This window comes from Variovorax sp. GW821-FHT10D07, from assembly GCF_059415325.1.
Genome location: NZ_JBWKMZ010000009.1, coordinates 274,603 through 330,798, shown reverse-complemented (window position 1 = coordinate 330,798; position 56,196 = coordinate 274,603). Strand labels below are relative to the sequence as shown.

General features: G+C 66.8%; 52 protein-coding genes and 1 pseudogene (2 of these 53 cut by a window edge). 27 read left to right on the top strand and 26 right to left on the bottom strand.

Going from position 1 to position 56,196, the window contains the following annotated elements:
* On the bottom strand, nt 1-765 hold the 5' portion of the coding sequence (locus tag AC07PU_RS25725) for a ferritin family protein (protein WP_057597796.1). Its footprint begins 93 nt before the window's first position; only the first 765 of its 858 coding nucleotides appear in the window; the start codon lies at nt 763-765; the stop codon falls past the left edge of the window.
* A 129-nt stretch (nt 766-894) separates the two neighbouring features.
* Between AC07PU_RS25725 and AC07PU_RS25720 the strand changes: the two genes are divergently transcribed.
* The 4 genes from AC07PU_RS25720 to AC07PU_RS25705 all read left to right on the top strand — a co-directional run bounded on the left by AC07PU_RS25720 (nt 895) and on the right by AC07PU_RS25705 (nt 5,211).
* Entirely contained in the window at nt 895-1,527 is a 633-nt protein-coding gene (locus AC07PU_RS25720) for a glutathione peroxidase (RefSeq protein ID WP_495321415.1), read from the top strand.
* A gap of 326 nt (nt 1,528-1,853) precedes the next feature.
* On the top strand, nt 1,854-3,170 hold the full coding sequence (locus AC07PU_RS25715) for an NAD(P)/FAD-dependent oxidoreductase (RefSeq protein WP_495321414.1): 1,317 nt from the start codon (nt 1,854-1,856) through the stop codon (nt 3,168-3,170).
* The gene (locus tag AC07PU_RS25710) at nt 3,167-3,970 is read left to right on the top strand and encodes a DUF1365 domain-containing protein (RefSeq protein WP_495321413.1); all 804 of its coding nucleotides are present in this window, start codon (nt 3,167-3,169) and stop codon (nt 3,968-3,970) included. The genes AC07PU_RS25715 and AC07PU_RS25710 overlap by 4 nt, the downstream gene beginning before the upstream one ends.
* Nucleotides 3,967-5,211, top strand: a complete 1,245-nt coding sequence (locus AC07PU_RS25705; protein ID WP_208513036.1) for a class I SAM-dependent methyltransferase — start codon at nt 3,967-3,969, stop codon at nt 5,209-5,211. Before AC07PU_RS25710 ends, AC07PU_RS25705 begins: the two co-directional genes overlap by 4 nt.
* Before the next feature lie 65 nt (nt 5,212-5,276).
* On the opposite strand, the gene AC07PU_RS25700 is transcribed toward AC07PU_RS25705, so the two are convergent.
* Nucleotides 5,277-5,888 carry a glutathione S-transferase N-terminal domain-containing protein gene (locus tag AC07PU_RS25700; RefSeq protein WP_495321412.1) on the bottom strand — a complete coding sequence of 204 codons (612 nt, stop codon included), beginning with the start codon at nt 5,886-5,888 and terminating at the stop codon, nt 5,277-5,279.
* Between the two features lie 116 nt (nt 5,889-6,004).
* On the opposite strand from AC07PU_RS25700, the gene purB reads away from it, so the two are divergent.
* From purB to AC07PU_RS25680, 4 genes are all read left to right on the top strand, one after another.
* Nucleotides 6,005-7,384, top strand: coding sequence for an adenylosuccinate lyase (purB, locus tag AC07PU_RS25695; RefSeq protein ID WP_057593677.1), 1,380 nt, complete (start codon nt 6,005-6,007; stop codon nt 7,382-7,384).
* Between the two features lie 202 nt (nt 7,385-7,586).
* On the top strand, nt 7,587-8,720 hold the full coding sequence (locus AC07PU_RS25690) for a PepSY-associated TM helix domain-containing protein (RefSeq protein ID WP_495321411.1): 1,134 nt from the start codon (nt 7,587-7,589) through the stop codon (nt 8,718-8,720).
* A 141-nt stretch (nt 8,721-8,861) separates the two neighbouring features.
* A complete protein-coding gene (locus tag AC07PU_RS25685) occupies nt 8,862-10,997 on the top strand; it encodes a TonB-dependent receptor family protein (RefSeq protein WP_093351436.1) in 2,136 nt (711 codons plus the stop codon).
* A gap of 64 nt (nt 10,998-11,061) precedes the next feature.
* Nucleotides 11,062-11,622, top strand: a complete 561-nt coding sequence (locus AC07PU_RS25680; RefSeq protein ID WP_296774906.1) for a YaeQ family protein — start codon at nt 11,062-11,064, stop codon at nt 11,620-11,622.
* Between the two features lie 10 nt (nt 11,623-11,632).
* Here AC07PU_RS25680 and AC07PU_RS25675 read toward each other — a convergent pair whose 3' ends face one another.
* Together AC07PU_RS25675 and AC07PU_RS25670 are read right to left on the bottom strand one after the other, a co-directional pair.
* Nucleotides 11,633-11,935 (bottom strand): DUF2007 domain-containing protein, encoded by a 303-nt coding sequence (locus tag AC07PU_RS25675; protein WP_413762007.1) that lies wholly within the window; start codon nt 11,933-11,935, stop codon nt 11,633-11,635.
* A 12-nt stretch (nt 11,936-11,947) separates the two neighbouring features.
* Complete coding sequence (locus AC07PU_RS25670) at nt 11,948-12,421, bottom strand: DUF3717 domain-containing protein (RefSeq protein ID WP_093351442.1); 474 nt, start codon at nt 12,419-12,421, stop codon at nt 11,948-11,950.
* Nucleotides 12,422-12,916: 495 nt separating this feature from the next.
* Between AC07PU_RS25670 and AC07PU_RS25665 the strand changes: the two genes are divergently transcribed.
* The 3 genes from AC07PU_RS25665 to AC07PU_RS25655 all read left to right on the top strand — a co-directional run bounded on the left by AC07PU_RS25665 (nt 12,917) and on the right by AC07PU_RS25655 (nt 14,730).
* The gene (locus AC07PU_RS25665; protein ID WP_093351445.1) at nt 12,917-13,663 is read left to right on the top strand and encodes a TerC family protein; all 747 of its coding nucleotides are present in this window, start codon (nt 12,917-12,919) and stop codon (nt 13,661-13,663) included.
* A gap of 78 nt (nt 13,664-13,741) precedes the next feature.
* On the top strand, nt 13,742-14,206 hold the full coding sequence (locus tag AC07PU_RS25660; protein WP_296774893.1) for a hypothetical protein: 465 nt from the start codon (nt 13,742-13,744) through the stop codon (nt 14,204-14,206).
* A gap of 170 nt (nt 14,207-14,376) precedes the next feature.
* Entirely contained in the window at nt 14,377-14,730 is a 354-nt protein-coding gene (locus AC07PU_RS25655; RefSeq protein ID WP_093351452.1) for a phage holin family protein, read from the top strand.
* A 25-nt stretch (nt 14,731-14,755) separates the two neighbouring features.
* On the opposite strand, the gene AC07PU_RS25650 is transcribed toward AC07PU_RS25655, so the two are convergent.
* Nucleotides 14,756-16,342 (bottom strand): M48 family metalloprotease, encoded by a 1,587-nt coding sequence (locus tag AC07PU_RS25650; protein ID WP_495321410.1) that lies wholly within the window; start codon nt 16,340-16,342, stop codon nt 14,756-14,758.
* Nucleotides 16,343-16,395: 53 nt separating this feature from the next.
* Here AC07PU_RS25650 and moaC point away from each other — a divergent pair, with 53 nt between their 5' ends.
* Nucleotides 16,396-16,887, top strand: a complete 492-nt coding sequence (moaC, locus tag AC07PU_RS25645) for a cyclic pyranopterin monophosphate synthase MoaC (RefSeq protein WP_495321409.1) — start codon at nt 16,396-16,398, stop codon at nt 16,885-16,887.
* On the opposite strand, the gene AC07PU_RS25640 is transcribed toward moaC, so the two are convergent.
* On the bottom strand, nt 16,884-18,614 hold the full coding sequence (locus AC07PU_RS25640; protein WP_495321408.1) for a PglL family O-oligosaccharyltransferase: 1,731 nt from the start codon (nt 18,612-18,614) through the stop codon (nt 16,884-16,886). The genes moaC and AC07PU_RS25640 overlap by 4 nt on opposite strands.
* A 236-nt stretch (nt 18,615-18,850) precedes the next feature.
* On the opposite strand from AC07PU_RS25640, the gene AC07PU_RS25635 reads away from it, so the two are divergent.
* The 6 genes from AC07PU_RS25635 to AC07PU_RS25610 are packed head-to-tail and all read left to right on the top strand — an operon-like array spanning nt 18,851 to nt 26,224.
* Complete coding sequence (locus AC07PU_RS25635) at nt 18,851-19,333, top strand: type IV pilin protein (protein ID WP_296774883.1); 483 nt, start codon at nt 18,851-18,853, stop codon at nt 19,331-19,333.
* Nucleotides 19,334-19,350: 17 nt separating this feature from the next.
* On the top strand, nt 19,351-19,956 hold the full coding sequence (locus AC07PU_RS25630; RefSeq protein ID WP_495321407.1) for a pilus assembly FimT family protein: 606 nt from the start codon (nt 19,351-19,353) through the stop codon (nt 19,954-19,956).
* On the top strand, nt 19,950-20,429 hold the full coding sequence (gene pilV, locus AC07PU_RS25625; protein ID WP_296774877.1) for a type IV pilus modification protein PilV: 480 nt from the start codon (nt 19,950-19,952) through the stop codon (nt 20,427-20,429). Before AC07PU_RS25630 ends, pilV begins: the two co-directional genes overlap by 7 nt.
* Entirely contained in the window at nt 20,429-21,604 is a 1,176-nt protein-coding gene (locus AC07PU_RS25620; RefSeq protein ID WP_495321406.1) for a PilW family protein, read from the top strand. The genes pilV and AC07PU_RS25620 overlap by 1 nt, the downstream gene beginning before the upstream one ends.
* Complete coding sequence (locus tag AC07PU_RS25615; protein ID WP_495321451.1) at nt 21,586-22,263, top strand: pilus assembly PilX family protein; 678 nt, start codon at nt 21,586-21,588, stop codon at nt 22,261-22,263. Before AC07PU_RS25620 ends, AC07PU_RS25615 begins: the two co-directional genes overlap by 19 nt.
* 31 nt (nt 22,264-22,294) lie before the next feature.
* Nucleotides 22,295-26,224 (top strand): pilus assembly protein, encoded by a 3,930-nt coding sequence (locus AC07PU_RS25610; RefSeq protein WP_495321405.1) that lies wholly within the window; start codon nt 22,295-22,297, stop codon nt 26,222-26,224.
* Nucleotides 26,225-27,153: 929 nt separating this feature from the next.
* Here AC07PU_RS25610 and AC07PU_RS25605 read toward each other — a convergent pair.
* From AC07PU_RS25605 to sucC, 9 genes are all read right to left on the bottom strand, one after another.
* Nucleotides 27,154-28,887, bottom strand: coding sequence for a PglL family O-oligosaccharyltransferase (locus AC07PU_RS25605; protein ID WP_495321404.1), 1,734 nt, complete (start codon nt 28,885-28,887; stop codon nt 27,154-27,156).
* A 28-nt stretch (nt 28,888-28,915) separates the two neighbouring features.
* Nucleotides 28,916-29,422: a pilin gene (locus tag AC07PU_RS25600; RefSeq protein ID WP_495321403.1), complete on the bottom strand. Its 507-nt coding sequence runs from the start codon at nt 29,420-29,422 to the stop codon at nt 28,916-28,918.
* Between the two features lie 221 nt (nt 29,423-29,643).
* Nucleotides 29,644-30,447 carry a 3',5'-cyclic-nucleotide phosphodiesterase gene (locus tag AC07PU_RS25595; RefSeq protein ID WP_093351479.1) on the bottom strand — a complete coding sequence of 268 codons (804 nt, stop codon included), beginning with the start codon at nt 30,445-30,447 and terminating at the stop codon, nt 29,644-29,646.
* A gap of 26 nt (nt 30,448-30,473) precedes the next feature.
* A complete protein-coding gene (locus AC07PU_RS25590; protein ID WP_495321402.1) occupies nt 30,474-32,735 on the bottom strand; it encodes a CHASE2 domain-containing protein in 2,262 nt (753 codons plus the stop codon).
* 63 nt (nt 32,736-32,798) lie between these two features.
* The gene (locus tag AC07PU_RS25585; RefSeq protein WP_093351487.1) at nt 32,799-33,449 is read right to left on the bottom strand and encodes an FHA domain-containing protein; all 651 of its coding nucleotides are present in this window, start codon (nt 33,447-33,449) and stop codon (nt 32,799-32,801) included.
* A 75-nt stretch (nt 33,450-33,524) separates the two neighbouring features.
* On the bottom strand, nt 33,525-34,328 hold the full coding sequence (locus AC07PU_RS25580; protein ID WP_495321401.1) for a Stp1/IreP family PP2C-type Ser/Thr phosphatase: 804 nt from the start codon (nt 34,326-34,328) through the stop codon (nt 33,525-33,527).
* 46 nt (nt 34,329-34,374) lie between these two features.
* Nucleotides 34,375-35,064 (bottom strand): TerC family protein, encoded by a 690-nt coding sequence (locus AC07PU_RS25575; protein ID WP_093351495.1) that lies wholly within the window; start codon nt 35,062-35,064, stop codon nt 34,375-34,377.
* 119 nt (nt 35,065-35,183) lie between these two features.
* Entirely contained in the window at nt 35,184-36,077 is an 894-nt protein-coding gene (gene sucD, locus AC07PU_RS25570) for a succinate--CoA ligase subunit alpha (RefSeq protein ID WP_431510808.1), read from the bottom strand.
* An 11-nt stretch (nt 36,078-36,088) separates the two neighbouring features.
* Complete coding sequence (gene sucC, locus AC07PU_RS25565; RefSeq protein WP_093351500.1) at nt 36,089-37,255, bottom strand: ADP-forming succinate--CoA ligase subunit beta; 1,167 nt, start codon at nt 37,253-37,255, stop codon at nt 36,089-36,091.
* A 235-nt stretch (nt 37,256-37,490) separates the two neighbouring features.
* Between sucC and argC the strand changes: the two genes are divergently transcribed.
* Nucleotides 37,491-38,414 carry an N-acetyl-gamma-glutamyl-phosphate reductase gene (argC, locus tag AC07PU_RS25560; protein WP_093351504.1) on the top strand — a complete coding sequence of 308 codons (924 nt, stop codon included), beginning with the start codon at nt 37,491-37,493 and terminating at the stop codon, nt 38,412-38,414.
* Between the two features lie 52 nt (nt 38,415-38,466).
* Here the strand turns inward: argC and AC07PU_RS25555 are convergent, their stop codons facing one another.
* From AC07PU_RS25555 to recA, 4 genes are all read right to left on the bottom strand, one after another.
* The gene (locus tag AC07PU_RS25555; protein WP_495321400.1) at nt 38,467-39,213 is read right to left on the bottom strand and encodes a hypothetical protein; all 747 of its coding nucleotides are present in this window, start codon (nt 39,211-39,213) and stop codon (nt 38,467-38,469) included.
* 65 nt (nt 39,214-39,278) lie between these two features.
* Nucleotides 39,279-39,695, bottom strand: coding sequence for a polyketide cyclase (locus AC07PU_RS25550; RefSeq protein WP_093351509.1), 417 nt, complete (start codon nt 39,693-39,695; stop codon nt 39,279-39,281).
* Nucleotides 39,682-40,137 (bottom strand): recombination regulator RecX, encoded by a 456-nt coding sequence (gene recX, locus AC07PU_RS25545; protein ID WP_093351512.1) that lies wholly within the window; start codon nt 40,135-40,137, stop codon nt 39,682-39,684. The genes AC07PU_RS25550 and recX overlap by 14 nt, the downstream gene beginning before the upstream one ends.
* A 67-nt stretch (nt 40,138-40,204) precedes the next feature.
* Nucleotides 40,205-41,266 carry a recombinase RecA gene (recA, locus tag AC07PU_RS25540; RefSeq protein WP_093351515.1) on the bottom strand — a complete coding sequence of 354 codons (1,062 nt, stop codon included), beginning with the start codon at nt 41,264-41,266 and terminating at the stop codon, nt 40,205-40,207.
* A gap of 146 nt (nt 41,267-41,412) precedes the next feature.
* Between recA and AC07PU_RS25535 the strand changes: the two genes are divergently transcribed.
* From AC07PU_RS25535 to AC07PU_RS25525, 3 genes are all read left to right on the top strand, one after another.
* Nucleotides 41,413-41,898 (top strand): MarR family winged helix-turn-helix transcriptional regulator, encoded by a 486-nt coding sequence (locus tag AC07PU_RS25535; RefSeq protein ID WP_495321399.1) that lies wholly within the window; start codon nt 41,413-41,415, stop codon nt 41,896-41,898.
* Nucleotides 41,899-41,963: 65 nt separating this feature from the next.
* On the top strand, nt 41,964-42,635 hold the full coding sequence (locus tag AC07PU_RS25530) for a response regulator (protein WP_093351522.1): 672 nt from the start codon (nt 41,964-41,966) through the stop codon (nt 42,633-42,635).
* Nucleotides 42,636-42,672: 37 nt separating this feature from the next.
* Nucleotides 42,673-44,112: a sensor histidine kinase gene (locus AC07PU_RS25525; protein WP_208511734.1), complete on the top strand. Its 1,440-nt coding sequence runs from the start codon at nt 42,673-42,675 to the stop codon at nt 44,110-44,112.
* Between the two features lie 9 nt (nt 44,113-44,121).
* On the opposite strand, the gene AC07PU_RS25520 is transcribed toward AC07PU_RS25525, so the two are convergent.
* From AC07PU_RS25520 to AC07PU_RS25510, 3 genes and pseudogenes are all read right to left on the bottom strand, one after another.
* Nucleotides 44,122-44,331: a sporulation protein gene (locus AC07PU_RS25520; protein WP_296774830.1), complete on the bottom strand. Its 210-nt coding sequence runs from the start codon at nt 44,329-44,331 to the stop codon at nt 44,122-44,124.
* Between the two features lie 14 nt (nt 44,332-44,345).
* Nucleotides 44,346-45,170, bottom strand: coding sequence for a biotin--[acetyl-CoA-carboxylase] ligase (locus tag AC07PU_RS25515; protein ID WP_495321398.1), 825 nt, complete (start codon nt 45,168-45,170; stop codon nt 44,346-44,348).
* 119 nt (nt 45,171-45,289) lie between these two features.
* Nucleotides 45,290-45,919, bottom strand: a pseudogene (locus tag AC07PU_RS25510) (SET domain-containing protein); the annotation flags it as partial.
* Nucleotides 45,920-46,059: 140 nt separating this feature from the next.
* Between AC07PU_RS25510 and AC07PU_RS25505 the strand changes: the two are divergent.
* Entirely contained in the window at nt 46,060-49,011 is a 2,952-nt protein-coding gene (locus AC07PU_RS25505) for a DNA topoisomerase III (protein WP_093351537.1), read from the top strand.
* Nucleotides 49,012-49,014: 3 nt separating this feature from the next.
* Nucleotides 49,015-50,001 carry a tripartite tricarboxylate transporter substrate binding protein gene (locus tag AC07PU_RS25500; RefSeq protein ID WP_495321397.1) on the top strand — a complete coding sequence of 329 codons (987 nt, stop codon included), beginning with the start codon at nt 49,015-49,017 and terminating at the stop codon, nt 49,999-50,001.
* A 9-nt stretch (nt 50,002-50,010) separates the two neighbouring features.
* On the opposite strand, the gene AC07PU_RS25495 is transcribed toward AC07PU_RS25500, so the two are convergent.
* Nucleotides 50,011-50,874, bottom strand: coding sequence for an oxidoreductase (locus AC07PU_RS25495; protein WP_495321396.1), 864 nt, complete (start codon nt 50,872-50,874; stop codon nt 50,011-50,013).
* 228 nt (nt 50,875-51,102) lie between these two features.
* Between AC07PU_RS25495 and AC07PU_RS25490 the strand changes: the two genes are divergently transcribed.
* Nucleotides 51,103-51,282 (top strand): hypothetical protein, encoded by a 180-nt coding sequence (locus AC07PU_RS25490; RefSeq protein ID WP_495321395.1) that lies wholly within the window; start codon nt 51,103-51,105, stop codon nt 51,280-51,282.
* Nucleotides 51,283-51,295: 13 nt separating this feature from the next.
* Here AC07PU_RS25490 and AC07PU_RS25485 read toward each other — a convergent pair whose 3' ends face one another.
* On the bottom strand, nt 51,296-52,189 hold the full coding sequence (locus tag AC07PU_RS25485) for a gamma-glutamyl-gamma-aminobutyrate hydrolase family protein (RefSeq protein WP_093351544.1): 894 nt from the start codon (nt 52,187-52,189) through the stop codon (nt 51,296-51,298).
* Between the two features lie 106 nt (nt 52,190-52,295).
* On the opposite strand from AC07PU_RS25485, the gene AC07PU_RS25480 reads away from it, so the two are divergent.
* Nucleotides 52,296-53,351 carry a sugar phosphate isomerase/epimerase family protein gene (locus AC07PU_RS25480; protein WP_495321394.1) on the top strand — a complete coding sequence of 352 codons (1,056 nt, stop codon included), beginning with the start codon at nt 52,296-52,298 and terminating at the stop codon, nt 53,349-53,351.
* Nucleotides 53,352-53,360: 9 nt separating this feature from the next.
* Here the strand turns inward: AC07PU_RS25480 and AC07PU_RS25475 are convergent, their stop codons facing one another.
* Entirely contained in the window at nt 53,361-54,446 is a 1,086-nt protein-coding gene (locus AC07PU_RS25475) for a catalase family protein (RefSeq protein WP_495321393.1), read from the bottom strand.
* Nucleotides 54,447-54,559: 113 nt separating this feature from the next.
* Nucleotides 54,560-56,053, bottom strand: coding sequence for a MocR-like pyridoxine biosynthesis transcription factor PdxR (pdxR, locus tag AC07PU_RS25470; RefSeq protein ID WP_495321392.1), 1,494 nt, complete (start codon nt 56,051-56,053; stop codon nt 54,560-54,562).
* 82 nt (nt 56,054-56,135) lie between these two features.
* Here pdxR and AC07PU_RS25465 point away from each other — a divergent pair, with 82 nt between their 5' ends.
* A protein-coding gene (locus AC07PU_RS25465; RefSeq protein ID WP_495321391.1) for an MFS transporter crosses the window boundary here: on the top strand, nt 56,136-56,196 show its 5' portion. 1,178 nt of this gene lie beyond the right edge of the window; 61 of the gene's 1,239 nt are visible here — the first part of the coding sequence; it begins with the start codon at nt 56,136-56,138; the stop codon falls past the right edge of the window.

Genomic DNA, 56,196 nt, shown 5'->3' with positions numbered 1-56,196 from the left:
CATCAGCAGGCTCAGGTTGTGCAGGATGCGCTCGCCGACCTTGGTTTCCCAGACCGCGTCGAACTTGATCTGCTTGTCGAGCCAGTGCTCGAGCCAGTCCGGATCGGGCATGCGGCTCTGGATCGTGTCGTTCGGGAACAGCGCCTTGTTCACGTGCAGGTTGGTCGGGTGCAACGCCTGGGCGGTGCGCCGGGCGCTCGCCATCAGCACGCCGACCTTGGTGAAGGCCGAACGAGCCTCGTCGCCGAACTTCTCGAGCGCGCGCTTCATGTAGCGCAGGTAGGCGCCGCCGTGGCGGGCCTCATCCTGGCTCAGCGTGGTGTAGATGTGCTTGATGACCGGCTCGGTGTGCCACTGGGCGGCACGGCGGTACCAGTGGTTGAGGCGGATCTCGCCACAGAAATGCAGCATCAGGGTCTCGAGCGGGGGCGCCGGGTCGAAGTCGAAGCGCACCTCGTGCAGCTCGGCCTCGGTGGGGGCGTGCTGGGGGCTGAAGCGCTTCAGGTACTCCATGAGCACCAGCGAGTGCTTCTGCTCCTCGAAGAACCAGATCGACATGAAAGCGGAAAAATCGCTATCGTGGCGGTTGTCGCGCAGGAACATCTCGGTGGCCGGCAGCGCCGCCCACTCCGTGATGGCGTTCATCTTGATGGTTTGCGCCTGCTCTTCGGACAGCAGCGAAGCGTCGAACGACTGCCACGGGATGTCCTTGTCCATGTCCCAGCGGACGGATTCGAGCTGTCTGAAGAGTTCCGGATAGAGCATCTATATCTTTCTAAGGCCGCCGATTTTAAACGGCACGTTTGGCGCATCCATGACAGGCGCGCGATGATGCGAATACGTGCGCCGTCGCGGCACGGATGCGCCCCCCTTTTTGTGAACCAGGAGCCCGCCATGCGAACCCCCACCCCATTGTCGGTCCCGATGCTCCGTACGTCGGCAATGGCCCTGATGGCCGGCCTGTTGACCGCAACAGCACCGGCCTTCGCCCAGCAACCCGCGGCACCCGCACCGGCTGCCGCGCCCCAGGCGGCGGCAGGCTGTCCCGCCATACTGCAGCACACCTTCCCGCGGCTGCAGGACGAAAAACCACAGTCGCTGTGCCAGTACTCGGGCAAGGTGGTGCTGGTGGTCAACACCGCCAGCTTCTGCGGCTTCACGCCGCAGTACAAGGGACTGGAGGCGCTCGACAGCAAGTACCGCGCGCGCGGCTTGGTGGTGCTGGGCTTCCCGTCGAACGATTTCGCCCAAGAATCGGCTTCGAACAAGGAGATCGCCGACTTCTGCGAAAGCACTTTCGGCGTGAAATTCCCGATGTTCGGCAAGTCCTCGGTGCGCGGCTCGGACGCCAATCCGCTGTTCAAGCAGCTGGCCCAGGCCTCGGGCACGACGCCGAAATGGAACTTCTACAAGTACCTGATCGGCCGCGACGGCAAGGTGGTGCAGGCCTGGTCGAGCATGACGGCGCCCGACGAGAACGCCTTCATCTCGATCATCGAGAAGCAATTGGCGGCCAATCCGGGCTGATGCCGGCAGGTTCGCACCAGCGATCAAATTCGAAACTGATCAGTTCACACGAAGACGTATCGGTAATATTATTTACCGATGCGTCAATCAGATTGTGAACGGATCGTCACAAATGCTTACCACTGCGGTGGGAACCGTGCGGCAAAGTCCTCGCTCATAACTCGCGTGGGCAGTGAATGCCCCACGGTTTTCATGTTGCGAGGTCTTCCGGGCGCTTGCCGTCTGGTCGAAATCCCGAGGCGATTCTTCTCCTCCTCCCTCCCTCCCTCCTTCGCGTCGGGGCGCCTCGCAGCATTTTTGTCTTCCAGCCAACCCGGGGCGGTGCCATGAGGCCGCCGACCCGGGTCGCCATCGTCGGCGCCGGCATCTCGGGACTGGCCGCGGCCTACGCGCTGCGCGACGCGGCCCACATCACCCTCTTCGAAGCCAGTGACTACTTCGGTGGTCACGCCCACACGGCCACGGTCTCGCTGCCGACATCGCCCGGTTCGGGCGAACGCGTCGCGCACGGCGTCGACACGGGTTTCCTGGTCTACAACGACCGCACCTACCCCGAGCTGATCCGCCTGTTCGCCGACCTGGGCGTGGCGACCGCCGACTCGGACATGTCGTTCTCGGTCCAGGCCACGCGGCCCGGCGGCGGGCGCCTGGAATGGAGCGGCAGCAGCCTCGCGACCGTGTTCGCGCAGCGCCGCAACCTCGTCGACCCGCGCTTCCTGGGCATGCTGGCCGACCTGATGCGCTTCAACCGGCTGACCACGCGCATCGCGCTCGCCGGCACCGAGGGCGAACTGGCGCAGCCGCTCGGCGATTTCCTCGATGCGCATCGCTTCGGCCCGGCCTTTCGCGACTGGTATTTCCTGCCGATGATGGCCTGCATCTGGAGCTGCCCGACCGCGCAGATGCTGGCCTTCCCGGTCGCGACCATGATCCGCTTCTGCCACAACCACGGCCTGATCCAGATCGCCAACCGGCCGCAGTGGCGCACCGTGCGCGGCGGCTCGCGCCAGTACGTCGAGAAGATCGCCGCGGGCCTGTCCGATGCGCGCCTGAACACGCCGGTGCGGCGCATCGAACGCGACGCCGACGGCGTGCGCGTCGCCACCGACGCCGGCACCGAGGCCTTCGATCACCTGGTGCTCGCCACCCATTCCGACCAGGCCCTGGCGCTGCTGGCCGAGCCGAGCCCCGCCGAGGCCGCGGTGCTCGGCGCCATCCGCTACCAGCCGAACCACGCGGTGCTGCACACCGACGCCTCGGTGCTGCCCGAGCGGCCCTCCGCCTGGGCCGCCTGGAACTATCAGCGCGCGGACGGCGCGCGAGAATCGGGCGGGGTCTGCCTGCACTACCTGCTCAACAAGTTGCAGCCGCTGCCCTGGTCGCAACCGGTGATCGTTTCGCTGAATCCGGTTCGCGAGATCGCGCGTAGTGAGGTCATGGCCGAATACGACTACGCCCACCCGGTGCTCGATCTCGAAGCGATCGACGCCCAGTCGCGGGTGCCCGCGCTGCAGGGACAGCGCCGCACCTGGTTCGCGGGTGCCTGGATGGGCTACGGCTTCCACGAGGACGGCCTGAAGGCCGGCCTCGCCGCGGCCCGCGGCCTGCAGGCGCAGCTGGCGACCGGGAAAGCCGCCCCATGACCACGGCGGGGCCGTTGCCGCTGATCGGCTTCGGCGAGGTCCGGCATGCACGGCTGCGCCCGGCCCGCAACGCCTTCGCCTACCCCACCTTCTTCCTGCTGCTGCCGATGCGCGCGCTGCGCCGCGACGGCAGCCCGGCGCTCGCGTTCAACCGCCGCGGCGCGCTGTCCTTCCACGATGTCGACCATGGCGACGGCCGCGCGCCCGATGCCGGCGGCGCGCTGGCCTGGCTCGACGAACTGCTGGCCGCCCACGGCATCGACGACGCCGACGGCGAGGCCTGGCTGCACTGCTATCCGCGGGTGTTCGGCTACACCTTCAAGCCGGTCAGCTTCTGGTACTGCCACGACCGCGCGGGCGCGCTGCGCGCGATCGTGGTCGAGGTCAACAACACCTTCGGCGAGCGCCATTGCTACCTGCTCGACCGGCCGGCCTTCGGGCCCGAGCTGCGCGCGACCAAGGCCTTCCACGTCTCGCCGTTCTGCCGCATCGACGGCAGCTACCGCTTCCGCTTCTTCACCGACGACGAACGCACGCGCACGCTGGTGCGCATCGACCACGACGACGCCGACGGCCCGCTGCTGCAGACCAGCGTCGGCGGCGAACTCCAGGCGCTCGACGCGGCCAGCCTGCGGCGCGCGCTCTGGCGCTATCCCGCCATGACGCTGGGCCTGATCGCGCGCATCCACTGGCAGGCCGCGCGGCTGTGGCTCAAGCGCGTGCCCTTCGTCCACAAGCCGGCCCCGCCGCTTCATTCCGTGTCGCGCGGCGAGCCGCGCCAGCCGCAGGCGAATCCATGACCCCGACGACGACCACTGCCGACTCGCCCGCCTCGGGCTTCCACCTGCCGCAAGACGCGCCGCGCGCGGCCCGCAGCGTGCTGCGCCTGCTGCAGCGCCTGGCGCACGGCTCGCTGACCGTGCGGCTGCCCGACGATTCGGTGCGCCACTTCGGCGCCGCGCCGGGCGAGGGCCCGACCGCCTCGCTCACGCTGCGCAACTGGACGGTGTGCAGCGCCGCGCTGAAGTCGGGCGACATCGGTTTCGCCGAGAGCTACATCGCGGGCGACTGGACCACGCCGAACCTGGTCGAGCTGCTGCGCGTGTTCGTGGCGAACCGGCGCGCGATCGAGAACGTGTTCTACGGCAGCTGGACCGGCCGCCTGCTCTACCGCCTGCGCCACCTGCTGCTGAACCGCAACAGCAGGACCGGCAGCGCGCGCAACATCCAGGCGCACTACGACCTGGGCAATGCCTTCTACGAACTCTGGCTCGACGAGACGATGAACTACTCGTCGGCCTGGTTCGAGGGCGACCTGACGCGGCCGATGCCCGAAGCGCAGCACGCCAAGGTGCGGCGCGCGCTCGCCATGGCGGGCGTGCGGCCCGGCGACCGGGTGCTCGAGATCGGCTGCGGCTGGGGCGCGCTGGCCGAGAAGGCCGCGACCGAATTCGGCGCCGCCGTGACCGGCGTGACGCTCTCGCACGAGCAGCTCGCCCACGCGCGCCAGCGCACCGAGGGCCTGCCGGTCGACCTGCGGCTGCAGGACTACCGCGACATCGGCCGGACCACCGGCGACGCGCCCTTCGATGCGATCTGCTCGATCGAGATGGTCGAGGCCGTGGGCCGCGAATACTGGCCGACCTACTTCGCGAGCGTGAGCCGGCTGCTCAAGCCGGGCGGGCGCGCCTGCATCCAGAGCATCGTGATCGACGACGGGCTGTTCGAACGCTACGTGGACGCCACGGACTTCATCCAGCAGTACATCTTCCCGGGCGGCTGCCTGCCCTGCCCGCGCGAGTTCCGGCGTGCCGCCGAGGCCGCGGGGCTCGAGGTGGTCGACGAATTCGCCTTCGGCGCCGACTACGCCGAGACCCTGCGGCGCTGGCGCGAGCGCTTCCTGGCGCAGCGCGCCCAGGTGCTGCAGCTCGGTTTCGACGAGCGCTTCATGCGGATCTGGGAGTTCTACCTGGCCTACTGCGAGGCCGCCTTCGCCGAGCGCAGCATCGACGTGGTGCAGTACACGCTGCGCAAGCCCTGAGGCCGGGCCGACTGCAAAAAAGCGCCGGAAGGCGCTTTTTTCATGGGCGAAAGCCGTTCAGCGGCTCAGGGCTGGGTGTCGATGAAGCTCGGGCGCTGCATCAGCTTGTCGTAGAGCTTCGCGAGGTTCGCGTGCTCGGCGCGCCACTCGATCTCGGGGAAACGCAGGTTCAGCCAGCCCAGGGTGCAGCCCACCGCGATGTCCGACAGGCTCAGGTGGATGCCGCTGCAGAAGGGCTTGTCGCCCAGGCCCTTGGCCATGGCGGCCACGCCGGCCTCGACCTTGGCGCGCTGGCGGTCGATCCAGGCCTCGCTGCGCTCGCAGTCGGCACGGCCGGACCAGGTGCGCTCCAGCCGCCACAGCACGCCGGCGTCCATCACGCCGTCGGCCAGCGCTTCCCAGGTCTTGACCTCGGCGCGCTCGCGGCTCTGCTGGGGAATCAGCTTGCCGACCGGCGACAGGGTGTCGATGTATTCGACGATCACGCGCGAGTCGAACATCGCCTCGCCGCCTTCCATGATCAGGCACGGCACCTTGCCCAGGGGGTTCGAGTTGGCGATGGTCGTGTCGGGCGACCAGACGTCCTCGATCACGAACTGGTAGTCGAGCCGCTTCTCGGCCAGCACCACGCGCACCTTGCGCACATAGGGACTGGCGGCGGATCCGATCAGTTTCATGAAGGCTCTCTCCCTCGACATTGATAACGTTTGTTCATAATCATTTTAGGGGAACGCCAAAGCCCGGCTTTCGGTGTACCGGGTTCGTCCCCGGGCCGCCCGCCTAAAATTCGGGCATGAGCTTCTCCACCGTCTCCGCCCTTTCCCCCCTGGACGGCCGTTACGCGGCCAAACTCGCGGCCCTGCGCCCCCTGATGAGCGAGCAGGGCTACATGCACCGGCGCGTGCAGGTCGAAGTGGCGTGGTTCATCGCGCTGTCGGACTGCGGCTTCGCCGAATTCAAGCCCCTGACCGGCGGCGCCCGCAAGTACCTGATGGGCCTGGTCTCGCACTTCTCCGAGGCCGACGCGCTGGCCATCAAGGAGATCGAGAAGACCACCAACCACGACGTGAAGGCGGTCGAATACTGGATCAAGTCCAAGTTCGAGGCCCGCCCCGAGCTGCTGGCCGCGGCCGAGTTCGTGCACTTCGCCTGCACCAGCGAGGACATCAACAACACCAGCCATGCGCTGCAGATCCAGGCCTCGCGCGACACCGTGCTGCTGCCCGCGATCGACGGCCTGATCGCCAAGCTGCGCGAGATGGCGCACCAGTTCGCCGACGTGTCGATGCTCTCGCGCACCCACGGCCAGACCGCCAGCCCGACCACGGTCGGCAAGGAGATCGCCAACGTGGCGGTGCGGCTGTCGAAGGCGCGCGCGCAGATCGCCTCGGTGCAGCTGCTGGGCAAGATGAACGGCGCGGTCGGCAACTACAACGCCCACCTGGCCGCCTGGCCCGACTTCGACTGGGAAGCCTTCAGCCGCAAGGTCGTCGAAACCCCGGCGCCGCTGGGCCTGGGCCTGAGCTTCCAGCCCTACAGCATCCAGATCGAGCCCCATGACTACATGGCCGAGCTGTTCGATGCCGTGGCGCGCGCCAACACCATCCTGGTCGACTTCTCGCGCGACGTCTGGGGCTACGTGAGCCTGGGCTACTTCAAGCAGCGGCTCAAGAAGGGCGAGATCGGCTCCTCGACCATGCCGCACAAGGTCAACCCGATCGACTTCGAAAACGCCGAGGGCAACCTGGGCCTGGCCAACGCGCTGCTGCGCCACCTGAGCGAGAAGCTGCCGATCAGCCGCTGGCAGCGCGACCTGACCGACAGCACGGTGCTGCGCAACATCGGCGTGGCCTTCGGCTACGCGACCCTGGCCTATGCCAGCCTGGCCACCGGCCTGGGCAAGCTCGAGCTCAACCGCGACGCGCTCGCGGCCGACCTCGACGCCTCGTGGGAAGTGCTGGCCGAGCCGATCCAGACCGTGATGCGCCGCTTCGGCGTGCAGGGCGCCTACGAGCAGCTCAAGGAAGTGACGCGCGGCCAGACCGTGACGGCCGAGGCGCTGCATGGCCTGATCCGTTCGCTCGCGATTCCCGAAGAGGAAAAAGCCCGCCTCCTGGCCATGACACCGGCCAGCTACGTGGGCAAGGCGGCCGAACTCGCCGGTAGAATCTGACGCCCTGTGCATCGATGCACCAACCTCTTTTCTAAGCGGTTGGTTCGTTCGCTGAGGCCGCCTGAAGCCGTCCGAGGGCGGCCGATTCGTTTCGATCGCCCTTTCCGGTTTCCTTCAATTTCCTAGCCAACGCACGCCGCATGCCGGCCGTGCGCCAGCCAGCAACACTTCCGTGCGGGACGCCTCGGCGTCCCCGTTGTCCATGCTGCGCGCTTCCCTGCGACGTCTCTGGCTCAAGATCCACCGCTGGGTCGGCCTCACGCTCGGCCCGATCCTCGCCGTCACCGCCCTGCTCGGCGCGGCACTGGTCGTGGGCCAGCCGCTCGACCGCCAGGCCCATCCCGAGCTGTTCGTCGCGCGCACGGCCGGCGACGCCACCGCGGCGCAGCTGCCGCTGGAACCGCTGCGCCAGCGGCTGCTGGCCGAGTTCGGCCCCGACACCAACCTGACCCTGCGCCCGCCGCGCCAGCCCGGCGACAGCTACTGGGTGCTGGTGCGCGGCAGCTGGGACGGCACGGTCTACCTCGACCCCTTCACCGGCGCCGAACAGGGCCGGCGCGGCACCCAGGAAGGTGCCTACAACCTGATCTACAAGATCCACAACAGCCTGCTGCTCGACAGCACCGGCAAGGGCATCCTGGCCTTCGTCGCGCTGTCCTACCTGGTGCTGCTGGTGACGGGCCTGGTACTGTGGTGGCCGACGCGCTGGCCGCCCTCGCTGCGCATCGTGCTGAACCGCGGCCTTCTGCGCGGGCTGTTCGACCTGCACCGCACGGGCGGCGCGGTGCTCGGCCTGCTGATCGCGGTGTCGGTCGCCACGGGCGCCTACATGGCCTGGCGGCCGCTGGGCGATTTCATCTCCGCCGCCATGGGACAGAAGCCGGTCAAGGCGCCGACGATCGCCAAGGGCGCGGCGCACGGCCCGCGTCTGCCGCTGGACGAACTCGTGGCGCGCGCGCAGCAGGTCCATCCGGGCCAGCCGATCGGCTACGTGGCGGTGCCCGGCAAGGCCGACCGGCCCGTGCGCGTTCGCTTCAAGCTGCCCGACGACCCGCATCCCAACGGCATCAGCTCGGCCTGGCTCCACCCGGTCACCGGCGAGGTGCTGGCCGCGCGCAAGTGGCAGGAGCTCGATGCCGGCAACGGCTCGGTGGCGGTGATCTTCCCGCTGCACACCGGCGAGCTCGGCGGCGTGGTCCACGAGGTCGTGACCGCGCTGCTGGGCCTCGCGCTCGGCGGCCTGGGCTTCAGCGGCATCTGGCTCTGGTGGCGGCGCCGCCGCACGGCCGCCGAGGCGGCCCGGCGCAGCGCCGCGGTCGCGCGCCCCTCGTCCTGAGTCCCACGCCAAGCGATTCGACGACGACGGCGCGACGACGCCGTCCTGCACGAACGACGCGCCCCACGCCCGCCCGTTCCTTTTTCAATTTCAGAAACCCGAGGAGTTCCCGTGTCCCCCTTCCAACGCACCGCCATCGCGATGGCCCTGCTTCCCCTGAGCCTGCCCGGTTTCGCCGCCGAGGGCGATGCGCCCGCGGGCGCCGACGGCAAGGCGCTCGAGGCCATCACCGTCACCGGTGACTGGCTCGGCAGCCCGACCGAGAAGAAGGTCGTCGAGCATCCCGGCGCGCGGACCATCGTCGAACAGCGCCAGATCCGCGAGAGCGGCTCGTCCAGCGTGCGCGACGTGCTGCGCCAGATCCCCGGCGTGCAGGTGCAGGAGAGCAACGGCACCGGCGGCAGCGACATCTCGCTGAACGTCGGTGTGCGCGGCCTGACCTCGCGCCTGTCGCCGCGCTCCACCATCCTGATGGACGGCGTGCCGCTGGCCTACGCGCCCTACGGCCAGCCGCAGCTGTCGCTGGCGCCGCTGTCGCTGGGCAACATCGAGACCGTGGACGTGGTGCGCGGCGCCGGCTCGGTGCGCTTCGGACCGCAGAACGTGGGCGGCATCATCAACTTCGTGACGCGCTCGATCCCCGAGAAATTTGCCGCCGAGGCCAGCATCGGCGTGGAGAGCGCGGGCCATGGCGGCGGCACCAAGTCGACGCCCAGCGTGTTCGTCGGCGGCACCAACGACAAGGGCCTGGGCCTGGCGCTGCTGTACTCGGGCACGCACGGCGAGGGCTTTCGCCAGAGCAACGACAAGACGAACATCGACGACGTGATGCTCAAGGGCAGCTACCGCTTCTCGAAGACCGACGACATCGCGGTGGCGCTGCACCACTTCGAGGGCCAGGGCCGCATGCCCGGCGGCCTGACGACGGCGCAGTACGCGCTGAACCCGTTCCAGTCGGACCGTCCCTTCGACGAGTTCACCGGACGGCGCACCGACGGCTCGCTGCGCTACACGCACAACGACGGCATCAACAAGTTCGAGCTGCTGACCTACTACACCGACTCGTTCCGCGGCAGCCACCTCGAGCAGGAAGGCACGGGCAGCAGCGCCAACCAGCGCCGCCTGACCGCCGCGCCGCGCGAGTACCACACCTTCGCGATCGAGCCGCGCTACTCGCGCCTGATCGACTCGGGCAGCGTGGTGCAGGAAGTCAGCGTGGGCTACCGCTACCTCAAGGAGGCCAGCTCCGAAGTGGCCACGCGCAGCAGCTACTACCGCCCGCGCCTGGGCTTCGACGCCAGCACGCTGGCGCAGCCGGCCTACCAGACCAGCGCCGGCGGCACCACCGCCAACGCCTTCTACATCGACGACCGCATCGACTTCGGCAACTGGACCGTGACGCCCGGCGTGCGCTACGAGGCGATCCGCTCGCACAACGACGTGGTGGGCCTGACCAACGGCCGCATCACGAGCGTGATCGCGCCGAAGATCGATTCCAACGAATGGCTGCCGACCGTGTCGGTGATGTACCGCATGAACGAGCGCTGGTCGCTGTTCGCGAACGCCGGCGTGTCCTTCGGGCCGCAGCAGTACGCGCAGCTCGCCCAGTCCACCGACGGCCTGCATCCCGAGAAGGCGAAGACCTATGAGATCGGCACGCACTACAAGGGCGAGGCCTGGAGCTCGGAGCTCACGCTGTTCAACATCAACTTCGACAAGGAGCTGCAGCTCGCGCGCTCGATCACCGGCGACGTCGGCCAGTGGACCGACCTGGGCGCCACGCGCCACCGCGGCCTGGAATCGGCGCTGCGCTACGAGCTCGGCGACCTGAGCCCGGCCCTCAAGGGACTGTCGGTGTCGGCGACCTACACCTACACGCAGGCGATCCAGAAGGCCGGCGCCTTCGCGGGCCGCGACCTGCCGTTCTACTCGCGCCAGGTGGCCACGCTGGGCGCGCGCTACGAGCGCGGCCCGTGGACCTTCAACGCCGACGTCTACGCGCAGTCGAAGCAGCGCTCGCCGGGCTCGCCCGACACCAATGCGCGCTACGTCACGCTCGAGGACAGCACCGGCCGCCTGGGCAACATCCCCGGCTACGCGGTGATGAACGTGCGCGCCGGCTACGACTTCGGCCCGACGATGCGCAACCTCAAGCTGGCCGTGGGCGTGAAGAACCTGTTCGACCGCCGCTACTTCAACCGCTCGGTGGACAACAACGGCGGCAAGTACGTGGGCCAGCCGCGCACCGTGTACCTGCAGGCCTCGGTCGCCTACTGATCGGCCGGCGGGCATCTCCCGGGCCGGCGCCGGCCCGGGAGCGCGCGCATACACTCGCGCACCCATGGCGCTCAAATCCACCATCTTCAAGGCCAACCTCGCGGTGGCCGACATCGACCACGGCTACTACGCCGACCACGCGCTCACGCTGGCGCGCCATCCGAGCGAGACCGACGAGCGGATGATGATCCGCCTGGTCGCGCTGGCGCTCAACGCGCACCAGCTGCAGGACATCTGCAACGGCGACGGCACGCTGGCCTTCGGCGCCGGCCTGTCGAACGTGGACGAACCCGATGTCTGGCTGCGCGACTTCACGGGCCAGACCCGGCTGTGGATCGAGGTCGGCCAGCCCGAGGACAAGCCCGTCATCAAGGCCTGCGGCAAGGCCGACGAGGTGATCGTCTACTGCTTCAACCACGCGGCCGAGATCTGGTGGCGCGGCATCGAGAACAAGCTCTCGCGGCCGCAGAACCTGCGCGTCTACCGTGTGCCCACCGCCGCCTCGCAGGCGCTCGCGGCACTGGCGCAGCGCTCGATGCAGCTGCAGGCGACGATCCAGGAGAACACGCTGACGCTCGGCGACGGCGCGAACAGCGTCGACATCGAGCTGCTGCGCTGGAAATAACGCAGGGGCCTCAGGGCGGCATCATCTCGCCGCACTGCCAGCACTGCTCGAAGCCGCCCTCGATCCGCTCGCCGCAGACGCACTGCCAGCTGCGCTGCGGCCGGTGCTGCAGCGCATGCAGCAGCCGCTGGGCGAGCTCGAACTGGCTTTCGTCGTCGATCCAGATCTCGGGCAGGCACTGGTCGGGCGGCAGTTGGCCGGCCGCCGCGCCCAGGTACTCGCGCTGCACGGTCGCGGCCACGCCGTCCTCGCGCAGCGCATGCACCCACAGCGTCGCGATGGCGAGGTTGGGCGCTTGCGCGAGGCGACGCATCGGGCCGGCCGCTCAGTTCGCGTCTTCGGGCCCGGTGGGCACGGCGGGATCGTCCGGCTCGTCGGGCCACTTCGGCGGCTCGGCCTCGCGCGCGCGCTCGGCATAGCGGTTGAAGCGCCAGGCCGAATCCTCCATGGTGATGCGGCGCCAGGTGACGCGCTTCTCGGCCGGCGTCATCGCGGGCCAGTGCTGCACCTCGTCGAAGCTGCGCCCGCAGCCCTTGCACTGGTCGTCGCCCTGGCTGGTGGAGCAGATCGCGATGCAGGGGGTGTCGGGCGTGCTCTGGTACCAGTCCAGCCAGGCGGCCCAGGCCTTGGCCGGGAAGCCGACTTCGTCGACCTCGTCCTCGTGGTGGTAGACCATGAGCGCATAGACCTCGGCCAGCGCGCGCAGCTCGGGCGCGAGCGTGACGCCATCGGGCGAGGGGCTCTTCTCGCGCCAGTGATTGATGGCGGCCTCGATGTCGGTGATGTGGATGGCGGCCATGAACGCAGAAAGATCGGCAGGGCGGGCGATCATAGTCCGCCAATGTCCCGAGACCCTCGAAGGTTATAGGCGCTACCAAACTTGTAGCAATAGACCTTGTCGCAATGCAGGTTTTGAGCGCCTTCCTTTTGAAGGCTTGAAACTTTCGGTTGCCAGCGCGCGAGCGCCGATGCTCTAATCGCGCCCACGAAGGGGAGTAGCTCCCGGCCGTCGTTCCCACGACGGACATCGCCAGGTCGTCAATACGAAGCACAACACTTCCGGCCTGTCGGGCATTGCGCATGTCGGCGAACGGCCGTGCGCGTGCCGAGCCAGACCTTCGATTTGAACCTGTGCAGGTTTGGTCGAAGCGTCGTTGGATCCCCCGGTGTCACCCGGTTTCATTTCCTCGCTTCGATCAGCCCGCCCGGGATGAATCGAAACGCATCGCATGTGCCATGCCCGCGGCCACCACGCAACGGTGGGGCGGGACGGTCACAAGACACAGAGGAAACTATGGAACAGTTCATGACCCCGGAATTCTGGGTCGCCGTCGGTCAGATCATCATGATCGACATCCTTCTTGGCGGCGACAACGCCGTCGTGATCGCGCTGGCCTGCCGCAAGCTGCCGCCGGCCCAGCGCACGCAGGGCATCCTGTGGGGCACCGCCGGCGCCATCCTGCTGCGCGTGATCCTGATCTTCTTCGCGCTGACCCTGCTGGCCATTCCGTTCCTGAAGCTCGTGGGCGCGATCCTGCTGCTGTGGATCGGCATCAAGCTGCTGGCGCCCGAGCATGACGACGCACACGGCAACATCGCCGGCAGCGACAGGCTCTGGGGTGCCGTCAAGACTGTGATCATTGCCGACCTCGTGATGAGCGTCGACAACGTGATCGCCATCGCGGGTGCCGCCCAAGGCGCCGGCGAAGGCCACCAGATGCCGCTCGTGATCTTCGGCCTGCTCGTGAGCATCCCGATCATCGTCTGGGGCAGCCAGCTCGTGATCAAGCTGATGGACCGCTTCCCGATGATCATCACGCTCGGCGGCATGCTGCTGGGCTGGATCGCCGGCACCATGGCCGTGTCCGACCCCGCGCTGGCCAACGCCGCCGCCTGGACCTGGGTGCCGAAGGTGCCGCAGACCGATGTCGTGAAGTACGCCGCCGGCATCGCCGGTGCCCTGCTCGTGCTGGCCATCGGCAAGTGGGTGGCTTCGCGCCAGGCTCGCGCCAAGGCGTCGACGCCGGCCACCGCGAGCTGAGCCCGTTGCCCGCCCCACGAAAGTCCCCTATCCATTTCGACCCGTCTCTGCCACTCTAACTACCTGAAGGAGCACCCTATGGAAAAGATCATTCTTTACGTCGACGACGTCGTCTACGCCTGCGAACAGTTCGCCGAACTGGCGCCGGACGCCGACGCCGTCGTGGCGCGTCACTGGGTGCTCGTGGCTTGCGCGCCGCGCATGACGCATCGCATCAGCAAGTGGGTGAGCCACAGCGCACGCGAGAACTGGCGTGCGAAGTGGTTCAGCAAGCTGCAGGCGCAGCTGCTGCCACTGCTGGAGCGCAACGGTGGGCAGGTCACGGCCGTGCTGGCCAAGGGCCCGCTGACCGAGCTCACGCAGCAGCTCAAGCGCGAGCACATGGCCGTCCACGTGGTCGACGCCCGCCGTCCGAAGGTCGGCGTGGACCTCGAGCCGGTCACGCCCGAGCAGAAGCCGGCCGGCCAGCAAGGCTGGGCCTTTCCCGGTGCCGTGATGGGCATGGGCGCGCTGCTGGTGCTGGCGAACGAACTGGCGGAATAAGAGGATCGCGGCGTCAGCGCCGCGCCTTCCCGCTCAGACGACGGCTCCTTCGGGAGCCGTTTTTTTTGTGCTCATGCCGATGGGCATCGCGGTGCCGACGCCCCGTCCCACGCGGGTTCGCGGGCATGTCCGTCTCGCCGCCGCCCCGGCGCTGCGGTATCCTGGGCCGCATGCGCATCCTCCTCAAATGGCTGCTCAGCGCGGTGGCGCTGCTCGCGGTGGCCTACCTCTACAGCGGCGTCCAGGTCAGCAGTTTCGGCTCGGCGCTGATCGCGGCCGTGGTCATCGGCCTGCTCAACATGATCGTGCGCCCGGTGCTGGTGGTGCTCACGCTGCCGGTCACCATCGTTACGCTCGGGCTGTTCCTGTTCGTGATCAATGCGCTGATGTTCTGGGCCGCGTCCGGCCTGCTGGCGGGCTTCCACGTCAACGGCTTCCTCGCCGCGCTCGTGGGCTCGCTGCTCTACTCGGTGCTCAGCCTGCTGATCGAGAGCGCGCTCGGCGGGCTGCTGACGCGCCGCTGATCCGCCTGATCCACCTCCCCCTGGCTCAACGCAGCGCCGGCTCCTCGGCCTGCCGCTTCACCAGCACCTCGATCTCGCGCGCGCGGGTGTCGATGATCGATGCCTCGAAGTGGTCGATCGGCACCGCCCCCGGACGGCCGCTCTGGCTCTGGCGGATCAGTTCCTGCGCCGCCTTGAAGCGGTCGCGCGCGGCCGGGTAGTCGAGAATCGCCACGTTCGACTCGGCGTCCGCGCGCACCGCATGCAGTGTGTCGTTCTGCGCGCCGTAGAGATTGGCCAGCGTGCGCCAGGCCGTGGCGTCGCGCGGATTCGCCGCCACCCAGTCGCGCAGCACCGGGATCATCGGCGCGGGTTGGCGGCTCGCCACCGCGACATCGGCCGCCAGCAGCATCTCGGGCCGCGACTTGGCCTTGCCGTCGAGCAGCGAGGCCGCCTTGGCCACGCCCGCGCCGCCGGCCGCCAGTTCGATCTCGGCCTGCAGCCAGCGCGCCTGGCGCGCGGCCGGAACGTCTTCCGCCGTGCGCTCGACCAGCCGCTGCGCCAGCGCGCGCGCGGCCTTGTAATCGCGCAACTCCTTGGCCGACAGCGCCGCCGCGTAGAGCGTGCCCGCCTGCTGGGCCGGCGTGCTCTTGGCGAACTCGCCGGTCGAGGCCGCATCGACCCACTGCCGCAGCACGTCGACGCCGGGGCGCGTCAGTACGCGCGCGCGCGAAGAGACCATCGCATGGTCCATAAGCAGCACCGGCGGCGGCACCGTGTCCATGCGGAACTGGAAGCGGCCCTGCATGTCGGAGATGCGCTCGGTCGTCAGCGGATGGCTGCGCAGGTAAGGGAAGGAGCCGTTGTCATTGAGCCGCGAGGCGTACTGCAGCTTCTCGAACATCGTGGCCGCGCCCTGCGGCGCGAAGCCGGCCTGCGTCATCACGCCGAAGCCCACGCGGTCGGCCTCGCGCTCCATGTCGCGCGAAAAGTTCAACTGGTTCTGCATGAACGCCGCCTGGCTGCCCAGGACCATCGCCTGGCCCGCGTCGCCACCGCTGCGGCTCTTGCCCGCGGCGATCATGCCGAGGATCAGGCCCGCGAGCATCAACGGGAACTGCTTGTTCTGCTTGTCCATCATGCGGGCGATGTGCCGCTGCGTGACGTGCGACAGCTCGTGCCCGAGCACGGTCGCCAGCTCGTCGCGGCTGCCCACCGCCGCCACCAGCCCGAGGTTGAGCCCGAGGTAGCCGCCCGGCAACGCGAAGGCGTTGATGTTGCGATCGCGCCCCAGCATCACCACCCAGGCATAGCGCTCGTCGAGTTCGGGCGTGAGTTCACCGCGCACCCGCGCCGCCGCCAGCAGGCGCTGCCAGATCTCCTGCACGTAGTCGGCGATCACCGGATCGTCGATGTAGTCGGTGTCGCGGTAGAGCTCGCGCGCGATCTGGTCGCCCAGGTGGCGCTCGGCGGTCGCCGTCATCTCGCCGCCGTCGCCGAGCCCCGGCAGCAATTGCGCGCGCGCCAGCGGCGGCATCAGCACCTGGGACGCTATTAAAACGCTAGCGCAAACCGTCCGCAGGGCGGGGACGAAGGGTCGTTTCTTGCGAGGGGGTGGGGTCCAGCGTGGCATGGCTTGTCCAGAACTCGGGCTCGTATGATGCACCTCCCTCTTGAACGTTCACCATGAGCTCCCTCACCCATTTCGACGCCCAGGGCCAGGCCCACATGGTCGACGTCGCCGCCAAGCCCGCCACCCATCGCGTGGCCGTGGCCACCGGCCGCATCGAGATGCGGCCCGAGACCCTGGCGCTGATCGCCTCGGGCAGCGCGAAGAAGGGCGACGTGCTCGGCATCGCGCGCATCGCCGGCATCCAGGCCGCCAAGAAGACCAGCGACCTGATCCCGCTGTGCCATCCGCTGGCCATCACCCGGGTGGCGGTCGACCTCGCGCTCTCCGAGGCCGGCGACGCGACGCCGCATGTGCGATGCACCGCCACGGTCGAGACCGTCGGGCCGACCGGCGTCGAGATGGAGGCGCTGACCGCCGTGCAGATCGCGCTCCTGACCGTGTACGACATGTGCAAGGCGGTGGACCGCGGGATGACGGTCACCGGGGTGCATGTGGTGGAGAAGCGTGGCGGGAAGTCGGGGAGCTGGACTGCTCCTGCAGCCTAGGGCGCCGGGGCCCTGTCACCCGGGTTGTGCCTGAGCCAGTGGGCGTAGGCGCCCGGATATGCCACCCTGAAACGTTCGGCGATCAGGCGCGCTTCGTCCTCGTGGCCCGAGAGTTCGGCGCTCTCGATCAGCTTGACGATCACGCGCGGCTCCGGCGAGAAATGCAGCGTCCGCTCGGCAAGCGCATGCATCCGCGCCGCGTTCTCGTGCGTGACCGGCGTCAGCGTCAGTTCGGCGAAATCGACTTGGCGCGCGAACAGCCAGGAATCCCGGACCTTGGCGAGCGTGTCGTCCTGCCAGGGCGGCAGGCGCTCGTCGCGCGGCAGGTAGATCTGGCTGATGCGGGTGTAGTCCCAGGCGGCGTAGACGACGAACGAGAGCAGGGCGATGCTTGCGAGGGCCGAGAGCTTTCGGCCGTCGGGGAGCCATGTCTTTGTCTTCTTCGATGGCGGCGACGCTCGATCGCCGCTGGCGCGCGCAGGCCACAGCATGCCCAGGCACAGGCCGAAGACCAGCTGAAAGGGGCCGTACCACAACGGGTACTCGAGCAAGCTGTGCACGAGGATGACGGCCAGCAGGCCCCAGGCCATGAGCCGGTTCGGGTCGCGCTCGCGCCAGGGGCGGGCGGAGATCACCAGCCAGAGGAAGCCGCCGCAGATCAGCACGGCGGCGGGGATGCCGAGTTCGACTGCGAGGTGCAGGGGGAGGTTGTGGGCGTTGTCGAGGATTTCCGGGAAGCGCGGGCCGGGGTAGGCGGCCATGAAGTGGGCGTAACTGAGTTCGCCCCAGCCCCAGCCCGTCAGGGGACGCTCGGCGATCAGGGTGAGGACGTTGTGCCAGAGGGTGAGACGGCTTTCGTTGCCGAGGGCCGTGGGTTGGAGGCGTTGGACCAGGGCGCCGGCTGAGGCGACGGCCTTGCCTCCGCTACCGGTGGCGGAGAGGTGGGGCAGCAGCCAGTTCAGGGCGAAGTAGAGAGGAAGCATGGCCAGCAAGGCCAGGGGTGGCGGCAGACGGCGGGCCGGGGTTGGAGCGCGGCGCTCCTTCCGGGCCACCACCCCCGCGGCGACCGCGATCAGCGCGAGTTGCAGCACGCCGGTGCGAGAGCCTGACGCAGCGGTGGCGGCAATCAGCAGCACGACGGCTGCGATGAGGCTGATTCGCATACGGCGGGAGTCCCACGTCGCATGCAACCAAAGGGCGGCGACCAGCGCCAGGCTGATCAACGTAGCGAACTGGTTGGGCTGGCGCAGCGTGCCCCAGGCACGGCCGGAGGTGGGAGAGGTGACCCAGGGGAGCAGAGTTTTGGCAAGGTTGCCGTACTGAAGCAGACCGACAACCGCGTTGGCGACGCCGACCGCCAGGATTCCCCAGGCCAATGCAGCCGGAATGGATACGGCCTTGCCCTCCCGGCTCGCCCCGGCGAGGGCCGACAAAGCGATGCCAGCCAGCGCCGCGCAGGCCATGGATCGCAGGTCCGCGAAGCCTTGGAGCGAGATCGCGATTGCCGCGGCGCAGCAACCCAGCCAGACGACCAGGCGTCGATCGATGGCGTCACCGCGCGCCGACAGCAGCAGCAGGGCGGCGCACAGCCCGGAAGCGAGCAGTTGCCAGGCGTTGGCGGACGGGCCCGCCACCAGCGGGCAGAGAAATGGAAGCGCGACGAGTCCCACGCAGCCGATGCGGGAGGCGTTTCCGAGTGGAGGGGTTCGCTTGAGGACCGAGGACATCCAAAGCGATTGTTGCTCGGCGGCACGACCGGCGGACCATGGCCTCAGGCAATGAAATCCAAACTATTTACAAACAAAGTATGCACAACCCTTGATCGACACCTGCTGTTGCTGACGAATGGTCGGCCGCTCTGGATCAGTGGTTTTGCAATCAAACACAATTGGAGACATTCTGTGACCATTGTCAGGTGCACGCACATTCGTCACCCAACCCGGTCCATCCCCGAGAGGTGCCCTTGAAGTTTTCCATTTTTCCGCCCCGTCGCATCGCGCCCGTGGCCCGCGCACCGGGCTTCACCCTTATCGAGATGATGATCGTCGTGGCCCTCATTGCCATCCTGGCAGCGATCGCCTTGCCCTCGTACAACGACTACATCCGCCGTGGCCAGCAGCCGGAAGCGTTCAACGCGCTCTCCGACTTCCGCGCCAAGATGGAGCAGTACTACCAGGACAACCGGAAGTACGGCTCGGGCACCACTTGCGCCAATGACGCGACGGCGTCCAGCTGGAACGAATTCAAGGCCACGAACCGATTCAGTTACGCCTGCACGATCACCGACGGGGCGCAGCAGGCCTATTCCATCAGTGCAACGGGTACGAGCGGCCAAGTGAAGAACGATGTCTATTCCATCGATCAGAACGGCAATCGCTCGACATCGAAATTCAAAGGCGCCACCGTTTCCGCCAACTGCTGGCTGACACGGTCCAGCGCTTGCTGAGTCTCCCGATGCGACACATGCACCGCGTCCGCGGCTTCACGCTGATCGAGCTGGTCGTCACCATGGCGGTGCTGGCCGTCGGGTTGCTCGTCGCCTTGCCCAGCATTGGCGTATGGCTCGACAACACCCGTATCCGGAGCGCGGCGGACGGCTTGCAGGCGGGTCTCCAGGCAGCGCGGATGGAGGCCGTCCGCCGCAATCAAAGCGTATCGTTCTACCTCGTATCGCTGACCAATGGCAGCACGATGGACAACAGTTGCGCGCTGTCATCCACGAGCGGCTCATGGGTGATCAACACCACTTCGCCGGCAGGCAAGTGCGGCAGCGCCTCCATCCTCGGGTCGCGCGCGATCGGCTCCTCGAGCAGCGGCGTCAAGATCTCGGCGGGCAGTTCTTCCAATACGAGCGACAAGACAGTTGTAGGTACCGCAGCCACCACGACGACCTTCGATGGCCTCGGACGCCTGGACACCACATCCTCGCCGCTGAATCGCGTGCGGATCACCGGCCCCAAGACCGACACCACCTACCTCGACCTCATGGTCATCGTCGAGACGGGGGGCGGGGTCCGCATCTGCGACCCGCGGTCCTCCATTCAGACCAACGATCCCCGCAAATGTTGAAGGATCTCGTCGCCATGCGCGCCTCGTCCCGCATCCGTCCCCTCCGGCCACATGTCCCATCGCGGGGAAGAAGCCATCGCGGCATCGTCCTGATCGAGGTGCTGGTCGCGCTGCTGATCTTCATGTTCGGCATCCTGGGCTTCATCGGCCTGCAGACTGCATTGGTCCGGGCCGAGAGCGAGGCCAACACGCGTGCGAACGCGGCGTACCTGGCCAGCGAACTGATCGGCCGCATGTGGGCCGACATCAGCAACCTCAGCAGCTATGCCGGAACCGATTCATGCAGCGCCACTTCTTGCACCGAATGGCGCGACAAGCTCGCCCTGCTTCTTCCGGGAGCGACCGCCGCCATCACGGTGGGAACGGGTACCAATGCCGGGAATGTCTCGGTGCGGATCCAGTGGGCACTGCCCGGCGGAAGCACCCACACCTACGAAACGCAGAGCAACGTCTCCGCGAAGGCGGCCAGCTGATGACACGCCCCCATCACGTCCCCGCGCGGTCGTTCGCGCTGCCCGCACTTGTTTCTCGGTCGCGCATGCATGGACTCACGCTCGTCGAGCTTATGGTCGGCCTGCTGCTGGGACTGCTGACCGTGCTCGTCATCACGCAGATCCTCGCGACGAGCGAGAGCCGCAAGCGCACCATCGCAAGCGGGAACGATGCACAGATCAATGGTGCATTGGCGGCCTACACGCTGCAGCGCGACATCGCCATGGCCGGCTATGGCCTGGCGATCAAGCCGGATGCGATGGGCTGCCCGCTTCAAGGCACCTTCAAGCTCAATGCCAGCGCCACGGCCGAAACCTTCGCCTCCACCCTGGCGCCCGTCGAAATCACCGACGGGGCCAGTGGCGCTCCCGACACGGTGACGATCCTTCAAAGCCGGACGGCCGGCTTCTCGGTACCCGTGACGGTGACCGCGCAATCCTCTGACTACTTCACCGTGCAGTCGTCATTGGGCGTGAAGGCGGGCGATCTGATGGTCGCCATTCCGGATCCATGGGGAGTCTCTGCGCCCTGCCGCCTGTTCTCGGTCACCGATGACGGCGCCGGCACGTCGAGCAACACGGGGTTGTGGGCGCTGCGCGTGCCGCATGTCGAAGGTGCGCTTCCCAGCTGGAACAACAACTCCGCGCTCTCCGCCATCACGGCCAGCTACCTGCTCAATCTTGGTGGCCTGGGCTACAGCTCCTATTCGATCAGCAGCAATCTCGCACTGCAGATCACGACACGTACGGCAACTGCCGCGGGATCCACCTCCGAGCTCTTTCCCAACATCGTGAATCTGCAAGCGCTGTACGGAAAAGACACGAACAACGACGGTGTGGTCGACACCTATGACAGCAGCACACCCACGACCAGTGCCGGCTGGCAGCAGGTCCTGGCGATCCGCATCGCGGTGGTGGCCCGCAGTACCCAGTACGAGCCGATCAAGAAAGCCGATGAAACCGACGCCGTGACCCAGGCCGATCCTCTTTGGGACCTCGGCGCCAGCGCAACGGTCACGGGTGCTGCGGCTTGCCACGATGGCAGCAAATGCCTATCGATCAAGGTCAGCCACGTACCGGATTGGAAGCACTACCGCTACCGGGTCTACGACACCATCATTCCACTGCGCAACGTGCTGTGGAACTCAGCCAGCTGAACATGCACCGCCTCATCGCATTTCGCCGCCAAAAGGGCGCGGCATTGATCTTCGCCTTGATCGCATTGGTGATCCTGGGACTGGCGACGCTCTCGCTGGTACGGTCAGTCGACACGGGAGCCTTGTTGCTCGGTAACCTGAGCTTTAAGCAGGATGCGACCGCGGCGGGCGACCAGGCCGCGCGAAAAGCCTTTGTATGGCTCAAGGGCCAGGCTGACCTGACGGCGGATGTTCCCAACAGCGGCTACTACGCCACCTCGCGCGATACGGACAGCACAGCACCGCTTGACGTCACGGGCCGGCAATATGCGAGCAACACCTCGCGCCAATTGATCGATTGGTACGCCGATGGCACCTGCGCCTATGCAGGCACCAACGGCAGCTGCACGCTGAAGGCCGTCGATGCCGGCACGACGCCCAACGGTAACAACCAGCTCTCGTACACCATCTTCCGTCTCTGCAGTTTGACCGGGGCCGTATCGACGGCCGTCACCGGCACCAACAACTGCGCAACAGCCACCAGTGCAGCAAGCAGCGGCCACGAAGCAGGCGAGAGATCGATTTCCCAGCCCGCCGCCGGCGCCTTCTACCGCATCGTTGTGCAGGTGCGTGGCTCTCGCAACTCGGTGAGCTACATCGAAACCATCGTTCAACTCTAGGGCGAAAGCTCTCGCACCGGGAGTCGCAACCATGCCAAATCAATTCTCGTCCACGTTCCGGAACCCTCTTCGTGCTAGCGGCAGGAAGATCGGCCTCATCGCTGCCGCGGCATTGACGATGCTGGGCGCAGTGGGTTTCACCGTTCGCAGCGATGCCACGGAAATTTCCGATGTACCGCTGATCACCAGTCCCAACGCACACGCCAAGCCGAACCTGATGTTCGTGCTTGACGACTCGGGCAGTATGGCTCGCGAGTACATGCCCGACGAGATGAGCGACACGGGCACCTTCGGATTCAGAAGCGCGCAGTGCAACGGCGTTGCCTACGATCCGAGCATCACCTACAAGCCGCCGCTCGATGCGGCCGGGGCGGAGATGGTGAACAGCTCCTTCACGGCGGCGAAGCAGGACGGCTTCAGCTCGTCGAGCAGCACCACGAATCTGAATGGGGTGGCGGCAAGCAGAACCCTGACCACGACCGCGAACATCACCCCAGGAACCGGAAGCAAGACCTTCGTCTTCAGCGGCACCTCCTACAAGAGCGACCTGGGAATCGATGTCGGAAGTCTGGTGTCCGTGACGTCGTCGGGCGCCACCATGATCGGGACGATTACCACGCTGACCACCACGGGCTCTGGCACCTTCACGTACACGATGGTGCTCAACGTGACCCAGTCCACCGGCACGGCTGCCACGAAGGATTGGACTCTCAGTCGCCTCACGGGGAGTGTGTACTACAAGTACAAGGGAACGAGGGCCAAGATGGCTTGGCGGTACACCAGCGCTGACGTGGTCCAGGACACGTTCTATAACGAGTGCAACTACAAGACCGGCAGCTCTTCGGGCACCGCGCTGTTCGACACCTTCACCGTCATCAGCACATCGAGCGAAGCTCAGAACTACGCGAACTGGTACTCGTATTACCGCACCCGGACCCTGCTGATGCGCACCGCCGTGGGCCGCGCTTTCGCGGCATTGGACGACGGCTACCGCCTCGGCTTCTCGACCATCAACAGCAGCACCACGGTGACGACGTCCGATGGCTTCCAACCCGTTGGCGACTTCACCGGCGATCAGAAGACGACGCTCTATACCAAGCTGTATGCCGCAGCGGCAGCGGGCGGTACGCCTCTGCGCGGCGCGCTTTCCAAGATCGGCCGGTACTACGGGCGTCGCCTCTCCGGCCAGACCGAAGCCAACGACCCGGTCCAATACGCTTGCCAACGCAATTTCGTGCTGCTCTCCACCGATGGTTACTGGAACAAGGGCGGCTCTCCAGGCGCGACGGAGGGCAACAGCTACACCGCCCTCGATCTGGATGGCAACAACGTGGGCAATCAGGACAGCACGGAGGCAAGGCCCCTGTTCGATGGCACAACGACGACCACTACCTACAGCCGAACGGCCTATCAGGTCGGCACCAGAGGGGCCAACAGCTGCAACAACAATAACAGCCCCTACAGGGTGAGGGCCACGGACCAGACATCCACCGACAACAGCACATGGACGCCCGAGGCCGCGGCGCCGTCGAGCAACAGCGGTACATGCCGAGCGGGCACCTATGTACTCCCTGGAACGTCTCCACAACTCACGGCTGCTTCGAGCGCGGGACCAGGGACTGTCTACTCCACCGTGACTTCGACTACCAACTCCACCGGGGGATCTTCGAACTCCCTGGCTGACGTGGCCGCGTACTACTACAAGACAGACCTGCGCTCAACCAACTGCACTTCGACGAGCTCGGGAATCTCGCAAAACGTCTGCAGCGACATCGTTCCGACATCTGGCCGCGATACGGCGAGACATCAGCACATGACCACGTTCACCATCGGCCTGGGCGTGAGCGGGACGTTGACCTACGACCGCAACTACCTCACGCAGACCTCGGGGTCCTATGTCGACTTGACGAATGGCACGACCAACTGGCCCGTCCCCGAGACCGTCAACATCTCGGGCAACTCCGGCGACGCCCGCAACATCGACGATCTCTGGCATGCCGCAGTGAACGGTCGTGGCCAGTACTATTCGGCGCTCAATGCAACGCAGCTTGCGGAAGCCATCAGCGGGGTGGTGAGCGCCATCCAGGAAGTGACGGGTTCCTCCGCCGCCGCAACGACCAGCACGCTTGAACTCGTGGCGGGCGACAACAATCAGGTCTATAGCGCGAGCTACACGACCGGAACCTGGACGGGGGACCTGAAGGCCTATTCGCTGGACGGCACGAACGCCACGATCAGTGCCAACCCCACATGGTCTGCGCAGACCAAACTGACCGGCACGACGTACACCGCGCGCACCATCTACTACCGCCGCTCAAGTACCAGTGCGCTGGGCGCGTTCACCTCCGCCAATCTCACCGCCGATGGATTAGGCGATCACTTCAACCTGTGCGGAAACGCAAGCCACACAGGGGTGACTCAGTGTCAGACCTTGAGCGATGCTGACAAAGCTTTGGCCAACAGTTCAACAAACCTGGTCAACTTTCTCCGTGGCGACCGCAGCAATGAAAGAGCGAACACTGCGATCGGCAGCACTGCAGCGCTGTATCGCGTTCGCGCAGGGGTGCTGGGCGACATCATCAACGGCGCCCCGAGATATGTGAGCAAACCGGATTTCGGCTATTCAGATGCGGGCTACACCGACTTTGTGCGGAACAACAGGAATCGCAAGCCCATGATCTATGTGGCAGCCAATGATGGCATGCTGCATGCGATCTCCGCCGACACGACAGATGGCGGCGCCGAGTTGTGGGCCTACGTGCCCACGACCGTGGTGCCCAATCTCTACCGCCTGGCCGATTCGAACTATGCGAACAAGCACAACTACATGGTCGACGGTGCCCCGGTGGTCGGCGACATCTATGTGGGCAACGCCTGGAAGACGATTCTCGTCGGTGGCATGGGCAAGGGCGGGCGTGGCTACTACGCGCTCGACATCACGGACCCGCAGAATCCGCGATCGCTGTGGGAGTTCACCGACGACAACTTGGGACTGACTTTCGGCAATCCCGTCATCACCAAGCGCGCGGATGGCACGTGGGTCGTGGCGTTCGCGTCGGGCTACAACAACGTCAGCCCTGGCGACGGAGTGGGGCGGCTTTTCGTGCTCAACGCCAACACGGGTGCGAGAGCTCGCGCGGACATCAGCACGGGCGTGGGCAGCACTTCCGCGCCGAGCGGACTGTCGAAGATCAATGGGTGGATCGATCAGGAGTCGGACAACACATCCAAGCGTTTCTACGGCGGCGATGAACTGGGCAATCTTTGGCGCTTCGATATTGACGGCGTGACGCAACCCTACAACTCGGCAATGCTGTTGGCTCAATTCCTGATCAATGGAACGACGGCACAGCCAATCACCACGCGCCCTCGGTTGACACAGGTGAATGGCAAACCGGTCGTCGTCATCGGTACCGGACGCTATATGAGCACGGGCGATATCACCAATACGACGCAGCAGAGCATCTACGCCATCAAGGATTCGCTTGCAAGCACGGGCTTGGGCGATGTTCGTGCCGGCACCACGCTGGTCCAACAAACGATTACCGTGTCGAACAAGGAAGCGACCATCACCAGCAACCCGGTCAACTGGACGACTCAGAACGGCTGGAAAGTGGATCTGCCTCAGTCAGGTGAGCGGATATTTGTTGACATCGCGCTCCAGGGCAGCGTTCTTGCAATCTCGACGGCAATTCCTACTGGCGATGCATGCAGTTCTGGCGGCAGCTCCTGGAACTATCTGCTCAACACAGCGAGCGGTGCGGCACTCGAGAACAAAGCGGGAGCGCTCGTCAGCGCAAATTCCGTGATCGTGGGGCAGAGTTTCGTGAAGCTGGCAGATGGGACGCTACGGCTTTTGCGGCAGCTTAGCGATGGCACGACTTCATTGGTGAGAACACCGTCGAGCACCAGTTCGAGCATTACGCCACAGCGGACTTCGTGGAGGGAGCTCACAAACTGAATACTTCAGTATGCCAAATCTCTTAGGCTAAGCGATGTGACACCTCTCGGCAGACCTGCGTTGCAGATGCGACATACATTCGCGTTCACAACAATTTATCTTGATCCCGCAGTATCGACAGAACGGAGCTCGCAATGTGTGACTCCGAGCCAATACCCTACTCCTAGGCCTACACTGGCTGAAGTGAAGTATCAACAAGCTCTTTGGAGTCATCGAGAAGGCGCGAAACAGCAACGCGAGGTTGATGCCGTAGCACGGCCGACGCTAGGCCTTCGTAGCTCTCTTTGATTGAAATTTGTGTAAGTTTGCCTGCGGGCCCACATACACAAAGCGCACTGTGCGAAGCGTACGACCTTGCCGTTGGTACGACCCCGCCTCGATGAACTTTTGAGTGATGCCAATTCGAGGCCTTCTCGCCAGACAGCCGCCACGAAACCATGCCGTTGCCGGCCAATAGCAGGTCGACCGTCACACACCCACATACCGAAACAAGAACGTTTGGCGCAGAGCTTGCGCTCTTGGAGATACGCCTGCATGAAGACCATGCAGCGCTGGATCGCCTGCAAGAAGTCTCAGCCGACGTTGGTGTGCACGGAATGCGATCTAACGTACGACGGCTAACCTTGTCAAAGTGCCCTAGCTCCTTGACGTCAATGCACAGCAACTCATCAGGGCTGCGCCTAGCCATGCGACACAGTTCCACGATAGCAAGTATCGGATGGGCTCGCTGGAACAAGGCGGTCTCCTAAGTCAAGAGGACCTGTTAAGCAAACCCGCCGCACCATCGGAGGTATCGAGTCGACCACTTGCAGACCATGATTGCGCGAGTACCACACATCTGCGCTGCTTGAAATATCTCTAGACGCTCTACAGCAGGCCAATAAGGTCTTCTCAAGCTTTTCACCTATTTCGGGGCTCGAGTGAGCTTATTACTTCTTCGCTTCTTGAAAATCAACGTCAATTAATTGCGGAAATTCCTTTCGCAGTTCACGCCAACTGTTTTTTGCCTTTTCGCAAAACTTTCCAGAATTCGTTTTGCACAACATTTTCAAGGCCCAACTCGACTCTTTATTTCTTCCATTCAACCCTCCGATAAATGCATACTTGAATAGCAAATTGCCCCATCCATATCGAACCACAACTCGGCGCGACCTTTCAATATCTTTTTCCGACATTGCTTTTTTTGGAACAAGCTGCGCCATGTAGCTCAATTCGTAAAGGCCCGTCAGCAAATATGTCTTAGGAAGACGAATCTCTTCCACTTCACCTATTTTTGCAGCCTGATACTGCAATTGCCGCCAAGACTCTTCCAGCTTTAAATACTCCGCCATCAAAACAAAAACTGCCGCGCCGCCAATTAGCGAAACAATAAAAAAAAATTTTTGCAGAAAAAGCATTTCGGTTCGGGCATTTTTCTCCATGGAAATTCGAGAATCTCTGATTAAAATCCCGCCCACCAACCCGATCGGAAAAAGAAAATAAGAATAACTCAAAGGATATTCAAAAAAAGAGTGAATAACCACAGCGATCGGCATTAAGAATATGGCCAACTCACTTGGGGTTCGAATTTTTTTTGCTCCTTTCCATAGAAGAAAAACAAAACCGCCTGCAATTCCAATTCCCGCTGGCACGCCAACCCAAAGCATAAGGTCAATAAAAATATTGTGTGCGGACTCTAAGTATAAATGCAGCGGAGGATAATTTTCGGCGACCTGTTGCTGCGCAATGGAAACTTGATTCCAGCCATAACCTGTCCACGGGGATTGGAAAACGGCGTCAATCATTTGAGGCCAAATATTAAGCCTTGCCTCTTTGTTGAAACGTTCCTGGGAAACCCCAAGAGTATCAAAAATTAGAAGGGAAGCGTTTATCTCCTTCCACCCAAAGAATGCAAAACAATAAACAAAAATAGGAATTAATAACCCTTTGAAATTGAATCTTGTAGGGATTTTTTTTTGATACGCAAGCCAAATTATAACAATAATAATAGTTGACACCGCAGCAGTTCGAGACTGAGTAATTCCCGTCCCAAAAGAAAGCAAAGCCGCTATTAGCAAAGCAGGTGCGGCATCTATTTTTCTTTGCTCAAACAAACAAAGCAAACTCAATTGCCCTAGAAGAAATAAAGTTGCCAATTGATTGGGTTGCGCGAGATTTGCATAAGGACGGCCTCCCGGCTTTAAATCGACAATAAAAACTCCAAGCCACCCCAAATTCATCCACTGATGGATTTGAAAAAATAAAGAAACAACCCCAGAAAAAATAATCGCGCAAAATATAGGGGTTGCAAACTCTATTGCATCACTTGAGTTTTTAATAGAAGGAATGCCGTTTCCGAAAGAAAGCAGCAGGCCAAATCCCAGCAAATACAGCCCTGGAACGAGAGCATCCGAGAAATAAAAGATCTCCCCGCCCGCCATTTGAGTCAAGGGAATAATAGAGAGAAAAGGTGCCCACCAGATTAATGGGAAATTTTGTCGCCTGCCCCAATCAACAAGAGAGGCAAAAATCAATGGCAAAAAGGCAATTCCCGCCAGCATTTCTTGATGAAATGTAACCCAAGGCGAGTAATGGTTTGGAGCAAGATATGCCAAGGGGAGCACCCATCCCAACCAAAGCATTGAGTAGCGAGATAACTTTTCCATAAAAAAAACGGCGTGCAAGCACGCCGTTTTGTTGTTTTAAATTTTTTTAGGAGCCGCGGCACGAGCCGGGCAGATACTTTGCGTCGATTCCGTTACCACCGCCATCGGGGCCGCAAATCCAGCGATTAATCGTCGAGCCCGCCGTAGGCGCAGTTACCGCTGTTGCGCTTGTCGAAGGTGTCATCGAAATCTTTTTGCTAGCCGCACCCTTCAGATCCGGAGCTGCCGATGTGGTAATGACAATAATACCGCCGGTCGTAGTCTCCACACTTTGAACGTACTTAGTAGCAGCGCTCGTTGAGTTGCCCTGCTCGCAGCCCCAAGCGTTATCTCCAGGCAAAGATGCACCCGTTGTGCTTTGAACCGTTTCGGTAATGCTAGTGCGGCAAGCAGAACCAGCGAGAATAGCCTCCGAGATTTTTGCACGAATCGTGTAATCTTGATAAGCCGGCAGCGCCACAGCCGCCAAGATACCAATGATCGCCACAACGATCATCAATTCAATAAGGGTAAAACCCTTCTGCACATTGCGTGCGATGGAACGACGGTTCATTTCACTAACTCCAGGTTGGTTGGGTTGGTTGTCACTCCCGGGAGTCCTCCCCCCGGAGCGGAGAACCTTCCGCAGCATCCGTGCCACCCGTTTTGACGTCCCGTCAGCGACCTAACGCGTCACCCCTGACCACATTGGCGTTACTGCATGTGACAGAAGATGTATCAAGATGCGACACATGGTGACAAATTTGTCATGCCATCCGTGCTGCGCGGCCGGGCTCAGAAGGTCAGGATGCCGTCCGCCTTGAGCCAGCGGATGTCCCGTTGCGCCAACCCCGGCACCTGCCGGCCGGCCAGCGATTCGATCTGGCTCATGATCTCCTCGGTTTCGGCCGGCTTGGTGTGGGTGATGTAGATCGGGTAGTCCTTGCCGGGCTCGATGTGAGCCAGCTCGTCGGCCAGCATGGTGGGCGACAGGTGCAGGCTGCGTTCCGCCAAGGCTTGTTCGCGGTTGCTGAAGGCGGTCTCGATAACGAGCATCGCGACCTCGAGCGCGTTGACGCGGTCCCAGAACGGCGCGTTGCGCTCGGTGTCGCCGCTGAAGACCCAATGGGCACCGCCGTCGGCACGGCTCACGGCGAAGCCGCAGGCGGGCACGGTGTGCACGGCCGGCAGCACCTCGATGCGCTTGGGCGTGGCGCTGCCGAGCAGCAGCGTCTGGCCGACGGCGATGTCGTGGAAGGTGACGAAGGGCGCCTCGGGACTCGGGATGCTCTCGAAGTCGGGCCAGATGATGTTGTTGAACACATGGGCGCGCAGCGCCTCGATGGTGGCGCGCAGCGCATGCACGCGCAGCGGCCGGGTGCGGCGGCCGCCAACGGCGTCGAGCATCAGGGGCAGAGCGGCGATGTGGTCGAGATGGCAGTGCGTGAGCACCATGTCGTCGACACCGGCCATTTCTTCGAGGGTGAGGTCGCCGACGCCGGTGCCGGCATCGACGAGCAGGTCGGTGTCGACCAGGAAGGAGGTGGTGCGGCAGTCTTTGGCGATGGCGCCCGAGCAACCCAGCACACGAACCTGCATTGTGAGAGACCCCTTGTCTGTGTCTGTCATTTGGTTTCGAACCGGGTCGCACCGTCCCACGACGGGTCGTGGGGACGCAACGCCATCGAGGCTAATCTCTGCGCGTAGAGCTGGTAAAGGACTTTTTTGGCATCGGCCACGAGGAGGGGGTCCAGCAAGTTTCGGCCCAAGGCCCAGTCCTGGCGCCGGTAGGCGGCCAGCACCTCGGCCCAGCGCTCGAGCCGGTGCGCCTCGCGCACGGCGACGACGTCGGCTTCGTCCAGGGCGACGGCCAGCGGCGTGAACACGGCGACGGCCTGGGCCCGGCCCTTGACGAACACGCTGTCGAGCTCCTGCCAGACATAGGCCGGCGCGAACTCGCGCGTGCCGCCGCTGGCGACGATCTCGACGCCGTAGTGGCCGCTGAGGCCCTCGAGGCGCGAGGCTAGGTTGACCGCGTCGCCGACCACGGTGTAGCTGCGCCGCGCGGCCGATCCCATGTCGCCCACGCTCATGACGCCGCTGTTGAGGCCGATGCCGATGCTGATCTCGGGCCGGCCGATGGAGCGGTGGATGCGGTTGAGGTCCTGCACGGCCTCGGCCATGTCGAGCGCGGCATTGACGGCGAGGCTGGCGTGGTCCGGCGTCTCGAGCGGCGCGCCCCAGAAGGCCATGACGCAATCGCCCATGTACTTGTCGACGGTGCCGCGGTGCGCGGTGATGACGTCGGTGAGGCGGCTGAACACGGTGTTGAGGAAGGCCTGCAGCTCGGCCGGCGACATCTGCTCCGAGAAACGCGTGAAGTCGCGCATGTCGCAGAACATGACGGTCATGGTCTTGCTCTCGGCGCGCATGCTGTAGTGACCGGGGCGCTCCAGCATCTCGTCGACGAGCTGCGGCGGCACGTAGGTGCCGAAGAGCTGCACGAGGCCGCGGCGCGCGCGCGACTCGACCAGGTAGCCCCAGCTCATGTTGAGCAGGAAGGCGAGCGCGACCATGGCCAGCGTCGAGGCCAGCGGCAGCACCAGGCCGTGGGCGACGTAGAGCCAGGTGTTGAGCCCGACCAGCAGCGCGGCCACGGCCAGCATGAAGGCCACGGCGCGCAGCGCGGGCAGCAGCGACAGGCCGATGGCCAGCGCGATGCCGGCGATGAACACGGTCAGCACCTCGTAGCCGGGCGCGTAGTCGGGCACGGCGAGCAGGCGGTCGTCGAGCAGCGCCGAGACGATGTTGGCATGCACCTCGACACCGGCGAAGGAAGGTGCCGCGGGCGTGGCGCGCAGATCCTGCAGGCCCGGCGCGGTGGCGCCGACGAGCACGATCTTGTCCTTCAGCTCCTCGGGCGCGAGCCGGCCTTCGAGCACGTCGGCGGCCGCCACGTAGCGGAACGAGCCGCCGCGGCTTCCGCCCGGTCCGCGGAACGGCACCTGCATGCTGGCGTTGCGATCGACCGGCACGCGCAGCTCGCCGATGCGCAGCGACTCGAGCTGCGCGACCGGACTGTCGGGCACCAGTGCGGGCACCACGGGCGGCGAACCGTTGGCGAGCCGGTAGACGGCCAGCGCGAGCGACTCGTAGTAGCCGGGCCGGGCCTGGTCGCCGTCGTAGCGTGCGATCAGCGGCACGCTGCGGATCACGCCGTCATCGCTCTCGCCGACCAGGGTGTTGAGGAAGCCCCCGCTGGGCGCGGCCTGCGCGAGCACCGGCAGGCTGGCGCCGAAGCCGTTCCAGTGCGTGGTGTAGCCCTGCTTCGCGGGCAGCGCGTCGGCGGGCCACAGCGGCGTGGCGGGCAAGGCGCCGCGGGCGCGCGGCGTCTCGGCCTGCGTGAAGTAGTAGCCGAGCGCCACGGGCCGACCGGCGAGCGTGCGCGCCAGCACGGCATCGTTGTCGAGCGAAGGCGCGAGTTTCTCGACCTCGCCGGCGAGCCCCGGGATGCCGCGCAGCGGGCCGTCCGCCAGCTCGCGCAGCCGGTCGATGCCCGAGCTGCGATCGGGCTCGACGAACATGACGTCGAAGCCCACGACCTTGGCCTGCTGGTGCGACAGCAGTTCGGTCGCGAGCCGCGCCACCTTGTCGCGCGGCCACGGCCATTGCCCCTGGCGCGCGAGGCTCGCATCGTCGACGTCGACGATCACGATGCGCGGATCGAAGGTGCCCGGCATGGTGGCGCGCAGGCGCACGTCGTAGATCAGGTGGTCGAGGCGCTCGAGCATGCCGGCGTGCCAGAGCCCGGTGGCATGCGCCAGCGCCAGCAGCACGGGCAGCAGGGTGACGGCGATGCGCGCCCAGTGGCGCCGCAATGCACTCATGATCGACCGGAACCGGAACCGGGATCGGAATCGGGGCCGGTTCGCCGACGGAAGACCCGCGGCTCAGACCCGCGCGAACTGCAGGCGCAGGGTGCCGAGTTCGAGCAGGTCGCGCTCGTGCAGCGCGACGGCCTCGACACCCAGCGGCTCGCCGTTGAGCAGGACGGCGCCCATGACGCTCGCCGCCACGTAGCCCTGGCGGCGGCGCGTGACGACCGCGACGGCAACGCCGGGCTTGCCGACGGTGGTGACGACCTTCTGCAGCGGCAGGTCGTGCCCGGCGTTCTCGCCGGCCAGCACGCGCAGCACCGGCACGCCGAGCTCGACCAGCGCGCCCGATTCGGTGGGCGCGGCGGACAGCGGAATGGGGGCGGAAGACTCGGTGCCGACGACGACCTGGACCGGCGTGCCGGCCGCGGGCGCGACGCTGCGTGCGCGGTAGTGGATGCGGCAGCCGCCGACCTCGATGACATCGTTGTCCTTGAGCGTCCGCTTCTGCACGGCCACTGCATTGACGTAGGTGCCGTTGGTGCTGTTGAGGTCTTCAATTTGGACATCGCCACCGCGCAGGGTCAGAACGGCATGCTCGCCGCTCACCGCGAGATTGTCGACCACGATGTCGTTGTAGGCGCGCCGCCCGAGGGTGGTACGGTCCTTCGCGAGCGTCACTTCCCGAATGACGACACCATCGATCGAGATACTCATTCTCGGCACTGCCGACTCCCTGATTGCAATTGTCGCGGGGCCGACGACGACGCGGCGGATGCATCCGCCGCCCCATCGCCTGCGTCAGGCCGCCGCGCGTGGCAGGCTGGCCCGGGCCAGGATGACAGAAATGTTATCCCGTCCGCCATTTTCGTTGGCGATGTTTGCCAAAAGTGATACCTTGGACTCAATACCACCGTCTTGTCTCGTCAGAAGCGTGAAAAGCTGGGCGTCTGGGACCATTTCGCTGAGCCCGTCGGAGCACAGCATATAGAGGTCGTCGGGCCTGGCCGTGTGTTCATGCATTTCCAGCAAGACTTGGGCCTCGACGCCGACGGCGCGGGTCACGAGGTTGCGGTTGGGCGAGGACAGCGCTTCCTCGGCTGTGATGGCGCCGGCATCGAGCTGCTGCTGGCGCAGCGAATGGTCGCGCGTGAGCTGCTCGAGCTTGTCGTTGCGCAGCCGGTAGCAGCGCGAGTCGCCGATGTGGCCCACCATCACGCGGTGCGGCCCGAAGGCGGCCAGGACCAGCGTGGTCCCCATGCCCTGCAGGTTGGGATTGGTCAGGCTGCCGTCGAGGATGGCGGCATTGGCCTCGTCGGTCGCGGCCTGCAGCGCGCGCCGCACGACGCGGGCCGGCGCCTGCGGACCGGCCTGCACGTACCAGCGCCGGAAGTTCGCATGCACCAGCGACACCGCCATCGCGCTGGCGACCTCGCCGCCCTTGTAGCCGCCCATGCCGTCGGCCAGCACCGCCAGCCCGAGCACGGGATCGACCTGGACCGCGTCCTCGTTGTGGGCGCGCACGCGGCCGACGTCGGTCAGCGCCGCGAACTCCCACGAGAGCGGGGGACGGGTCGAGAAGAGGGAAGTGCCGACACCTACCATGGTCGCAAGTGTCGGCGAAGCGGCAGCCCGGTGGTGGCTTCCGCCGTCAGTGCTGCGCCGCGGCCGCGTGGGCACGCCGCTGGAGCAGCTTGCCCACCGCCACCACGAACAGCGCACCGGCCGCGGCAGCGGCGTAGTGCAGCCAGGGGTTGGCCGCCAGCACCTCGCGCAGCGACACGTCGCTCACGATGGTCTCGCCGCCGACCCAGCCGATCAGCGCCGCGCCCAGCATCACGATGATGGGGAAGCGCTCCATCAGCTTGATCATCAGCGTGCTGCCGAAGATCACGAGCGGGATGCTGATCGCCAGGCCCAGCACCAGCAGCACCATGCTGCCCTGCGCGGCGGCCGCCACCGCGATCACGTTGTCCAGGCTCATCACGAGGTCGGCCAGCAGGATGGTGCGCACGGCCGCCATCATGCTGCCGTACTCCTTGGAGTCGCCGTCGCCCTCGTCTTCCTCGCCGAGCAGTTGCAGGCCGATCCACAGCAGCAGCAGGCCGCCGACGATCTGCAGGTACGGCAGCGCCAGCAGCTTGGCCGCCACCACCGTCAGCACGATACGCAACACGACGGCCGCGCCGGAGCCGAAGAGCACCGCTTTTTTCTGCTGCTCGGGCGGCAGCGAACGCGCCGCCATGGCGATCACCACGGCGTTGTCGCCCGACAGGATGATGTTGATCCAGACGATCTTGATCAGGCCGATCCAGAAGTCCGTGCTTTGAAGAAGTTCCATGTCTCTGATCCCGCTTTGTTTTTGTGAAAAAAACGCCCGCAATCGGATTGCGGGCGTCTTGTTCTTTCTTGCGCGTATGAGGTCTCTTTACGGACCTTGCTGGGCGCGAACGCCGTGGCTTACAGCTTGCCCTTGAGCAGCTTGGCCAGTTCCGAGAAGTTGCGCGTCACGGTGAAGCCGCACTCTTCCATGATGGAGAGCTTGGCTTCGGCCGTGTCGGCACCGCCCGAGATCAGCGCGCCGGCATGGCCCATGCGCTTGCCGGGAGGCGCGGTCACGCCGGCGATGAAGCCGACCACCGGCTTCTTCATGTTGTCCTTGCACCAGCGGGCAGCGTCGGCTTCGTCGGGACCGCCGATTTCGCCGATCATGATCACGGCGTCGGTCTCGGGGTCGTCGTTGAAGGCCTTCATCACGTCGATGTGCTTGAGGCCGTTGATCGGGTCGCCGCCGATGCCGACCGCCGACGATTGGCCCAGGCCGATCTCGGTCAGTTGCGCCACGGCTTCATAGGTCAGCGTGCCCGAGCGGCTCACGACGCCGATGCGGCCCTTGCGGTGGATGTGGCCGGGCATGATGCCGATCTTGATCTCGTCGGGCGTGATCAGGCCGGGGCAGTTCGGGCCGAGCAGCAGCGTCTTCTTGCCGCCGGCGGCTTCCTTGGCCTTCATCTTGTTGCGCACTTCGAGCATGTCGCGAACCGGAATGCCTTCGGTGATGCAGATCGCCATGTCCAGGTCGGCCTCGACGGCTTCCCAGATCGCGGCCGCGGCGCCTGCCGGCGGCACGTAGATCACCGACACGGTGGCGCCGGTCTGCGTGGCGGCTTCCTTCACCGAACCGAAGATCGGGATGTTGAAGATCGACTCGCCGGCCTTCTTCGGGTTCACACCGGCCACGAAGGCGTTCTTGCCGTTCGCGTATTCCTGGCACTTCTCGGTGTGGAACTGGCCCGTCTTGCCGGTGATGCCTTGGGTGATGACTTTGGTGTCTTTGTTGATGTAGATCGACATGACTCTGTTCCTTAGGCCTTCTTGACTGCTGCCACGACCTTCTGGGCCGCGTCCGCCATGGTGTCGGCGCTGATGATCGGCAGGCCCGAGTCGGCCAGCAGCTTCTTGCCTTCGGCTTCGTTGGTGCCCTTCATGCGCACGACCAGCGGCACTTGCAGGTTCACGGCCTTGCAGGCCGCGATCACGCCGGTGGCGATGGTGTCGCACTTCATGATGCCGCCGAAGATGTTGACGAGAATGGCCTCGACATTCTTGTTCTTCAGCATGATCTTGAAGGCTTCGGTGACCTTCTCGGGGGTGGCGCCGCCGCCCACGTCGAGGAAGTTGGCCGGCTCGCCGCCGAACAGCTTGATGGTGTCCATCGTGGCCATCGCGAGGCCGGCGCCGTTCACCAGGCAGCCGATGTTGCCGTCGAGCGAGATGTAGGCGAGGTCGAACTTCGAGGCTTCGACTTCGGCCGGGTCTTCCTCGTCGAGGTCGCGCAGCGCGACGATCTCGGGATGGCGGAACAGCGCGTTGCTGTCGAAGTTGAACTTGGCGTCCAGGGCGATGATGTTGCCCTTGCCGTCACGGTTGAGCGGGTTGATCTCGACCAGCGAGGCGTCCGTCTCCATGTAGCAGGTGTAGAGCTTCTTGAAGATGTCGACGGCTTGCGCGGTCGAATCGGCCGGGATGCCGATGCCGTCGGCGATCTGCTTGGCCTGCTCGTCGGTCAGGCCGGCTTGCGGGTCGGCGAACACCGTGATGATCTTCTCGGGCGAGGAGTGGGCCACTTCCTCGATGTCCATGCCGCCTTCGCTCGAAGCGATGAAGGCCACCTTCTGGGTGGCGCGGTCGGTCACGGCCGAAACGTAGTATTCCTTCTGGATGTCAGCGCCGTCTTCGATGTAGAGGCGGCGGACCTTCTGGCCTTCGGGGCCGGTCTGGTGCGTCTTGAGCTGCATGCCGAGGATCTCGCCGGCCAGCTTCTTCACGTCCTCGATGGTCTTGGCGACCTTCACGCCGCCGCCCTTGCCGCGGCCACCCGCGTGGATCTGGGCCTTGACCACCCAGACCGGGCCGCCCAGCTTCTGGGCGGCTTCGACCGCCTCCTGGACCGTGTAGGCCGGAATGCCGCGCGGCACCGGCACGCCGAACTTGGCAAGGATTTCCTTGCCTTGGTACTCGTGAATCTTCATGAGGGATGTCTCTCGGAAGGAAGAGGTTGAATAAACGGGAGATCTAGGCAGGCTGGTGTTGGCTCTGTTGTCCACAGGCGACGGCAGCCTGACGGCTGGGGGCGGCGGACAATCGCGGACTGTATCATGGTGCGCCGCATCAATACTGACGGGCGTGTGCGGTCAATACGTACTTTCTTCTAGCCCGTCTCCTTCCGCCCCCTTTCCTCCAGCCCTTCCATCAGGCAACCCCACCATGGCCAAGGTTTTCATCGATGGCGAAGCCGGCACCACCGGCCTCCAGATCCGCGAGCGGCTGCAAGACATGCCGCAGGTCGAGCTCGTGAGCATCGCGCCCGAGCTGCGAAAAGACGTCAATGCCAAGCGCGACCTCATGGCCGGCGTCGACCTCGTCGTGCTGTGCCTGCACGACGACGCGGCACGCGAATCGGTCGCGCTGATCGACCAGCTGCCCGGCAAGAAGCCCAAGATCATCGACGCCTCGACCGCGCACCGCGTGGCGCCGGGCTGGGTGTTCGGTTTTCCCGAACTGGTGGCGGGCCACTGGCAGGCCGTGGCCCAGGCGGACCGCGTGGGCAACCCCGGCTGCTACGCCACCGGCGCGATCGCCATGGTGCGTCCGCTGGTCGATGCGGGCCTGCTGCCCGCCGACTTCCCGATCGCGCTGCCCTCGGTCAGCGGCTACTCGGGCGGCGGCCGGACCATGATCGAGGCCTACGAGAAGGGCGAGGCGCCGCTGTTCGAAACCTACGCGCTGGGCCTCACGCACAAGCACATCCCCGAGATCATGAAATACACCGGCCTCACGCAGCGCCCGGTGTTCATCCCCTCGGTCGGCAACTTCAAGCAGGGCATGCTGGTCCAGCTGCCGCTGCACCTCGACCTGCTGCCCGGCAAGCCGAAGGCCGGCGACCTGCACGAGGCGCTGGCCGCGCACTACGCGAAGAGCAACACGCCCGAGCAGTTCGTGAAGGTGCTGCCGCCCACCGCGGACGGCAAGCTCGACGCGCTGGCGCTCAACGACACCAACCAGCTCGAGATTCGCGTGTTCCCGAACGAGGACCACCGCCATGCCGTGGTGATCGCGCGCCTGGACAACCTCGGCAAGGGCGCGAGCGGCGCCGCGGTGCAGAACCTCAAGCTGATGTTGTCGCTCTGAGGCGCGGCCTCCACCACTCGAAAGGCGCCGGCTCCCCGGCGCCTTTTTCGTTTCAGCCCACCAGCCAGAGGCCCGTGCCGAGCAGCGCCGCATGCAGCGCGAGCACGATGTAGAACGGCTTGCGCGAGGGCGTCGACATCTCCTGCAGCGTCTCGTGGATGCGCCGCGTGATCAGCGCGCGCAAGGCCGGGTCCTGCGTCGCGACGGGCCCGCCCTGCACTGTGGGCAGCGGTGCCGGCTCGCCTTGCGCGGCGCGGCCCTGCTGCCATTCGGCCAGCAGCTCGTTGAGCGGCAGCCGGTTGACCACGAAGGCGATCACCGCCCGCACCGCCTTGCCTTCGCCGAGCACCGGCGCGAGCTGCGCGCTCAGCGCATCGACCGAGAGCCAGTCGCTCACGCGCTGCAGCGCCCCGTGGGTGCGCGGCATCGATTCGATGCGCCCGGCGATGGCATCGCCCAGGCGCTGCGACACGGCCTCGCCGCGCGCGGCCACCAGGTGCTGCATCGCGCGCGTGCGGCCCTGCGACACGCCGAGCAGCACGTAGACGCCGATGAAGAGCCCCAGCAGCAGGCCCACCAGCAGCGGCGGCGAGGCCAGCAGCGCCAGCACCGCGCCGGCGCCGCCCGCGCGTGCGCCGGGAATGCCGGGGCCGCTCAACCGGCTCAGGTAATAGACGAAGGCGCCGCCACCGAGCACCACGCCAAAGAAGACGCCTTTCGCGACCGAGCCGACGAAGGCGGCACCAGCGCGGGCGCCGGTGCGCACGAGTGAAGGGGATCCGGTGGATTCCGAAGACATCTGCGACTCCTCCTCGTTGTATGAAGCCGCGGATCATGCCATCGGCCCGTCGCGGGCCCGGCTGCTCAGCCGGCCGGCGCCTCGAGCAGCGCCTGCAGCGCGCGCAGGTCGCGCGCGATCCACTCGGCGTCGTGCGCGAAGGCCGCGTCGTCCATGTGCGGCTGGCGCAGCAGCGTGAACTGCAGCTCGCAGGCGCCGGGCGCCACGCCGATGACGCGGAACGGCACGTAGACCTCGGGCACGCCCTCGGGCGACACCCAGTGGTCGAGCACGCCGAGCTCGTTGGCCGGTGCGAAGCGCAGCACCGCGCGGCCACCGGGCGTGGTCGCCAGCCAGCGATCGCCCTCGCGCGTCAGCGCGCCGTCGGCCAGGCCGCTGGCCCAATCGGGCAGGCGCGCGGGATCGGCCGCCAGTGCATAGGCCGCGCGCCAGTCGCAGGCCACGCGCTGCGTGATCACGCGAGACAGTTCATTCGAGCTCATCGATATCGCTCCTCAGCACCTTGGCCGCCACCGCGGCCGAAAAGCCCCGCGCCATCAGGAAGCGGGCCTGCCGGGCGCGCTCCTTGGGATCGGCGGGCGGGGCATCGAAGCGACGGCGCCAGAGCGCAGCCGCGCGTTCGAGCTCGCTGCCCTGCAGCCCGGCCACCGCCTGCGAGATGGCCTCGGCGCCGATGCCCTTGGCCTGCAGCTCCTGCCGCACGCGCGCCGCGCCGAGCCGGCCCGCGCGCTGGTGCAGCACCGAGGCGACCACGCGCTCCTCGCTGATGAAGTCCTTGGCCGCGAGCTCGTCGAGCGCGGCCTTGAGCGTGCCCGGTTCTTCCTCGTAGCGCGCCAGCTTGCGCTCGAGTTCGCTGCGGGAATGCTCGCGCTGGCTCAGCAGGCGCAGCGCGCGGCCTTTCAGGGAAGGAGCATCGAATGCCATCGGAAATGCGGAAGCGGAAAAAGAAAGCGGGGCGGCCGAAGGCGCCCCGCTCGCAGGCATCGGCCGGTTATTCGGCCGCGCCGGCCGCGTCCGCCGCCAGCAGCGGGATGCCCAGCGATTCGCGCACCTTGTTCTCGATCTCGCGCGACAGCTCGGGGTTCTCGCGCAGGAACTCGCGCGCGTTGTCGCGGCCCTGGCCGATCTTCTCGCCGTTGTAGGCGTACCAGGCACCCGACTTGTCGATGATCTTGGCGGTCACGCCCATGTCGATGATCTCGCCCTCGCGGCTGATGCCCTCGCCGAACAGGATGTCGAACTCGGCCGTCTTGAACGGGGGCGAGACCTTGTTCTTCACCACCTTGACCTTGGTTTCGTTGCCGATGGCCTCGTCGCCCTTCTTGATGGTGCCGATGCGGCGGATGTCCAGGCGCACCGAGGCGTAGAACTTCAGCGCGTTGCCGCCGGTGGTGGTTTCGGGCGAACCGAACATCACGCCGATCTTCATGCGGATCTGGTTGATGAAGATGACCATGCAGTTGGTCTTCTTGATCGTGGCCGTGAGCTTGCGCAGCGCCTGGCTCATCAGGCGGGCCTGCAGGCCGGGCAGCGAGTCGCCCATTTCGCCTTCGATTTCGGCCTTGGGCGTGAGCGCGGCGACCGAGTCGATGACGATCAGGTCGACGGCGCCCGAGCGCACCAGCGAGTCGACGATCTCGAGCGCCTGCTCGCCGGTGTCGGGCTGGCTGATCAGCAGGTCGGACAGGTTCACGCCGAGCTTCTGGGCGTACTGCACGTCGAGCGCGTGCTCGGCGTCGACGAAGGCGCAGGTGCCGGCCTGCTTCTGCATGGCGGCGATGACCTGCAGCGTGAGCGTGGTCTTGCCCGAGGATTCAGGACCGTAGATCTCGACCACCCGGCCGCGCGGCAGGCCGCCGACGCCCAGGGCGATGTCGAGGCCCAGCGAGCCGGTGGAGACCACCTGGATGTCCTCAAGCGCCTCGCCTTCGCCGAGCCGCATGATCGTGCCCTTGCCGAACTGCTTTTCGATCTGGGCCAGCGCGGCCTGGAGGGCCTTGGCCTTTTCGGTGTTGGCGCCTGCGATGCTCGAGCCCTTGACGACTGCGTCCATGTGAAAAACTCCTTGAAGATCAACGGGTTGTGTACTGTCGAATCCATCTGCTTTTAACTACAGCCTGGATGCTTGAACAGTAGTGTAGGGGCGGATGGATTCGAGTAAACCCATTTTTTGGTCAGTTTGCTTTACCATTTGGCGCCTTGAGCGACACCCCCTTCCCCCTCGATCCCGATGCCTGGCGCCAGACCCACCTGGGCCGGCTGCTCGGCCACGCGATGCGGCGCTTCGACGAGCGCGTGCTCGCGCTGATGGCGCACGACGTCGACGTGCCGCTGGCGCTGTCGAACCTCGCGGCGCGCGCGCAGGTGAGCGCGGCCCACGTCCACATCACGCGCCACCTCGCACGCGAGGGTTCGCGCCTGACCGAGCTCGCCGAGCGCGCCGGCATGACCAAGCAGGCCATGGGCGCGCTGGTCGACCAGTGCGAGGCCTGGGGGCTGGTCACGCGCGGGCCCGATCCGCTCGATGCGCGCGCGCGGCGCGTGCTGTTCACGGCCGACGGCCTGGCCTGGCTCAAGGCCTTCCGCCAGGCGGTGACGCAGGCCGAGCGCGAGTTCCGCGCCAGCGTGGGCGACGATGTCGCCACCGTGGTAACCATCGGTCTGGAAGCCTATACGGCGGGCTAGACTCCCCTGAGCGGAGACAACGTGCAACGGCGCCGCCCACGGCGCGAACCGGGCTGGAGGTGGCTATGCGGATACTGATTGCCGAAGACGACAAGGTGCTGGCCGATGCACTGCTGCGCAGCCTGCGCACCTCGGGCGCCGCCGTCGATCACGTGGCCAACGGCTCCGAGGCCGACACCGCGCTCATGACGCACAGCGAGTTCGACCTGCTGATCCTCGACCTCGGCCTGCCCAGCCTGCACGGCATCGAGATCCTCAAGCGGCTGCGCGCGCGCGGCTCGCAGCTGCCGGTGCTGGTGCTCACCGCGGCCGACAGCGTGGAGGAGCGCGTCAAGGGGCTGGACAACGGCGCCGACGACTACATGGCCAAGCCCTTCAGCCTGCAGGAGCTCGAGGCACGCGTGCGCGCCCTCACGCGCCGCGGCATGGGCACCACCAGCAACGCGATCAAGCACGGCCCGCTGATCTACGACCAGGCCGGCCGCGTCGCCACGCTCGACGGCAAGATGGTCGAGCTGTCGGCGCGCGAGCTGGGCCTGCTCGAGGTGCTGCTGCAGCGCGCGGGCCGGCTGGTCAGCAAGGACCAGCTGGTGGAGCGCCTGTGCGAATGGGGCGAGGAAGTAAGCCTCAACGCGATCGAGGTCTACATCCACCGCCTGCGCAAGAAGATCGAGAAGGGCCCGGTGCGCATCGCCACCGTGCGCGGGCTCGGCTACTGCCTCGAAAAGATCCAGTGACGCGCGTGCGGCCGCCGGGCGCGGCGGGTCCGGTCCGATGAAACTCTTCCAGCGCGCGCAGCGCTCCCTGTTCGGCGAGATCCTCGACTGGATGCTCACGCCGCTGCTGCTGCTGGTGCCGGTCAGCATCGGCGTGACCTGGCTGGTGGCGCAGGGCATCGCCAGCGCCTCCTTCGACCGCGTGCTCACGCACAACATCGAGACGCTGGCGCGCACGGTCTCGCTGCAGAAGGACAGCCCGCGCTTCGTGCTGCCGCAGCCGACGCGCGAGATCCTGCGCGGCGACGACACCGACCGCGTGTACTACCAGGTGCTCGACAGCCACGGCACGCTGCTCAGCGGCGAGCACGACGTGCCGCACCCCAGCCTCGACGAGCCGCCGACCATCGGCCAGGTCCAGCTGCGCGACGGCGAGATGAACGGCAAGTCGGTGCGCGTGGCCTGGATCTGGCTGGCCGGCGACGCGCCCGATGCGCCGCCCGCGCTGCTGCAGGTGGCCGAGACGCGCCAGAAGCAGTCGCTGCTGGCGGCCGACATCATCAAGGGCGTGCTGCTGCCGCAGTTCGCGATCCTGCCGCTCGCGGTGCTGCTGATCTGGCTGGCGCTGGTGCGCGGCATCAAGCCGCTGTCGGTGGTGGAGGCGCGCATCCGCGAGCGCCGCCCCGGCGACCTGAGCCCGCTCGACGAATCCTCGGTGCCGCTCGAGGTGGTGCCGCTGGTGTCCTCGGTCAACGAGCTGCTCGACAAGCTCAACGATTCCATCGACACGCAGAAGCGCTTCCTGGCCGACGCGGCGCACCAGCTCAAGACGCCGCTCGCGGGCCTGCGCATGCAGGCCGACCTGGCGCAGCGCGAAAACGCCAACGCCGACGAGCTCAAGCAGTCGCTCAAGCAGATCGGCCGCGCCAGCGTGCGCGCCACCCACACGGTGAACCAGCTGCTGTCGCTGGCGCGCGCCGAAGGCAACAGCGCCGGCGCCCATCGCCAGCCCTGCGACCTGGCGCGGCTCACGATCGAGGTGGTGCGCGAGGCGGTGCCGCGCGCGATCGAGAAGCGCATCGACCTCGGCTACGACGGCCTCGATCCCGGCTCGCGCGGCGTGGTGCTCGAGGGCAACCCGACCTTGCTCAAGGAGCTGGTGCGCAACCTGGTCGACAACGCCATCAACTACACGCCCTCGCGGCCCGAACGCACCGGCGTGATCACCGCGCGGGTGCTGGCCGATCCCTTCGGCCGGGTGCTGCTGCTGCAGGTGGAGGACAACGGGCCGGGCATTTCGGAAGCCGACCGCGAGCTCGTGTTCGAGCCCTTCTACCGCGTGCTGGGCAACGAGGCCGACGGCTCGGGCCTGGGGCTGCCGATCGTGCGCGAGATCGCGAACCAGCACCATGCGCAGGTGACGCTCGAGGATGCGCATCCCGAGCGGCAGCCGCCGGGCGCGCGCTTCACGGTGCGTTTCGAGAGCGCGCCGGCCTGAGCGGCCGGCTCATCGGGCGCTGGGACCCGAGGCACCGGCCCTCGGCGGCTCGGCGCGGATCTGCAGGTACTCGGGATGGATCTGCCGCGTGAGGCGCTGCGGATCGCGCTCGTCGAGCCCCGCCGGCGCGAGCCCGAAGCCCGCGAGGTCGCCGCGCGACCACAGCCAGTAGCCGCCATTGAGGACCAGCAGGGCGATCACGACCAGGCGCAGCGGCATCGCGGCGTCCGGTCTCAGAGGGCCATGCCGCGCGGCCGCACGCTGACTTCGTCGCTGATGATGGCCTGCAGGCCCTCGGCCGTACGCACCTGCAGCTCGCCGGTCCACGAGACGCCCTCGCACAGGCCCGTGCGGCCGTCGCTCAGCACCACCTCGCGCCCGCGCAGCACATCGCGCGCCGCGAAGCGCTCGGCGAACGGCGCGAAGCCGCGCGCGCCGAACGCGAGCACGTCGCGCACCAGCGGCGGGATCAGCTCGGCCAGCACCGCGGGCGAGGTGGCGTCGGGACGCCATTGGCGCATCCAGGCGGGCGGCGTGCGCATGCCCTCGGCATCTCGCGCGCCGATGTTCACGCCGATGCCGATGACCACGTAGCGCGGCGACGATGCACCGCCGGCATGCGGCAGCGCGGTCTCGATCAGGATGCCCACGAGCTTGCGCTCGTCGACCCAGAGGTCGTTGGGCCACTTGAGCCCGAGCTTCGCCACGCCCGTGGGATCGAGGTTCTCGGCCAGGCTGACGCCGACCGCGAGCGAGAGCCCCGACCAGTCGGCCGGCGCGAGCGGCAGGCCCAGCGAGAAGGTCAGCGACGGCGCGACATCGTCGCCGGGCTGCTGCGCGCTCTGCCAGGGCCGGCCGAGCCGGCCGCGGCCCGCGGTCTGGCGCTCGGCGACCAGCAGCACGGGCTCGGTCCGCCCGGCGCGCGCGCGCCGCATGAGTTCGGTGTTGGTGGAATCGATCTCGCCGACCACCTCGGCCGCGAAGCCCGGCAGCAGGGGGGCGAGCGCCGCGGCGATCCGCTCCTCGTGCCACTGCAGGGCGCTGCCGCCGGCGGCCATGCTCAGAGCCCGCCGTTGCCGGCCGCGGCGGGGGCCGCCTCGGCGACCGTCTCGGCCTTCTTCGCCTTGGCCGGCTTGTCGGCCTTCGGCGCCTTGTCCTTCTTCTTGCCGTCCTTCTTGTCCGCCTTCTTTTCCGACTTCTTTTCCGACTTCTTTTCCGACTTCTTTTCGGACTTTTTCTCGGCCTTCTTGTCAGCCTTCTTCTCGGCCTTCTCCTTCTCGGCCTTCTTCGCTTCCTTCTTCTTCGCCTTCTTCTTTTTCTTCTTGTCCTCTTCCTCGTCGTCCTTCGGCGTGAGCAGCGTGCCGCGGCATTGCTCGGAGCCGCAGTAGCACGGGAACTCGGACAGCAGCTTCTCGGTGTACGGCTCGTCGATGATCAGGCCGTAGTCGTAGTTGAGTTCCTCGCCGGCCGCGATGTTGCGCAGCGCCTTGATATAGACGCGCCCATCGACCTCGTCGGCCTCGCAGTTGGGCTCGCACGAGTGGTTGATCCAGCGGGCCGCATTGCCGTCGACGTTGCCGTCGATCACGCGCCCGTCATCGATATGGAAGTAGAAAGTGTGATTCGGCTGGGCCGGATCGTGCGGATGGCGGCGCAGTGCCTCCTTCCACGTGATGATCTCGCCCTTGTACTCGATGATCCGCTCGCCTTCGGCCAGGTCCTGCACCGCGAACACGCCGTTGCCATGGACGGAGGAACGCCGCGTCTGAATTCGGCGGGCGTTGGAAAGTGGGGATTTGGAAGGCATCGCCGAAGTCTGTTAGTTTGAATATGCACACATGCGCGTGCGCGTGTGCGCACGCGAGAAGCCGCCGAGTATAGAGAGAGCCCATGGCACTGCGCGCATGGCCCGCGAGCCGGCTTGGCGAAACAGTTGAGAGAGCACAGATGACGAAGACATTGGTTATTGCAGAAAAACCGTCGGTGGCGCAGGACATCGTGCGTGCGCTCACGCCGGTGGCCGGCAAGTTCGACAAACACGACGAGCACTTCGAGAACGACCAGTACGTCGTGACCAGCGCCGTCGGCCACCTGGTGGAAATCCAGGCGCCCGAGGAGTTCGACGTCAAGCGCGGCAAGTGGAGCTTCGCCAACCTGCCGGTGATCCCGCCGCACTTCGACCTCAAGCCGGTGGACAAGACCAAGACCCGCCTCAACGCGGTGGTCAAGCAGGCCAAGCGCAAGGACGTGACCCAGCTCGTGAACGCCTGCGACGCGGGCCGCGAGGGCGAACTGATCTTCCGCCTGATCGAGCAGTACGCCGGCGGCAAGACGGGCCTGAACAAGCCGGTGCGGCGGCTGTGGCTGCAGTCGATGACGCCGCAGGCGATCCGCGACGGCTTCGACTCGCTGCGCACCGAGAAGCAGATGCAGGGCCTGGCCGACGCCGCGCGCTCGCGCTCCGAGGCCGACTGGCTGGTGGGCATCAACGGCACGCGCGCGATGACGGCCTTCAACTCGCGCGACGGCGGCTTCTTCCTCACCACCGTGGGCCGGGTGCAGACGCCCACGCTGTCGGTGGTGGTCGAGCGAGAGGAGCAGATCCGCAAGTTCGTCTCGCGCGACTACTGGGAAGTGCACGCCAGCTTCCTGGCCGAAGCCGGCCACTATCCGGGCAAGTGGTTCGACCCGGCCTGGAAGAAGGCCAGCGCCCCGCTGCTGCCCAGCGGCGAGCCCGACCCCGAGCAGCGCGCCGACCGGATCTGGAACGAGCGCGACGCGCTCGCCATCGCGCAGGCCGCGCGCGGCAAGCCCGCCAGCGTCACCGAGGAGAGCAAGCCCACCACGCAAGCGTCGCCCCAGCTGTTCGACCTGACCTCGCTGCAGCGCGAGGCCAACAGCCGCTTCGGCTTCTCGGCCAAGACCACGCTGGCGCTGGCCCAGAGCCTGTACGAACGCCACAAGGCGCTGACCTACCCGCGGACCGACTCGCGCGCCCTGCCCGAGGACTACCTGCCGGTGGTCAAGCAGACCATGGGCATGCTCGCCACCAGCGGCATGCGCCACCTCGCACCGTTCGCGCAGCAGGCGATCGACCAGAACTACGTGAAGCCGAGCAAGCGCATCTTCGACAACGCGAAGGTGTCGGATCACTTCGCGATCATCCCGACCCTGCAGGCGCCCAGCGGCCTGTCGGAAGCCGAGCAGCGCCTCTACGACTTCGTGGTGCGCCGCTTCCTGTCGGTGTTCTTCCCGAGCGCCGAATACCAGGTCACGACCCGCATCAGCACGGTGGCGCAGGCCGGCAGGAACTACGCCTTCCGCTCCGACGGCAAGGTGCTGGTCAAGCCGGGCTGGCTCGCGATCTACGGCAAGGAAGCCGTCAGCGACGACGACGAGAAGGACGGCAAGAACCTGGTGCCGGTGAAGCCCGGCGAGATGGTGCTGGCCGAGACGGTCGACACCAAGGGCCTGAAGACGCGCCCGCCGGCGCGCTACTCCGAAGCCACGCTGCTCGGCGCCATGGAAGGCGCGGGCAAGACCATCGACGACGAGGAACTGCGCGAGGCCATGCAGGAGAAGGGCCTGGGCACGCCAGCCACGCGCGCGGCCACCATCGAAGGCCTGATCGCCGAGAAGTACATGCTGCGCGAGGGCCGCGAGCTGATCCCGACCGCCAAGGCGTTCCAGCTCATGACGCTGCTGCGCGGCCTCGGCGTGGAGGAACTCTCCAAGGCCGAGCTCACCGGCGAGTGGGAATACAAGCTCGCGCAGATGGAGAAGGGCTCGCTGAGCCGCGACGCCTTCATGCGCGAGATCGCGGCGATGACCGAACACATCGTCAAGAAGGCCAAGGAGTACGACCGCGACACCGTGCCCGGCGACTACACGACGCTGGCCACGCCCTGCCCCAACTGCGGCGGCGTGGTGAAGGAGAACTACCGCCGCTACGGCTGCACCGGCAAGAGCGGCACGGGCGAGGACGCCTGCGGCTTCTCGTTCGGCAAGTCGCCGGCCGGGCGCACCTTCGAGGTCGCCGAGGCCGAGGCGCTCTTGCGCGACAAGCACATCGGCCCGCTCGAGGGCTTCCGCTCCAAGGCCGGCTGGCCCTTCACCTCCGAGATCGTGCTCAAGTACGACGAGGAGGCGAAGAACTGGAAGCTCGAGTTCGACTTCGGCGACGACAAGAACGAGGACAGCGGCGAGATCGTCGACTTCAGCGAGCAGGACACGGTCGGCCCCTGCCCGATCTGCGGCGCGCCCGTGTTCGAGCACGGCAGCAACTACATCTGCGAGAAGTCGGTGCCCACCAACGCCCAGCCCACGCCGAGCTGCACCTTCAAGACCGGCAAGATCATCCTGCAGCAGCCGGTGGAGCGCGCGCAGATGGAGAAACTGCTGGCCACCGGCAAGACCGACCTGCTCGACAAGTTCGTCTCGATGCGCACGCGCCGCGCCTTCAAGGCCTTCCTGACCTGGAATGCCGAGGAGGGCAAGGTGACCTTCGAGTTCGCGCCGCGCGAGGGCGGCAGCAAATTCCCGCCGCGCAAGACCTTCGGCAAGGCCGCGCCGGCCGGCAAGACCGCCGCCGCCAAGAAGGTGGCGGCGAAGAAGGCGCCCGCGGCCAAGAAGGCACCGGCCGAGAAGAAGGCGCCGCGCAAGACCGGCGCCGGCCTCAAGCCCAGCGACGCGCTCGCCGCGGTGATCGGCAACGAGCCGGTGGCGCGCACCGAGGTGGTCAAGAAGCTCTGGGACTACATCAAGGCCAACGGCCTGCAGGACGCGAAGGACAAGCGCTCGATCAATGCCGACGCCAAGCTCAAGCCGGTGTTCGGCAAGGACCAGGTGACGATGTTCGAGCTCGCGGGCATCGTGGGCAAGCACCTCACGGCGCTCTGAGCCATGCGGCGCAGAAGCTTCGCAGGCACGGCCGCCGCCCTTGCATTGGCGCTGCTTTCTGCCTGGGTTCCGGCCCAGGCCGCCGACTGGCCCGACAAGCCCGTCAAGCTGGTGGTGCCCTTCCCGCCCGGGCAGGCCACCGACATCTTCGCGCGCGCGCTCGCCGAGCAGCTCGGCCGCCGGCTGGGCCAGCCGGTGATCGTCGACAACAAGGCCGGTGCCGGCAGCAACATCGGCACCGAGTTCGTGGTGCGTTCCGCGCCCGACGGCTACACGCTGGTGGTGGCCGGCAGCGCGATGGCGGTCAACCAGACGCTCTACGCCAAGCCCGGCTTCGACCCGCGCCGCGACCTCGTGGGCATCTCGCTGATCGCCAAGGTGCCGCTGGTGTTCCTCGCCACGCCCGAGAGCGGCATCCGCACGCTGGGCGAGCTCACCGCGCGCGCCAAGGCCGAGCCCGGCCGGCTCAGCTACGCGAGCGCCGGCATCGGCGGCACGCAGCATCTGTCGGGCGAGATGTACAAGTCGGCGGCGCATGTGTTCGTCACGCACATTCCGTACCGGGGCAGCGGGCCCGCGCAGGCCGACTTCCTCGGCAACCAGGTGCCGCTGATGATCGATTCGGTGACCGCCGCGCTGCCGCACATCAAGGCCGGCAAGGCGATCCCGCTGGCCGTGACCTCGGCCACGCGCTCCTCGCAGCTGCCCGAGGTGCCCACCGTGCGCGAGAGCGGCGTGGCCGGCACGCGCGACTTCGAGGCCGTGGGCTGGCTCGGCCTGATGGCGCCGCGCGGCACGCCGCCCGAGGTGCTGGCGCGCCTGAACCGCGAGGTGACCGAAATCCTCAAGAGCGAGCAGATGGCGCGCTTCATCCGCGAGCGCGGCTCGGAGCCGGCGCCCACGACGGGGCCCGAGTTCGACCGCTTCGTCGCGAGCGAGATCGGGCTCTGGGGCGCGGCCGTCAAGGCCTCGGGCGCGAAGCCCGAATAGCCCGTTGCGTCAGGCCGGCGTGAAGTCGGTCGACAGCGACAGCGATTCCCACGCGCTCAGTTCCTCCTGCAGCGCGGCCAGCTTCTCGCGCACCGCCTTCACCGCATCGCTGCCCAGCAGCAGGTGCGCGGGCGGCGTCGGCGCTTCGACGATGCGCAACATGGCGCGCGCCGCCTTCACCGGATCGCCCGCCTGCTTGCCGCTGCGCGCCAGCCGCGCCTCGCGCACCGGGCCCAGCACCGGTGCGTAGTCGGCGATGGTCTGCGGCGCGCGCACCATCGAGCGGCCGGCCCAGTCGGTGCGAAAACCGCCCGGCTCCACGGCCGTGACGCGGATGCCGAAGCTCGCCACTTCCTTGCCGAGCGCCTCCGAGAGGCCCTCGAGCGCGAATTTGCTGCCGTGGTAGATGCCGAGCCCCGGGAAGGTGACGATGCCGCCCATCGAGGTGATGTTGAGGATGTGGCCGCGGCGGCGCGCGCGCATGAAGGGCAGCACGGCCCTGGCGACGGCCACCGCGCCGAACACGTTGACCTCGAACTGCCGGCGCACCTCGTCGAGCGAGGATTCCTCGAGCGTGCCTTCATGGCCGTAGCCGGCGTTGTTGACCAGCACGTCGATGGCGCCGACGCCGGCCTCGACCTCGGCCACCACGCGCTCGACCTCGTCGTGGCGCGTCACGTCGAGCAGGCGGCCGAAGGAGCGGCCGGGTTGCAGCGCGTCGAAGGCGGCGCGCGCGGCCTCGTCGCGCAGGGTGCCGACCACGCGGTGGCCGGCGGCCAGCGCCTCCTGCGCGAGCGCGCGGCCGAAGCCGGTGCTCACGCCGGTGATGAACCAGGTGCGCTGGGGTGAAGAAGGAGCGGGAGCGGATGTCATGGCGGTGTCCTCTGGGTGTTGTGCGCCCTGAATGTGCGCCCGGCTTCCGCCTTTGATAAGCCGCCCAGCGAGCGAAGCGGCTTGCAGTTTTTCTTCAAGATCGCGCGCCGCGGGAACCCGGCGTGCCGCGGCGGCACCAACGACAAGACCCCGCGCGCGGGGTCTTGTTACATGCGCGCCATGACGCGCGGCCTATAGTCGTTCGATCCACCCCTGGGGACAGATTCCATGAAGTCATTGATTGCCACCGCCTTCGCCCTTGCCATGGGCTTCTCGCTCGCCGGCTGTGCCTCGTCCTCGCGCCCCGCCGATGCCGGCAGCACCGCCTCCTCGGGCAGCGGCGTGACGGTGTTCGGCACCGTCGACGCCGGCGTCAGCGGCTACTCGACCAAGTCCGAGCGCCGCTGAACCGGCGCGGCGCTCAGCGGCGGCGCCGCAGCAGCGCCTGCTGCAGCACGCGCGCGGCGCGGTCGCGGATCTTGCCGGGCGCGCCGCGCAGCGTGGTCTTCGGCGCCACCTTGGCGGTGGCGCAGGCCCACAGAAAGTCGTGCAGGATCGGCGTGTCGTCCACGGTCTCGGTGCTGCCGTACTTGTGGAATTCGGGGTGCCACTGCGTGGCCGCGATGTAGCTGCGGCCGCGCTCGGGCCGGCGGCGGATCGCCTCGGCCACCCGGTCGGGCAGGCTCCAGGCCTCGACCTCGAAACCGGGCGCGAGGTCCTTCACGCCCTGGTGGTGGATGCTGTTGACGCGCGCGGTCTGCACCTCGGGATAGAGCTTCGCGAGCCGCGTGCCCGGCACGATCCCGATCTGGTGGAAGTTCTGGTCGTAGGTCACCGGATCGCGGTGGCGCAGCGTCTCGGGATGGCCGTGCTGCTCCTCGATGTCCTGGTAGAGCGTGCCGCCGAAGGCCACGTTGATGAGCTGCAGCCCGCGGCACACGCCGAAGATCGGCTTGCCGGCCTGCTCGAAGGCCTCGACCAGCGCGAGGTCGTAGAGGTCGCGGATGCGGTCGCCGATCCAGGCGTCCTTCAGCGGCACCTCGCCATAGCTGCCGGGCCAGACGTCGGCCCCGCCGTGCATCACCACGCCATCGAGCCACTCGGCGTAGTGCGACAGCTTGGTGTCGCCGCGCGCGGTCTCGCCCGTGGGGCAGGGCACCATCACCACCATCGCACCGGCCGACATCAGCCAGTGGGCGATCGACTGCTCGACGTACTGCAGGGTCTTGTTGGTGAACAGCGAGCGCGCCGGATCGGCGTGCGAGAAGCAGGCGGACAAACCGATCTTGAGTCGGGCGGAGACGGGCTGGGGCATCTCGTTGGGTTCCCTGTGAGCGAAATTCATTCTGCGCCTACCGAACTTCGGTCGTGTGTCAGCCGAACCCGCGAAGTATCCTGTCGAGCCCACAAGGAGACACCGCATGCAGACGATCAAGGGGCCCGCCATCTTCCTGGCCCAGTTCGCGGGCGACACCGCGCCCTTCAACTCGCTCGACGCGATCGCCGGCTGGGCCGCGGGCCTGGGCTACAAGGGCGTGCAGATCCCGAGCTGGGACGCGCGGCTGATCGACCTGAAGAAGGCCGCCGAGAGCAGGACCTACTGCGAGGAGATCCAGGGCACGCTCGCCGCGCACGGCCTCTCGATCACCGAGCTCTCGACCCATCTGCAGGGTCAGCTCGTCGCGGTGCACCCGGCCTACGACGCGGGCTTCGACGGCTTCGCGGCGCCCGAGGTGCGCGGCAACCCGGCGGCGCGCCAGCAATGGGCGGTGCAGCAGCTGCACTACGCGGCGCAGGCCTCGGCCAACCTCGGCCTCACGGCGCACGCGACCTTCTCGGGCGCGCTGGCCTGGCCCTACCTGTACTCGTGGCCGCCGCGCCCGCCGGGACTGATCGAGGAGGCCTTCGACGAGCTCGCGCGCCGCTGGCGCCCGATCCTCGATGCCTTCGACGCCGTGGGCGTGGACGTGGGCTACGAGATCCATCCGGGCGAGGACCTGCACGACGGCGTGAGCTACGAGATGTTCCTCGAGCGCGTGAACAACCATCCGCGCGCCTGCCTGCTCTACGACCCGAGCCACTTCGTGCTGCAGCAGCTCGACTACCTGGCCTACATCGACCACTTCCACGAGCGCATCAAGATCTTTCACGTGAAGGACGCCGAGTTCAACCCGACCGGCAAGCAGGGCGTGTACGGCGGCTTCCAGAAGTGGATCGACCGCGCCGGGCGCTTCCGCTCGCTGGGCGACGGGCAGGTCGACTTCAAGGCCATCTTCTCGAAGATGGCGCAGTACGACTTCCCGGGCTGGGCGGTGCTCGAGTGGGAGTGCTGCATCAAGCACCCCGAGGACGGCGCGCGCGAGGGCGCGAAGTTCATCGCCGACCACATCATCCGCGTGGCCGACCGGGCCTTCGACGACTTCGCGGCCGGCGGCGTCGACGTGGCGGCCAACCGGCGCATGCTCGGCCTCGACTGACGCAGCCGCTCAGCGGTGCAGCGGGCAGCCGTTGCGCTCGCTGCGAAATTCCGACGAGGCCGCATAGGCCGCCTTGCGCGCGCGCATCACCCCGCCCAGCGGCCGGTGCGCCGCGAGCGCCTGCCAGGGGCTGAAGGCCATGCCATCGTCCATCTCGCGCGACAGCTCCCCGCTCCAGCCCGCTTGCGGCGGCGCCAACACGCGTGCCACCGTCACGTAAGGGCTGAGTTCCTGCGGCCATTCGACCGAGGCGTCCTCGACCGGCATGCGCTCGAGGTCGACGCACAGCTGGGCCCGCAGCTCCCACTCGCCGCCATGCGTGCGCAGGAAGTCCATCACCGCCTCGCGCGTGCCGTCGGGCTTGCCGTCCAGATGCAGCTCTGCCTTCTCGAGCGCGACGAGTGCATCGGACACCGGTGCGAGCTGCAGCTTGGCGATGTGATCGCCGAAGCGGATCGGCACCTGGGTGAAGAAGGTGGCGCCCAGCGGATGGGTCAGCGGATGCGCGCCCAGCGCGACCAGCTTCGCGCTCGAGCCACCCGCGACCTCGATCAGCTTCTCGATGCTCTGCAGCACGCCCGACAGCAGCAGCTTGCCGGTCGGCGCGCGGTCGGTGGTGGCGGCGAGCAGCTTGAGGCTGCGCAGGAAGCCGCGCGCGTCGGGTGCGACGAACACCGGGCCGTCGACGAACAGGAAGTCCTGCGTGGTGTGGTCCTCGGAGCCCTCGACGCGCTCGCCCTCGACATCGAACACCTTGAGCGCCATGCCGCGCGGCAGCGAGATGCGGTCGTCGAGCACCTCGGCCGGCGGCGTCGACAGCCGCATCGCCGCGCGATGGCGCCCCGGCCTGGCGAACAGGCCCTGTGCGTACTCGGGCGGCAGACCCTCGGGCACGACGAGTTCGGCATGCAGCAGGCCGTGGCTCTTGGCGTGCACGGCGCGCATGGCATGGCCGGTGTGCTCGGCCATGGTCTGCGCCATCTCGCGCAAGGTGGCGACCAGCTCGATCTGGGTCTGGGCCTCGTCCTCGCGCTCGGTCTCGACGGAGGGATCGAAGCGCACCGGAGTGCGGGCATGCGTGGCGGTGTCGTTCATGGTCGAGGCTCCTTTGGCATCCTGGGTCGGACCATTGAGCGTGGCGCCCCCGGCGCGCGGTGTAGGCCGTCGGCTCCCGTGGCTGCGCTCGACCGCCTGCACGGGAGGCTGCGTCAGCCGGCGCGCGCGAGCTGCGCCACGCGCCGGATCGCGTCGTCGATGCGCGCGGCCTCGATCAGCCCGTAGCCGAAGGCCAGGCCCTCGGGCACATCGGCCGCGTGCGGATCGAGCGCATAGCGCGACAGCGGCGCCAGCGTGATGCCGGCCTCGGCCGCGCGCCGGGCCAGCAGGTCGGAGCGCAGCGGCGCATGCAGCCGGGCCGACAGATGCAGGCCGGCCTGCGAGGGAATGGCCTCGAACAGGTCCGCGCCGTGGCGCACCAGGGCCTCGAGCAGCGCGCGGCGGCGCTCGCCGTAGACCTTGCGCATCTTGCGGATGTGGCGCGCCAGGTGGCCCTCGGCGATGAAGTCGGCCAGCGCGTCCTGGCCCAGCACCGGGCTGTGCCAGTCGGCCAGCTCGCGCATGCGCACCAGCGCCGCGCGCGCCCACGGCGGCGCCACCACGAAGCCCAGGCGCAGCGCGGGAAAGAGGCTCTTCGAGAAGGTGCCCACGTAGCAGACCGAGTCGGCGCGGTCCAGCGTCTGCAGCGCGTCGAGCGGGCGGCCGGCGAAGCGGAATTCGCTGTCGTAGTCATCCTCGATCACCACCGCATGACGCTCGCGCGCGAAGGCCAGCAGCGCGGCGCGCCGCGGCGTCGACATGGCCACGCCGGTGGGGAACTGGTGCGAGGGCGTCACGCAGACCACGCGCGCCTCGGCCGGCAGCCGGTCGACGCACAGGCCCTCGGCGTCGGTGGGCACGGACACCACCTTCGCGCCGGCGGCCGCCAGGGCCTCGCGCAGCGAGGGATAGGACAGCTGCTCGACCGCCACCACCGTGCGCCCCGGCACGACGAGGATGCGCGCGAGCAGCCCAAAGGCCTGCTGCGCGCCGGCGGTGACGACGATGTCGTCGGCGCCGCAGCCGACCGCGCGCGTGAAGGACACGTGGCGCGCGATCGCCTCGCGCAGCGCCGGCTGGCCGCGCGGATCGGCGTACTGCGCCGCTTCGCCGCCGCCGCGCGCGATACGGCGCAGCGCGCGGTCGGACAGCCGGCGCCAGATGTCGAAGGGCAGCGCGCTCGCATCGGGCAGGCCGATGCGGAAATCGTCGCGCGCCGGGCGCTGCTGCAGCGTGGGCGGCAGGCCGGCGCCGGGCACGCGCGGCGGGGCCAGGCGTGGATCGCGGCGGGGCGTGCCGGCCTCGGTGAGCGCGGCGGTGCGTGGCGACCGGCCGCGGCGCGAGGCTGGCAGGGTGTCGGCCACGTAGGTGCCGGCCCCGGGACGGGCGACCAGGTAGCCCTCGCTGAGCAGCAGGTCGTAGGCCGCCAGCATGGTGTTGCGCGACACGCCCAGGCGCTGCGCGAGCGCGCGCGTGGCGGGCAGGCGGGCGCCGGGCCGCAGCCGGCCGTCGAGGATGGCGGCGTGCAGCTGCCGGTGCAGCTCGCGCAGCAGTTCGCGCGAGCCGGCCGCGGGCAGCTGCAGAGACAGCTCGAAAAGTGGCTCCATGGAATTGGCCGATTGTGGTTCTTTTGAGGAACCAATCGCAAGCCTACGCTGGACCCCATCGAATGCTCGACGGAGAAACGCCATGCACCACGACCCCTCTTCTTCCACCGCGCCCGAGCGCCTGCCGCTCAGCCTCGCCTGGC

Coding starts and splice junctions, on each gene's coding strand:
- AC07PU_RS25595 (WP_093351479.1), bottom strand. CDS start 30,447: ATGCAGGTTCGTGTGCTGGGTTGCTCGGGCGCCATCGCCAAAGACTGC.
- AC07PU_RS25480 (WP_495321394.1), top strand. CDS start 52,296: ATGCAGACGATCAAGGGGCCCGCCATCTTCCTGGCCCAGTTCGCGGGC.
- purB (WP_057593677.1), top strand. CDS start 6,005: ATGAGCTTCTCCACCGTCTCCGCCCTTTCCCCCCTGGACGGCCGTTAC.
- AC07PU_RS25675 (WP_413762007.1), bottom strand. CDS start 11,935: ATGCGTCGCCTCGCGCAAGCGCCCAACCTCGCCATCGCGACGCTGTGG.
- AC07PU_RS25580 (WP_495321401.1), bottom strand. CDS start 34,328: ATGGTAGGTGTCGGCACTTCCCTCTTCTCGACCCGTCCCCCGCTCTCG.
- sucC (WP_093351500.1), bottom strand. CDS start 37,255: ATGAAGATTCACGAGTACCAAGGCAAGGAAATCCTTGCCAAGTTCGGC.
- AC07PU_RS25655 (WP_093351452.1), top strand. CDS start 14,377: ATGCGCATCCTCCTCAAATGGCTGCTCAGCGCGGTGGCGCTGCTCGCG.
- AC07PU_RS25690 (WP_495321411.1), top strand. CDS start 7,587: ATGCTGCGCGCTTCCCTGCGACGTCTCTGGCTCAAGATCCACCGCTGG.
- AC07PU_RS25710 (WP_495321413.1), top strand. CDS start 3,167: ATGACCACGGCGGGGCCGTTGCCGCTGATCGGCTTCGGCGAGGTCCGG.
- AC07PU_RS25665 (WP_093351445.1), top strand. CDS start 12,917: ATGGAACAGTTCATGACCCCGGAATTCTGGGTCGCCGTCGGTCAGATC.
- AC07PU_RS25550 (WP_093351509.1), bottom strand. CDS start 39,695: ATGAGCTCGAATGAACTGTCTCGCGTGATCACGCAGCGCGTGGCCTGC.
- AC07PU_RS25685 (WP_093351436.1), top strand. CDS start 8,862: ATGGCCCTGCTTCCCCTGAGCCTGCCCGGTTTCGCCGCCGAGGGCGAT.
- AC07PU_RS25490 (WP_495321395.1), top strand. CDS start 51,103: ATGAAGTCATTGATTGCCACCGCCTTCGCCCTTGCCATGGGCTTCTCG.
- AC07PU_RS25640 (WP_495321408.1), bottom strand. CDS start 18,614: ATGTCCTCGGTCCTCAAGCGAACCCCTCCACTCGGAAACGCCTCCCGC.
- AC07PU_RS25610 (WP_495321405.1), top strand. CDS start 22,295: ATGCCAAATCAATTCTCGTCCACGTTCCGGAACCCTCTTCGTGCTAGC.
- AC07PU_RS25515 (WP_495321398.1), bottom strand. CDS start 45,170: ATGGCCGCCGGCGGCAGCGCCCTGCAGTGGCACGAGGAGCGGATCGCC.
- AC07PU_RS25530 (WP_093351522.1), top strand. CDS start 41,964: ATGCGGATACTGATTGCCGAAGACGACAAGGTGCTGGCCGATGCACTG.
- recA (WP_093351515.1), bottom strand. CDS start 41,266: ATGGACGCAGTCGTCAAGGGCTCGAGCATCGCAGGCGCCAACACCGAA.
- AC07PU_RS25485 (WP_093351544.1), bottom strand. CDS start 52,189: ATGCCCCAGCCCGTCTCCGCCCGACTCAAGATCGGTTTGTCCGCCTGC.
- AC07PU_RS25590 (WP_495321402.1), bottom strand. CDS start 32,735: ATGAGTGCATTGCGGCGCCACTGGGCGCGCATCGCCGTCACCCTGCTG.
- AC07PU_RS25650 (WP_495321410.1), bottom strand. CDS start 16,342: ATGCCACGCTGGACCCCACCCCCTCGCAAGAAACGACCCTTCGTCCCC.
- AC07PU_RS25495 (WP_495321396.1), bottom strand. CDS start 50,874: ATGACATCCGCTCCCGCTCCTTCTTCACCCCAGCGCACCTGGTTCATC.
- AC07PU_RS25575 (WP_093351495.1), bottom strand. CDS start 35,064: ATGGAACTTCTTCAAAGCACGGACTTCTGGATCGGCCTGATCAAGATC.
- AC07PU_RS25680 (WP_296774906.1), top strand. CDS start 11,062: ATGGCGCTCAAATCCACCATCTTCAAGGCCAACCTCGCGGTGGCCGAC.
- pdxR (WP_495321392.1), bottom strand. CDS start 56,053: ATGGAGCCACTTTTCGAGCTGTCTCTGCAGCTGCCCGCGGCCGGCTCG.
- AC07PU_RS25670 (WP_093351442.1), bottom strand. CDS start 12,421: ATGGCCGCCATCCACATCACCGACATCGAGGCCGCCATCAATCACTGG.
- AC07PU_RS25660 (WP_296774893.1), top strand. CDS start 13,742: ATGGAAAAGATCATTCTTTACGTCGACGACGTCGTCTACGCCTGCGAA.
- AC07PU_RS25630 (WP_495321407.1), top strand. CDS start 19,351: ATGCACCGCGTCCGCGGCTTCACGCTGATCGAGCTGGTCGTCACCATG.
- AC07PU_RS25700 (WP_495321412.1), bottom strand. CDS start 5,888: ATGAAACTGATCGGATCCGCCGCCAGTCCCTATGTGCGCAAGGTGCGC.
- AC07PU_RS25600 (WP_495321403.1), bottom strand. CDS start 29,422: ATGAACCGTCGTTCCATCGCACGCAATGTGCAGAAGGGTTTTACCCTT.
- AC07PU_RS25520 (WP_296774830.1), bottom strand. CDS start 44,331: ATGCCGCTGCGCCTGGTCGTGATCGCCCTGCTGGTCCTCAATGGCGGC.
- AC07PU_RS25505 (WP_093351537.1), top strand. CDS start 46,060: ATGACGAAGACATTGGTTATTGCAGAAAAACCGTCGGTGGCGCAGGAC.
- sucD (WP_431510808.1), bottom strand. CDS start 36,077: ATGTCGATCTACATCAACAAAGACACCAAAGTCATCACCCAAGGCATC.
- AC07PU_RS25620 (WP_495321406.1), top strand. CDS start 20,429: ATGACACGCCCCCATCACGTCCCCGCGCGGTCGTTCGCGCTGCCCGCA.
- recX (WP_093351512.1), bottom strand. CDS start 40,137: ATGGCATTCGATGCTCCTTCCCTGAAAGGCCGCGCGCTGCGCCTGCTG.
- AC07PU_RS25555 (WP_495321400.1), bottom strand. CDS start 39,213: ATGTCTTCGGAATCCACCGGATCCCCTTCACTCGTGCGCACCGGCGCC.
- AC07PU_RS25720 (WP_495321415.1), top strand. CDS start 895: ATGCGAACCCCCACCCCATTGTCGGTCCCGATGCTCCGTACGTCGGCA.
- moaC (WP_495321409.1), top strand. CDS start 16,396: ATGAGCTCCCTCACCCATTTCGACGCCCAGGGCCAGGCCCACATGGTC.
- AC07PU_RS25715 (WP_495321414.1), top strand. CDS start 1,854: ATGAGGCCGCCGACCCGGGTCGCCATCGTCGGCGCCGGCATCTCGGGA.
- AC07PU_RS25475 (WP_495321393.1), bottom strand. CDS start 54,446: ATGAACGACACCGCCACGCATGCCCGCACTCCGGTGCGCTTCGATCCC.
- AC07PU_RS25525 (WP_208511734.1), top strand. CDS start 42,673: ATGAAACTCTTCCAGCGCGCGCAGCGCTCCCTGTTCGGCGAGATCCTC.
- AC07PU_RS25705 (WP_208513036.1), top strand. CDS start 3,967: ATGACCCCGACGACGACCACTGCCGACTCGCCCGCCTCGGGCTTCCAC.
- AC07PU_RS25500 (WP_495321397.1), top strand. CDS start 49,015: ATGCGGCGCAGAAGCTTCGCAGGCACGGCCGCCGCCCTTGCATTGGCG.
- argC (WP_093351504.1), top strand. CDS start 37,491: ATGGCCAAGGTTTTCATCGATGGCGAAGCCGGCACCACCGGCCTCCAG.
- pilV (WP_296774877.1), top strand. CDS start 19,950: ATGTTGAAGGATCTCGTCGCCATGCGCGCCTCGTCCCGCATCCGTCCC.